At 56.4% G+C, this 55,960-nt stretch carries 53 protein-coding genes and 1 other RNA gene (1 of these 54 cut by a window edge); 29 read left to right on the top strand and 25 right to left on the bottom strand.

What is annotated here, in order from left to right:
- Nucleotides 1-707 carry the 5' portion of a LysR family transcriptional regulator gene (locus WFM49_RS17640; RefSeq protein ID WP_009454819.1) on the bottom strand. 199 nt of this gene lie to the left of the window's left edge, so 707 of the gene's 906 nt are visible here — the first part of the coding sequence; its start codon is at nucleotides 705-707; its stop codon lies off the left edge, out of view.
- A gap of 244 nt (nucleotides 708-951) precedes the next feature.
- Between WFM49_RS17640 and hglS the strand changes: the two genes are divergently transcribed.
- The 4 genes from hglS (at nucleotide 952) to WFM49_RS17620 (ending at nucleotide 6,799) form a co-directional block, all read left to right on the top strand.
- Nucleotides 952-2,340 carry a 2-oxoadipate dioxygenase/decarboxylase HglS gene (gene hglS, locus WFM49_RS17635; protein ID WP_031232389.1) on the top strand — a complete coding sequence of 463 codons (1,389 nt, stop codon included), beginning with the start codon at nucleotides 952-954 and terminating at the stop codon, nucleotides 2,338-2,340.
- Nucleotides 2,337-3,641 (top strand): NAD(P)/FAD-dependent oxidoreductase, encoded by a 1,305-nt coding sequence (locus WFM49_RS17630; protein WP_336974644.1) that lies wholly within the window; start codon nucleotides 2,337-2,339, stop codon nucleotides 3,639-3,641. The genes hglS and WFM49_RS17630 overlap by 4 nt, the downstream gene beginning before the upstream one ends.
- A gap of 70 nt (nucleotides 3,642-3,711) precedes the next feature.
- The gene (gene amaB / locus WFM49_RS17625) at nucleotides 3,712-5,241 is read left to right on the top strand and encodes an L-piperidine-6-carboxylate dehydrogenase (protein WP_152978308.1); all 1,530 of its coding nucleotides are present in this window, start codon (nucleotides 3,712-3,714) and stop codon (nucleotides 5,239-5,241) included.
- Between the two features lie 154 nt (nucleotides 5,242-5,395).
- Nucleotides 5,396-6,799 carry an amino acid permease gene (locus WFM49_RS17620; RefSeq protein WP_254498886.1) on the top strand — a complete coding sequence of 468 codons (1,404 nt, stop codon included), beginning with the start codon at nucleotides 5,396-5,398 and terminating at the stop codon, nucleotides 6,797-6,799.
- A gap of 48 nt (nucleotides 6,800-6,847) precedes the next feature.
- Here the strand turns inward: WFM49_RS17620 and WFM49_RS17615 are convergent, their stop codons facing one another.
- The 4 genes from WFM49_RS17615 to WFM49_RS17600 form a co-directional block, all read right to left on the bottom strand.
- Nucleotides 6,848-8,149, bottom strand: a complete 1,302-nt coding sequence (locus tag WFM49_RS17615; RefSeq protein ID WP_009454831.1) for a sulfate adenylyltransferase subunit 1 — start codon at nucleotides 8,147-8,149, stop codon at nucleotides 6,848-6,850.
- Entirely contained in the window at nucleotides 8,149-9,060 is a 912-nt protein-coding gene (gene cysD / locus WFM49_RS17610) for a sulfate adenylyltransferase subunit CysD (protein WP_009454833.1), read from the bottom strand. Before cysD ends, WFM49_RS17615 begins: the two co-directional genes overlap by 1 nt.
- Before the next feature lie 9 nt (nucleotides 9,061-9,069).
- A complete protein-coding gene (locus WFM49_RS17605) occupies nucleotides 9,070-9,807 on the bottom strand; it encodes a phosphoadenylyl-sulfate reductase (RefSeq protein ID WP_336974641.1) in 738 nt (245 codons plus the stop codon).
- Between the two features lie 187 nt (nucleotides 9,808-9,994).
- Entirely contained in the window at nucleotides 9,995-10,885 is an 891-nt protein-coding gene (locus WFM49_RS17600; protein WP_026485485.1) for a DMT family transporter, read from the bottom strand.
- Between the two features lie 152 nt (nucleotides 10,886-11,037).
- On the opposite strand from WFM49_RS17600, the gene WFM49_RS17595 reads away from it, so the two are divergent.
- The 3 genes from WFM49_RS17595 (at nucleotide 11,038) to ahpF (ending at nucleotide 14,938) form a co-directional block, all read left to right on the top strand.
- Nucleotides 11,038-12,474, top strand: a complete 1,437-nt coding sequence (locus WFM49_RS17595; RefSeq protein WP_336974638.1) for an aminotransferase-like domain-containing protein — start codon at nucleotides 11,038-11,040, stop codon at nucleotides 12,472-12,474.
- 191 nt (nucleotides 12,475-12,665) lie between these two features.
- Nucleotides 12,666-13,229 (top strand): alkyl hydroperoxide reductase subunit C, encoded by a 564-nt coding sequence (ahpC, locus tag WFM49_RS17590; protein ID WP_009454841.1) that lies wholly within the window; start codon nucleotides 12,666-12,668, stop codon nucleotides 13,227-13,229.
- Nucleotides 13,230-13,345: 116 nt separating this feature from the next.
- Nucleotides 13,346-14,938: an alkyl hydroperoxide reductase subunit F gene (ahpF, locus tag WFM49_RS17585; RefSeq protein ID WP_336974636.1), complete on the top strand. Its 1,593-nt coding sequence runs from the start codon at nucleotides 13,346-13,348 to the stop codon at nucleotides 14,936-14,938.
- Between the two features lie 1,264 nt (nucleotides 14,939-16,202).
- On the opposite strand, the gene WFM49_RS17580 is transcribed toward ahpF, so the two are convergent.
- Nucleotides 16,203-17,111, bottom strand: coding sequence for a LysR family transcriptional regulator (locus tag WFM49_RS17580; RefSeq protein ID WP_251197118.1), 909 nt, complete (start codon nucleotides 17,109-17,111; stop codon nucleotides 16,203-16,205).
- 263 nt (nucleotides 17,112-17,374) lie between these two features.
- Here WFM49_RS17580 and WFM49_RS17575 point away from each other — a divergent pair, with 263 nt between their 5' ends.
- From WFM49_RS17575 to WFM49_RS17540, 8 genes are all read left to right on the top strand, one after another.
- The gene (locus WFM49_RS17575; RefSeq protein WP_336974633.1) at nucleotides 17,375-18,898 is read left to right on the top strand and encodes an acetyl-CoA hydrolase/transferase family protein; all 1,524 of its coding nucleotides are present in this window, start codon (nucleotides 17,375-17,377) and stop codon (nucleotides 18,896-18,898) included.
- A gap of 146 nt (nucleotides 18,899-19,044) precedes the next feature.
- Nucleotides 19,045-19,680 (top strand): leucine efflux protein LeuE, encoded by a 636-nt coding sequence (gene leuE / locus WFM49_RS17570; protein WP_026485490.1) that lies wholly within the window; start codon nucleotides 19,045-19,047, stop codon nucleotides 19,678-19,680.
- A 63-nt stretch (nucleotides 19,681-19,743) separates the two neighbouring features.
- Nucleotides 19,744-20,730: a diaminopimelate dehydrogenase gene (locus WFM49_RS17565; RefSeq protein ID WP_009454851.1), complete on the top strand. Its 987-nt coding sequence runs from the start codon at nucleotides 19,744-19,746 to the stop codon at nucleotides 20,728-20,730.
- 134 nt (nucleotides 20,731-20,864) lie between these two features.
- Entirely contained in the window at nucleotides 20,865-21,056 is a 192-nt protein-coding gene (locus WFM49_RS17560; protein WP_009454854.1) for a YqaE/Pmp3 family membrane protein, read from the top strand.
- Between the two features lie 86 nt (nucleotides 21,057-21,142).
- A complete protein-coding gene (locus WFM49_RS17555; protein WP_080748106.1) occupies nucleotides 21,143-22,729 on the top strand; it encodes an ABC transporter ATP-binding protein in 1,587 nt (528 codons plus the stop codon).
- Nucleotides 22,716-23,777 (top strand): ABC transporter permease, encoded by a 1,062-nt coding sequence (locus WFM49_RS17550; protein ID WP_250756030.1) that lies wholly within the window; start codon nucleotides 22,716-22,718, stop codon nucleotides 23,775-23,777. The genes WFM49_RS17555 and WFM49_RS17550 overlap by 14 nt, the downstream gene beginning before the upstream one ends.
- Entirely contained in the window at nucleotides 23,777-24,694 is a 918-nt protein-coding gene (locus tag WFM49_RS17545; RefSeq protein WP_009454860.1) for an ABC transporter permease, read from the top strand. The genes WFM49_RS17550 and WFM49_RS17545 overlap by 1 nt, the downstream gene beginning before the upstream one ends.
- Before the next feature lie 24 nt (nucleotides 24,695-24,718).
- Complete coding sequence (locus tag WFM49_RS17540; protein WP_009454862.1) at nucleotides 24,719-25,798, top strand: BMP family ABC transporter substrate-binding protein; 1,080 nt, start codon at nucleotides 24,719-24,721, stop codon at nucleotides 25,796-25,798.
- Nucleotides 25,799-26,028: 230 nt separating this feature from the next.
- On the opposite strand, the gene WFM49_RS17535 is transcribed toward WFM49_RS17540, so the two are convergent.
- Together WFM49_RS17535 and WFM49_RS17530 are read right to left on the bottom strand one after the other, a co-directional pair.
- Nucleotides 26,029-27,435 carry an MATE family efflux transporter gene (locus tag WFM49_RS17535; protein WP_336974627.1) on the bottom strand — a complete coding sequence of 469 codons (1,407 nt, stop codon included), beginning with the start codon at nucleotides 27,433-27,435 and terminating at the stop codon, nucleotides 26,029-26,031.
- 3 nt (nucleotides 27,436-27,438) lie between these two features.
- Entirely contained in the window at nucleotides 27,439-27,876 is a 438-nt protein-coding gene (locus WFM49_RS17530) for a PaaI family thioesterase (RefSeq protein WP_035273402.1), read from the bottom strand.
- A 145-nt stretch (nucleotides 27,877-28,021) separates the two neighbouring features.
- On the opposite strand from WFM49_RS17530, the gene WFM49_RS17525 reads away from it, so the two are divergent.
- Nucleotides 28,022-28,513: a copper chaperone PCu(A)C gene (locus tag WFM49_RS17525; protein WP_009454874.1), complete on the top strand. Its 492-nt coding sequence runs from the start codon at nucleotides 28,022-28,024 to the stop codon at nucleotides 28,511-28,513.
- A gap of 66 nt (nucleotides 28,514-28,579) precedes the next feature.
- Here WFM49_RS17525 and WFM49_RS17520 read toward each other — a convergent pair whose 3' ends face one another.
- From WFM49_RS17520 to WFM49_RS17480, 9 genes are all read right to left on the bottom strand, one after another.
- Nucleotides 28,580-29,386, bottom strand: coding sequence for an alpha/beta fold hydrolase (locus WFM49_RS17520; protein ID WP_250756026.1), 807 nt, complete (start codon nucleotides 29,384-29,386; stop codon nucleotides 28,580-28,582).
- A gap of 90 nt (nucleotides 29,387-29,476) precedes the next feature.
- Entirely contained in the window at nucleotides 29,477-30,166 is a 690-nt protein-coding gene (gene ybgF, locus WFM49_RS17515) for a tol-pal system protein YbgF (protein WP_026485497.1), read from the bottom strand.
- A 216-nt stretch (nucleotides 30,167-30,382) separates the two neighbouring features.
- Nucleotides 30,383-30,886 carry a peptidoglycan-associated lipoprotein Pal gene (gene pal, locus WFM49_RS17510; protein WP_009454878.1) on the bottom strand — a complete coding sequence of 168 codons (504 nt, stop codon included), beginning with the start codon at nucleotides 30,884-30,886 and terminating at the stop codon, nucleotides 30,383-30,385.
- 34 nt (nucleotides 30,887-30,920) lie between these two features.
- Nucleotides 30,921-32,231: a Tol-Pal system beta propeller repeat protein TolB gene (gene tolB, locus WFM49_RS17505; protein ID WP_026485498.1), complete on the bottom strand. Its 1,311-nt coding sequence runs from the start codon at nucleotides 32,229-32,231 to the stop codon at nucleotides 30,921-30,923.
- A gap of 15 nt (nucleotides 32,232-32,246) precedes the next feature.
- Complete coding sequence (gene tolA / locus WFM49_RS17500) at nucleotides 32,247-33,365, bottom strand: cell envelope integrity protein TolA (RefSeq protein WP_336974622.1); 1,119 nt, start codon at nucleotides 33,363-33,365, stop codon at nucleotides 32,247-32,249.
- 50 nt (nucleotides 33,366-33,415) lie between these two features.
- Complete coding sequence (gene tolR, locus WFM49_RS17495; protein ID WP_009454886.1) at nucleotides 33,416-33,862, bottom strand: protein TolR; 447 nt, start codon at nucleotides 33,860-33,862, stop codon at nucleotides 33,416-33,418.
- The gene (tolQ, locus tag WFM49_RS17490) at nucleotides 33,862-34,536 is read right to left on the bottom strand and encodes a protein TolQ (protein WP_009454887.1); all 675 of its coding nucleotides are present in this window, start codon (nucleotides 34,534-34,536) and stop codon (nucleotides 33,862-33,864) included. The genes tolR and tolQ overlap by 1 nt, the downstream gene beginning before the upstream one ends.
- 2 nt (nucleotides 34,537-34,538) lie before the next feature.
- Entirely contained in the window at nucleotides 34,539-34,964 is a 426-nt protein-coding gene (ybgC, locus tag WFM49_RS17485) for a tol-pal system-associated acyl-CoA thioesterase (RefSeq protein WP_003805592.1), read from the bottom strand.
- 66 nt (nucleotides 34,965-35,030) lie between these two features.
- Entirely contained in the window at nucleotides 35,031-36,767 is a 1,737-nt protein-coding gene (locus WFM49_RS17480; RefSeq protein WP_009454889.1) for a proline--tRNA ligase, read from the bottom strand.
- A 64-nt stretch (nucleotides 36,768-36,831) separates the two neighbouring features.
- Here WFM49_RS17480 and WFM49_RS17475 point away from each other — a divergent pair, with 64 nt between their 5' ends.
- The 3 genes from WFM49_RS17475 to WFM49_RS17465 are packed head-to-tail and all read left to right on the top strand — an operon-like array spanning nucleotide 36,832 to nucleotide 39,585.
- The gene (locus tag WFM49_RS17475) at nucleotides 36,832-37,398 is read left to right on the top strand and encodes an RNA pyrophosphohydrolase (protein ID WP_009454891.1); all 567 of its coding nucleotides are present in this window, start codon (nucleotides 36,832-36,834) and stop codon (nucleotides 37,396-37,398) included.
- Nucleotides 37,379-38,065 carry a response regulator gene (locus tag WFM49_RS17470; RefSeq protein ID WP_022983208.1) on the top strand — a complete coding sequence of 229 codons (687 nt, stop codon included), beginning with the start codon at nucleotides 37,379-37,381 and terminating at the stop codon, nucleotides 38,063-38,065. The genes WFM49_RS17475 and WFM49_RS17470 overlap by 20 nt, the downstream gene beginning before the upstream one ends.
- Nucleotides 38,062-39,585, top strand: a complete 1,524-nt coding sequence (locus tag WFM49_RS17465; RefSeq protein WP_009454892.1) for a sensor histidine kinase — start codon at nucleotides 38,062-38,064, stop codon at nucleotides 39,583-39,585. Before WFM49_RS17470 ends, WFM49_RS17465 begins: the two co-directional genes overlap by 4 nt.
- A gap of 1 nt (nucleotide 39,586) precedes the next feature.
- On the opposite strand, the gene WFM49_RS17460 is transcribed toward WFM49_RS17465, so the two are convergent.
- Nucleotides 39,587-40,510 carry an NAD(P)-dependent oxidoreductase gene (locus WFM49_RS17460; protein ID WP_336974619.1) on the bottom strand — a complete coding sequence of 308 codons (924 nt, stop codon included), beginning with the start codon at nucleotides 40,508-40,510 and terminating at the stop codon, nucleotides 39,587-39,589.
- A 224-nt stretch (nucleotides 40,511-40,734) separates the two neighbouring features.
- On the opposite strand from WFM49_RS17460, the gene WFM49_RS17455 reads away from it, so the two are divergent.
- The 4 genes from WFM49_RS17455 (at nucleotide 40,735) to WFM49_RS17440 (ending at nucleotide 45,828) form a co-directional block, all read left to right on the top strand.
- Complete coding sequence (locus tag WFM49_RS17455; RefSeq protein ID WP_336974617.1) at nucleotides 40,735-41,772, top strand: ABC transporter substrate-binding protein; 1,038 nt, start codon at nucleotides 40,735-40,737, stop codon at nucleotides 41,770-41,772.
- A gap of 83 nt (nucleotides 41,773-41,855) precedes the next feature.
- Entirely contained in the window at nucleotides 41,856-42,941 is a 1,086-nt protein-coding gene (locus tag WFM49_RS17450) for an ABC transporter ATP-binding protein (protein WP_022983206.1), read from the top strand.
- A 12-nt stretch (nucleotides 42,942-42,953) separates the two neighbouring features.
- A complete protein-coding gene (locus tag WFM49_RS17445; RefSeq protein ID WP_022983205.1) occupies nucleotides 42,954-44,639 on the top strand; it encodes an ABC transporter permease in 1,686 nt (561 codons plus the stop codon).
- A gap of 154 nt (nucleotides 44,640-44,793) precedes the next feature.
- Nucleotides 44,794-45,828 (top strand): NAD(P)/FAD-dependent oxidoreductase, encoded by a 1,035-nt coding sequence (locus WFM49_RS17440; RefSeq protein ID WP_336974613.1) that lies wholly within the window; start codon nucleotides 44,794-44,796, stop codon nucleotides 45,826-45,828.
- A gap of 190 nt (nucleotides 45,829-46,018) precedes the next feature.
- Here WFM49_RS17440 and WFM49_RS17435 read toward each other — a convergent pair whose 3' ends face one another.
- Nucleotides 46,019-47,524, bottom strand: coding sequence for a tripartite tricarboxylate transporter permease (locus WFM49_RS17435; RefSeq protein ID WP_022983204.1), 1,506 nt, complete (start codon nucleotides 47,522-47,524; stop codon nucleotides 46,019-46,021).
- A 17-nt stretch (nucleotides 47,525-47,541) separates the two neighbouring features.
- On the bottom strand, nucleotides 47,542-48,000 hold the full coding sequence (locus tag WFM49_RS17430; RefSeq protein ID WP_009454910.1) for a tripartite tricarboxylate transporter TctB family protein: 459 nt from the start codon (nucleotides 47,998-48,000) through the stop codon (nucleotides 47,542-47,544).
- Nucleotides 48,001-48,340: 340 nt separating this feature from the next.
- Between WFM49_RS17430 and WFM49_RS17425 the strand changes: the two genes are divergently transcribed.
- The 3 genes from WFM49_RS17425 to ssrS all read left to right on the top strand — a co-directional run bounded on the left by WFM49_RS17425 (nucleotide 48,341) and on the right by ssrS (nucleotide 49,297).
- Nucleotides 48,341-48,745, top strand: a complete 405-nt coding sequence (locus WFM49_RS17425; protein WP_009454912.1) for a hypothetical protein — start codon at nucleotides 48,341-48,343, stop codon at nucleotides 48,743-48,745.
- A 3-nt stretch (nucleotides 48,746-48,748) separates the two neighbouring features.
- Nucleotides 48,749-49,060, top strand: coding sequence for a cell division protein ZapA (locus tag WFM49_RS17420; RefSeq protein WP_009454914.1), 312 nt, complete (start codon nucleotides 48,749-48,751; stop codon nucleotides 49,058-49,060).
- Nucleotides 49,061-49,113: 53 nt separating this feature from the next.
- A non-coding RNA gene (ssrS, locus tag WFM49_RS17415) (6S RNA) lies at nucleotides 49,114-49,297 on the top strand.
- A gap of 54 nt (nucleotides 49,298-49,351) precedes the next feature.
- Here the strand turns inward: ssrS and lgt are convergent.
- A complete protein-coding gene (gene lgt / locus WFM49_RS17410) occupies nucleotides 49,352-50,149 on the bottom strand; it encodes a prolipoprotein diacylglyceryl transferase (RefSeq protein ID WP_336974608.1) in 798 nt (265 codons plus the stop codon).
- Between the two features lie 84 nt (nucleotides 50,150-50,233).
- Here lgt and WFM49_RS17405 point away from each other — a divergent pair, with 84 nt between their 5' ends.
- Complete coding sequence (locus WFM49_RS17405; protein ID WP_232466663.1) at nucleotides 50,234-50,602, top strand: c-type cytochrome; 369 nt, start codon at nucleotides 50,234-50,236, stop codon at nucleotides 50,600-50,602.
- Complete coding sequence (msrA, locus tag WFM49_RS17400) at nucleotides 50,599-51,129, top strand: peptide-methionine (S)-S-oxide reductase MsrA (RefSeq protein ID WP_009454920.1); 531 nt, start codon at nucleotides 50,599-50,601, stop codon at nucleotides 51,127-51,129. Before WFM49_RS17405 ends, msrA begins: the two co-directional genes overlap by 4 nt.
- Here the strand turns inward: msrA and WFM49_RS17395 are convergent.
- From WFM49_RS17395 to WFM49_RS17380, 4 genes are all read right to left on the bottom strand, one after another.
- Nucleotides 51,126-52,106, bottom strand: a complete 981-nt coding sequence (locus WFM49_RS17395; protein ID WP_250756022.1) for a nucleoside recognition domain-containing protein — start codon at nucleotides 52,104-52,106, stop codon at nucleotides 51,126-51,128. The two genes, msrA and WFM49_RS17395, sit on opposite strands and share 4 nt — an antisense overlap.
- 229 nt (nucleotides 52,107-52,335) lie before the next feature.
- Nucleotides 52,336-52,500, bottom strand: a complete 165-nt coding sequence (locus tag WFM49_RS17390) for a hypothetical protein (RefSeq protein WP_009454924.1) — start codon at nucleotides 52,498-52,500, stop codon at nucleotides 52,336-52,338.
- 11 nt (nucleotides 52,501-52,511) lie between these two features.
- Nucleotides 52,512-53,618, bottom strand: coding sequence for a YeeE/YedE family protein (locus tag WFM49_RS17385; protein ID WP_336974604.1), 1,107 nt, complete (start codon nucleotides 53,616-53,618; stop codon nucleotides 52,512-52,514).
- Between the two features lie 11 nt (nucleotides 53,619-53,629).
- Nucleotides 53,630-54,595, bottom strand: coding sequence for a sulfurtransferase (locus tag WFM49_RS17380; protein ID WP_336974601.1), 966 nt, complete (start codon nucleotides 54,593-54,595; stop codon nucleotides 53,630-53,632).
- Between the two features lie 809 nt (nucleotides 54,596-55,404).
- Here WFM49_RS17380 and WFM49_RS17375 point away from each other — a divergent pair.
- Nucleotides 55,405-55,779 (top strand): hypothetical protein, encoded by a 375-nt coding sequence (locus tag WFM49_RS17375; protein ID WP_336974600.1) that lies wholly within the window; start codon nucleotides 55,405-55,407, stop codon nucleotides 55,777-55,779.
- Nucleotides 55,780-55,960: the final 181 nt, after the last annotated feature.

Below are 55,960 nucleotides of genomic sequence, written 5' to 3'. Positions count from 1 at the left end.
AGGTTGGAAATAGCTGCTTGTGTAATCAGCGCAAACTGGTCAAGCAGCATGCCGTGAATATGCACGTTCTCCACGCCGTTGGCGTTGAACCAACGCTCCCAGGCATCGGGCCTTGAGACCAGATGCAGTAAAGGTGCCTTGAGCAAGTCAGCTGCTGTCTGGAACTGATAGTGCTCGCGAAGGGCGGAACTGCAGGCAGGTACCACGGTTTCTGACATCAGAAAATCCAGATTCGCCCCCGGCCAGTCGGGCAGGCCGTAATGGATGGCGGCATCCACATTTTCCATTTGAAAGTCAAACGGTTGCAGGCGCGTCAGCAGGTTAATGGTGATGCCGGGGTATGCAGCCACAAACTCTGGCAGCCGGGGGGCAAGCCAACGAGTCCCGAACGTGGGCAGGATGGCCAGGTTCAGCGTTCCGCCATGCGGATTGGCTTTGAACCCCAGGGTGGCGTTGGCAATGCGTCGAAGAGCATCGCTTAGCTCTTGGGCGTAAGTGCTACCCGCCTGAGTCAAACGAACCGTCTGGCGTTCTCTGACGAAAAGTTCCGCGCCCAATATTTCTTCCAGCAGTCTGATCTGTCTGCTGACGGCGCTTTGGGTCAGATTCAGCTCGCCCGCTGCTGCCGTGAAGCTGCCCAGCCGTGCGGCGGCTTCAAAGGCAATCAGGACGTGCATGGGAGGAAGAAAACGTTTGGGAATGGACATGCTGGTTTGCTAAGGGAAAACGTTTAGTCATTCTATTTAGGAATGACTTGAGTTGGAATCATCGTTTGACCCCTCTTGCCACTGCTCACAGAATGAGGTGCAAGTTTGCTAAGTATTTCAGGCTTATAAGATGACGGGCTTCCGCTGGCTGTGGTGTGAAGGAGTGCATACGAGTACACGGAAGTGATTCATTAATGGACTGACCTTGCCTTGTCGACAGGTCATGCAATTTGCTGGCGGTTCTATGGACACCTCTGTTTTTGTTTCTAAGGACGAAATCCGTTCCCGTTTCTCAGGCGCCATGTCGGCCATGTATCAGCAGGAGGTGCCACAGTACGGGGCCTTGTTGAGCCTGGTGCACGAGATCAATGCCAGTGTGCTCAAGCATGACCCAGCATTACGCAGCGCCTTGCAGCAGCAGTCGGAGCTGACCCGTCTGGATGTGGAGCGCCATGGCGCCATTCGGGTTGGTACAGCGGCGGAGCTCAAAGGGATTGCAAAGATTTTTGCTGTCATGGGTATGTATCCCGTTGGTTATTACGATCTGTCGGTGGCGGGTGTACCCGTCCACTCCACCGCGTTTCGCCCTGTGGACGACCATGCGTTACAAACCAATCCCTTCCGGGTGTTCACCTCTCTGCTCAGACTGGAGCTGATAGAGGATGCGAATCTGCGAGCGCAGGCAGCTGCAATCTTATCGCAACGGACTATTTTTCCCTCAGGGTTGCTGGAGTTGGCGGAACAGGCGCACATGTCTGGTGGCCTGACCGAACTGCAGGTCACGGAGTTTGTGGCTGCCGCCACCACTGTTTTTCGCTGGCATCGCCAGGCGACTGTCGATCAGGACACGTATCGCAAGTTGCATGAGGCCCATCGTCTGGTGGCCGATATTGTTTGTTTCAAGGGCCCCCATATCAATCACCTGACTCCCAGAACCCTGGATATTGATGCGGTACAAGAGGCCATGCCCCAATGGGGGATCCCTGCCAAAGAACTGATTGAAGGCCCACCGCGCAGGCGCCATCCCATCTTGTTGCGCCAAACCAGTTTCAAAGCCTTGGAGGAAGAGATTGAGTTTGCCGGTCAAGCCAGGGTAGGGTCTCATACCGCACGTTTTGGTGAGATAGAGCAACGTGGCGTGGCTTTGACCCAGGCGGGCCGGGCACTTTATGACTCCTTGTTGGCTCAAGCCAGAGATGCCGGGCAGCAAGCCGCTACTACACAGACGTATGCCGAACGTCTCCAGCACGTGTTTGCTCAGTTTCCAGATGACAGCGATGAAATGTACGAGCGTGGGCTGGCTTTTTTTCGGTTTGAACCACGGGATCCCGCTATCTGGCAGCAGGAACTGGCTGCCGGCCGGCCCTGGAACCTGCCTGATTTGATCAAGCGCGGCGTAGTCGCATTGACCCCCATTACTTACGAGGATTTTCTGCCAGTTAGCGCGGCGGGGATTTTCCAGTCCAACTTGGGGGATGCTGAACAGAGAAACTATGTATCGCAAGCGGCTCGGTCTGAGTTTGAACGCGATCTGGGTGGCCCCGTGTTGGATGAAATTGAACTTTACCGCGCTGCTCAGATGCGTTCCGAGCACGCCTTGCAGCAACGTTTTCTGGCGGAGTCGAGGTCATGAACGCGGACGGGCGCAGCCATGGACTCTGGCAGGCATCAGCTCCAGCCCCTCTGGTCTGCGAGCGTTTACAAGGCCAAGTCCAAGCGGATGTTGCGGTTATTGGCGCTGGGTTTACCGGCTTGTCCGCGGCCCTGCATCTGGCACAGGCTGGAGCGCGGGTAGTGGTCCTGGAAGGGGCGCAGATCGGCTTTGGCGGATCGGGACGAAATGTGGGGCTGGTCAATGCTGGCTTGTGGCTTGAGCCAGAGACGCTGCTCAAAACATTGGGTTCTTATTACGGGGACCGCCTATTGCACTTGTTAAGCGGGGCGCCGGCTGCTGTGTATGAATTGGTAGCCCAACACCGGATTGATTGTCAGGCCGTGCAGAATGGTACTTTGCACTGCGCGGTCGGCGCGGGTGGCCTTCGCAACATCCGGAAGCGTTGGCAGCAATGGCAAGCTCTCGGGGCGCCGGTGGAGTTGCTCGATCACACACAGGCTACGGCGGCAACGGGAACCACCGCCTATGCGGGTGCCTTGCTGGACCGACGCGCGGGCACGCTCCAGCCTTTAGCCTATGTTCGAGGACTGGCGCGGGCAGCGATCACGGCGGGGGCCCGCATTTGCGAGCAAAGTGCCGTCAGGCGGGTTGAGGATGGTCGCACGCACTGGGTGTTGCAAACGCAGGATGGGGAGGTGCTGGCACCTTGGGTCATTGTGGCGACCAATGCCTATACCAGCGATATCTGGCCAGCCTTGCCCGCAGAACTGGTGCGTCTGCCTTATTTCAATGTGGCCACGCAACCGCTGGATACTGCACTGCGCGCCCAGATTTTGCCGGGGGGGCAGGGTGCGTGGGATACGCGTTCGGTTTTGTCCTCGTACCGCTTCGATCAAGCCGGTCGCCTGGTGTTTGGCAGTGTGGGGGCATTGCGCGGACGCGGACAAGCAATACATAAGGCGTGGGCGCAACGCGCATTGCAGCACTTGTTTCCGGCCTTGAAGCACGTGCAGTTTGATTATGAATGGTATGGCTGGATAGGCATGACGTCTGATGCCGTACCCCGCCTGCATCAACTGGGGCGACAGGTCTTGTCATTTAGCGGCTACAACGGGCGTGGCATTGCTCCTGGAACGGTCTTTGGACGTGAGCTGGCGCATCTGGTTCTGGGGCGGATCAAGGTGGAAGAGCTGCCTTTACCTCTGTCTCCGCTCAAGTCGGTCCCATGCAAGTCTGGGAAGGAGGCAGTTTATGAATATGGCGCACAGTTGGCGCATCTTGTCGGTGCCCGCAGCCCCCAGGGGCGGCGTCGGTCTTGAGGACAGACTTTTTTAAGGAATGGGCGTGTTTCTGAAAGCCGATATTCCGCATTTTTTATAGGGTACAGGTATGACTTACACAAGCATGACGCAGACAAGCGAACTGGCACATTCCACCCTGGCCCAATTGGGTGTGACGGCTGCGCTGGATGTTCAAGGGGGAATGTCGGTGCGCTCGCCTATCGACGGGGGCATTCTGGCCCATCTGCGGCCTCACAGCAGCGAGGAGCTTAGCAAGGCGATTGCTCGTGCCCATGATGCCTGGCAGGTGTGGCGTACCGTGCCTGCGCCGGCACGAGGTGAGCTGGTTCGACTGCTGGGCCAGGAGCTGCGGGCCCAGAAGCAGGCTTTGGGCCAGTTGATTTCCCTGGAGGCTGGAAAGATTACGAGTGAGGGCTTGGGTGAAGTCCAGGAAATGATTGATATCTGCGACTTTGCGGTGGGTTTGTCCCGACAGCTCTACGGTTTGACAATTGCCTCTGAGCGGCCTGGTCATCGCATGCTGGAAACCTGGCATCCATTGGGAGTGGTCGGGGTGATCACCGCTTTTAATTTTCCCATGGCGGTGTGGGCCTGGAATACTGCGCTGGCCTTGGTGTGTGGCGATGCCGTGATTTGGAAGCCCTCCGAAAAAACACCCTTGTCCGCCCTGGCGTGCCAGGCTGTCTTTGAGCGGGCAATGGCGCGGTATGAGGCCGGGCCGGCGCACCTGAGCCAAGTGCTGATTGGTGGGCGCGAAGCCGGAGAGCTACTGGTTGATGATCCCCGGGTGGCGCTGGTGTCGGCCACCGGCAGCACACGGATGGGTCGGGAAGTGGGGCCTCGTGTGGCGCGTCGTTTCGGGCGCGTTTTGCTGGAACTGGGGGGCAATAATGCCGTTATTGTCACGCCTAATGCGGATCTGGATCTGGCGGTCCGGGGGATTGTCTTTGCGGCGGTCGGGACGGCGGGGCAGCGCTGTACAAGTACACGACGCTTGATTGTGCATCGTAGTGTCAGTGAGCAACTGGTAGAACGGCTCAAGCAGGTGTATGGCAAGCTCAGGATTGGCAATCCGTTGCAGGAAGGAACGCTGCTGGGACCTTTAGTCGATCGGGCCTCTTTTGAGGCGATGCAGACCGCACTGGATGCGGCGCGTGCTCAAGGGGGGCGGGTTAGCGGTGGAGAGCGGGTGCTGGAGGATGAGTTCGCATCGGCCTATTACGTCAGACCAGCCATCGTGGAAATGGACAGCCAGACCGATACGGTACGGCAGGAAACCTTCGCACCTATTTTGTATGTGCTGCGCTATGAGAACCTGTCCGAGGCACTGGCGCTGCAAAACGATGTTCCGCAAGGCCTGTCGTCCGCCATTTTCAGTAATGATTTGCGTGAAACTGAGGAGTTTCTGTCGGCCAGCGGTTCGGACTGCGGTATCGCCAACGTCAATATTGGTACTTCCGGGGCGGAGATCGGTGGCGCCTTTGGTGGGGACAAGGAAACCGGCGGGGGGCGCGAGTCCGGTTCCGATGCCTGGCGTGCCTATATGCGCCGGGCGACCAATACCATCAACTACTCCCGAGAATTGCCATTGGCTCAGGGGGTGAAGTTTGACCTTTGACGCTGCCTGAGCGTTCGGACGGAGGGTCCTAGCCGATGATCGGCCGGGCCTGGCTGTTGGGTGACGTGCGCCTATAGCAAGCGAAGCATATCGTCGGGGCGCCCCGGGCGGGTCAGAACTGCCCCGCCATTGAATAAAAAGCGAGGAGACAATAATGACCATGCCTGAACAGGCAGGCCAGGGTGCGCTCGCGCACGGCCTGAACTCAAGACAGATGTCCATGATCTCTATCGCGGGGATCATTGGTGCCGGACTGTTCATTGGATCAGCCAATGCCATCGCGAAGACCGGGCCGGCAGCGGTACTGTCCTATATCTTGACGGGAGCATTGGTGCTGCTGGTCATGCGGATGTTGGGCGAGATGGCTGTCGCCAATCCTGATAGTGGCTCATTTTCCACCTATGCCGCGCGGGCGATCGGGCCCTGGGCGGGATTTTCCATTGGCTGGCTGTATTGGTGGTTCTGGGGCTTGATCATTCCCGTTGAAGCCATTGCCGGGGCCTATATCTTGCATCAATGGATGCCGGGTATCCCTTCGTGGCAGTTTTCCATTGTCATCATGGTCGCCTTGTCGATGACCAATCTGTTTAGTGTCAAGAATTTTGGCGAGTTTGAGTTCTGGTTTGCCTTGATCAAGGTGCTGGCCATTATTGTGTTCATTGTGGCCTGTCTCTGCGCCCTGACCGGCTTCTGGCCCTGGGTTGACGGGGGGAAGGTGCCGATGATTCCCGTGTTCAGCAACTTCGCGCCGCAAGGCATGGGCGCCGTGCTGGCGGGTATCCTGATTACGATGTTTTCATTTTTTGGGGCGGAGATCGTGACGATTGCCGCCGCCGAAACTGATAACCCGCAGGAAAAGATACGTAAGGCGACCAATCTGGTGGTCTACCGTATTTCCCTGTTTTATGTGTTGTCGATTTCCTTGATTGTGCTGATCGTCGGTTACGACGATCCCAGGCTGATGCAGGTAGGGTCATTTCAGCGCACGCTGGAAGTTCTTCGCTTGCCTGGGGCTAAGCTAGTTGTGGATGTAGTGGTACTGATTGCGGTGACTTCCTGCATGAACTCCGGCTTGTATACGGCCTCTCGAATGATTTATTCCCTGTCCGTCCGTGGTGATGCTCCTGCTTGTATTGCCAGGGTATCGTCCAAAGGTGTGCCTTATAACGCCGTACTTGTATCGACCTTGGCCGGTTTTGCAGGCTGCCTGGTGAACTATCTCTTGCCTGGACAGGTGTTTTCGTTCTTGCTATCCACAACGGGTGCGATTGCCCTGATCGTTTATTTGGTGATTGCTGTGTCCCAGCTACTGTCGCGTCGCCAGGCAGAAAACTCAGGCATAGATTTGCCATTCAAGATGTGGTTTTTCCCCTGGCTGACTTATCTGTCCATCGTGCTGATCTTGGCGGTGCTGGTGTATATGGCGATGGTGGAGGCGTACCGCTATCAGTTAGCCATGACTTTGGGTGTGAGCGCGTGTATTGTGCTGGCGGCATTAATGAGGCTCAGGCGCAGTTCAGCACGGGGCCGGTCTGTCAGGCAGCAAGAGGCGTCGTGATCTTATACGGTGCCTGCGGCAAGACGTGGGTCTGCCGCAGGCTGTTCTTTATACGCGCTTCTGGACCAGACCAGCAGCCACGGTCTGGTTCGTGCTGGGGTCAATCAGGATGAAAGAGCCCGTGCTGGAATGATCCTGATAATCGTCCAGCACCAGTGGGTCACGGCTGACCAGGCTGACACGGCCAATATCATTCAGGGATAAGCTGCCAGTGGCTTGCTGCTCTTGCAGGCTATGTACATCGCGCAAGGCATGAACGGCTTGCACCTTGGCTTGGGTAAGGCGCGTGCCTTGCTTTAACCAGTAAGAGCGGGTGGTGTTCAAGGCCTGCTCGTCCAGCCAGCACAGCTGCGCATCAAAGTGTTTGCTGGTGCTTACCTCTTCATGGGCCAGTGTCAGCAAATCGCCCCGTGAAATGTCCAGTTCACGATCCAGCGCCACAGTCACGGCGTCCCCGTCGCTGACAGATGTTTGTTCCGTACCCGCGCGAAACAGCTGTGTGATCACCGCCGTTTTTCCGCTAGGCCATACCTGAACGCTATCGCCCACCTGGATACGGCCGCCACTGAGCTGACCGGCGTAGCCACGGAAGCCATCAGCACGGCTGCCGCCATGACGCGCCACCCATTGCACAAACAAACGGGCAGGGCGCTGAATGTTCTCGCGCAGATCCAGCGATTCCAGCAAAGGCAGCAGTGGCAAACCTTGATACCAAGGCGTGTGTGGCGAAGCCCGGGTGATGTTCTCGCCCTTCAGGGCCGAGAGCGGAATGATGTGAAAGTGCTCAATCCCCAGCTGGGTAGCCAGTTGGCGATAGGCTTCATGGATACGGTCGAACACGGCTTGGTCCCAATCGACCAGGTCCATCTTGTTCACCGCCACCACGATATGGCGCAGGCCCAGCAATTTGGCAACCGTGCTGTGGCGCTTGGTCTGGGTCAGCAGTTCACCGTCCTTGGCGCGGTGCGCATCGATCAGAATAATGGCGGCCTGGGCGGTGGAGGCCCCCGTAATCATGTTGCGGGTGTACTGCTCGTGACCGGGGGTATCGGCCACGATGAATTTGCGTTTGGGGGTCGCGAAGTAGCGATAGGCCACGTCAATCGTGATGCCTTGTTCGCGCTCGGCTTCCAGGCCGTCGGTCAGCAGGGCCAGATCGGGTTCGGCGTCCTCGCCACGCTTGTATTTGGAGCGCTGGATGGCCGCAATCTGGTCGGCAAACACGCCCTGGCTGTCTACCAGCAAGCGGCCAATCAAGGTGGATTTTCCGTCGTCCACGGAGCCAGCGGTAATCAGACGCAGCACGCCTTGATCGGCAGCCTGCAGCCAGGCGTCATTGACTGTGTTCATTAGAAATATCCTTGTTTCTTGCGGTGTTCCATGGAGGCTTCGGACGTCTGGTCATCCATGCGGGTGGCGCCACGCTCGGTAATGGTGGCCAAGGCGGTTTCAGCAATAATGTCTTGCACGGACGCGGCGGTAGAGAGCACCGGGCAGGTGCAGGAAATATCGCCTACGGTGCGGAAACGCACATCGCGCCATTCAGAGGTTTCCCCATCCAGCAAGGGAGTCAATGGCGTGATGGGTACGATCAGCCCCTGACGCTCCACCACTTCGCGCGAGTGGGTGTAGTAGATGGATGGCAGATCAATGGCCTCACGCTGGATGTATTGCCACACGTCCAGCTCGGTCCAGTTGGAAATCGGGAAGACGCGCAGGTTCTCGCCCTTGTGAATACGGGTATTGAACAAGTGCCACAGCTCGGGGCGTTGCGCTTTGGGGTCCCATTGGCCGAATTCGTCGCGAAAAGACACGATGCGCTCTTTGGCGCGGGCTTTTTCCTCGTCACGGCGGGCGCCACCGAAACAGGCATCAAAGCCAAATTCGGCAATCGCTTCCAGCAAGGTGACGGCTTGGGCCCCGTTGCGGCTGGCGGTTTCATTGCGCAGCACCACGGTGCCGCGCGCGATGGAATCCTCCACGCTGCGCACAATCAGTTCGGCGTTCAGCTCGGCGGCGCGGCGATCCCGAAATTCGATCACTTCCGGGTAGTTGTGGCCGGTGTCCACATGCATCAAGGGAAACGGCAGCGGGCCGGGCGCAAAGGCTTTCTGGGCCAATTGCAGCAGCACGGCGGAGTCCTTGCCGCCGGAGAACAGCAGCACGGGTTTTTCAGCTTCAGCCGCGATTTCACGCAGAATAAAAATGGCCTCGGCTTCCAGCCAGTCCAGATGAGTACGGGTAGAGAGTGGTTCGCCCATGGGGTTCCTTCAGGTGTTGACACTGCTATTCAGATTGCTGGCATGCAGGCCGCATTCCAGGCTGTCGCGCTGTTCCCACCACCAGCGCCCGGCGCGCACGTCCTCACCGGGGCGAATGGCGCGCGTACAGGGCTCGCAACCTATGGAGGGGTAGCCCTGGTCGTGCAGCGGGTTGTAGGGGATGCTCAAGCCACGGATCACGGCCCAGACATCGTCCTGAGTCCATTCGATCAAGGGATTGAATTTCTGCAGCCCAAAGACGCTGTCGTATTCCTTGCTGGACAGTTCGGTGCGGCTGGCTGTTTGTTCGCGGCGCTGACCGGTAATCCAGGCTGATCGGCCTTGCAAGGCACGACGCAGTGGCTCCACCTTACGGATCGCGCAGCATTCTTTGCGCAGCTCCACGCTTTCGTAAAAAGCATGTGTGCCATGCGCGCTGACGTGTTCCTGCACCCGGTCCGGATTCGGGTGAAAAAACAGGATGGGGCGTTCGTAGTGCTGCTGGATGTCGCGGCCCAATTGCAAGGTCTCTTCGTGCAGACGACCGGTATCCAGGGTGACAGTTTGCAACTCGGGGGTGTAGATGGACATGGCGTGAAACAGCACCATGTCTTCCGCAGCCAGAGAACTGGCCAGAACGGCATCCGTGTGTTCGCGCGCGATGTATTGCAGATCGTCGCGCAGCTGTTTCCACAGCATTAGTGGCCGGGCGCTCAGGGCAAGCGCGGCAGGGGCTTGGGCGGGCATGATCAGATGTCCTTGCGGCAATACCAGTACCGGCCCTGCTCAAAACGGAGTCACGTGGGCCGCGCTATCGCCTTTACATGGTTCATGAAGTGATGAGCCAGTGTGCTTGCGCGAGCCCTCGCTGGGAACGAAGTATTAGTTAGGTGAATATGCCCTTGCTGTATTTAGCCGCCTTGTCATTGTGTTTTCAGGCCCGTCGGCTGGCGGCAATAATGGCGATGATGACGATGCAGGACAGCCAGGTCAGCAAGTCCACTTGCTCGCTTAACCATACCGCTGAAATCAGCACGGTCAGGAAGGGTTGGGCCAGTTGTACCTGACCAATACGGGCCACACCACCCATGGCCATGGCCTTGTACCAGGGGAAGAAACCCAGCAAGGAAGAGAACAGGGCCAGGTAGAGCAGAGCCATGACAGATTGGGAAGAGGGCATTTCTGTCATGGGAAAAGTCAGCCACAAGGTGGCAGGAATGGTCAGCGGCAAGCTGGCTGCCAGGCACCAGCAGATGGTGCGCCAGCCCCCCAGGGTACGGGCAACACGCCCCCCTTCGGCATAGCCTACGCCAGACATGAATACCGCCAGAGCCAACCAGATATCGCCGGTTTGCAGGGCGCCTTCACCGATATAGAAAGCGTAGAGCAGCACCAGTACGGCACCCAGCAGGCTCAGCATCCAGAAGCGGCGGCTCAAGGGTTCACCGCTGCGGGCGGAGGCAACAATGGCGGTGGCCAAAGGAATCAGCCCGCTCAATACGGCCCCGTGCGAGGAAGGCACGGTCTGCATGGCAATCGAGGAAAACACGGGCCAGCCTACGATTACACCCGTACAGGACAGGGCAATCCCGCGCCATTCCGACGCAGTGGGGCGACGGCTGCGGGTTGCCAGCAAGATGATGGCCGCAAACACCCCCGCGATACTGGCTCGTGCCATTCCGACCAGCCAAGGGTCAAAGCTTTGTACCGCCAGCCGTGTCATGGGCAAGGTGAAGGCAAAGACGGTAACCCCGATAAAAGCGTAGAGATAGATCAGCAATGCTGGGGCGGTACTGGGCATGGGAAGACTGGTGCTGCGGCTCATGAAAATCACCACGGATGAGAAATAGGTTTATCACAGCTTTGAGCTTAAAATAAATAAACAATACAGTTGCGATACAGTTCATCAATCAGTCGGTCAAGCTGTACTGGTCAAACTTCCGCTACAGTCGGTTTTCTCGCTTGGAGCTCAGCATCATGGAATGGTTGGATTGGCAGCCCGTGCGCGGTTCGGACGTGACACTTAGTGATCAACTGGTCGCCTGGGTGCAGCAGGCCCTGCATTTGAGGTATCGGGGCGGCAGTCGCTTACCCTCTGTGCGCCGGTTGGCGCAGTCTGCCGGGGTCAGTACGCATACTGTTGTGGCCGCGTACGACAAGTTGATGGCCTTGGGCTTGGTGGAGTCCCGGCCCGGTTCCGGTTTCTTTGTGCGTGTGCGCAGCCCTCGACGCCTGCGTTCCGAATCCCTGCATGTAGAAAAGAATGAGCCGCGCAAAATAGATGTGAACTGGATGTTGAACAGTTTCATGGGGCATAGCGACAGCGCGGGCATTCCCAGTCAGTGGCTGGATAACGAGATGATTCTGGCGGCCTTGCGGCAGGTCAGCCGTAGCGCCGGCTCCAACTTGCTGGGCTATGGGCATTCGCATGGCTACCGGCCCTTGCGTCAGCACATTGCGGGACAGCTGGAAGATAGCGGCATACAGGCAGATCCTGATACGCAGCTTTTATTGTGCAGTGGTGTTACGCAGGCGCTGGATTTGCTTCTGCGTCATTGGTTGCGGCCCGGTGATGCGGTTGTTGTGGAAGATCCGGCCTGGTATCTCTTGTTTGCTCGTCTGGCGGTGGTGGATGTGCGAGTGCTGAGTGTGCCACGCCGCGCAGATGGCCCGGACCTGGCGGTACTAGAGCAGTTGGCGCGCGAGCATCGTCCACGTCTGGTTATTTTGAATACCGTGGTGCATAACCCCACCGGCTTTAGCTTGAGTCCGGCGGTGGCGCACAGCATTCTGACTTTGGCCCAGGCCTGGGACTTTCACATTATTGAAGACGACACCTATAGCGAGCTGCACGCCAATCCTGCCTGCCGTCTAGCGCAATTGGATCAACTGAACCGGGTGACGTTGGTGGGGGGCTATTCCAAAGTCATGGCAGCTGGTTTGCGGGTGGCTTATATGGCAGCAGCTCCTGAACTGCTGCAGTCTTTGGTGAATCTGAAAATGCTGGCAGGGCTGACTTCGCCGGAGCTGGGGGAGCGGGTCATTCATCGGGTGCTGGTAGATGGCCCCTATCGCAAACACCTGGATCGGCTGCGCCGTCACGCCGATGCCGACAGGCATAAAACCCTGGAGCAATTGGCGCATGTAGGTCTGGCGCCGGACGCACCACCCCAGGCGGGCATGTTTGTCTGGGTGGATACGGGTGTGGATACGGAAAGTCTGGTGCGTGCTTTGGGGCGACCAGGGCATTTATTGGTGCCGGGGGCCTTGTTTTCCCCGCAACAGCAACCATCTACATATATGCGTATTAATGTTTCTTTAGGCGACGATGCGCAGTTTTGGCAGGATTTTGCCCGTTGTTTGGTCAGCGCCAAGCAGTCCTCCAACCCCATGCCCAGCGAAGTAGCCTTATAGCTTGAACGCTGATAGTTGCACTGTCATCCAGCTCTGTTAGCATAAGTCTGTGCGACGCATAGAAAGAAGTTTTTATGCGAAGCGCGATAGCTAATAGCAATGAACGTTATTGCATTAATCAATTTTACTAATCGGCAGTGGCTTCCTATAATGGCTTTACTGTCAATGATTAATCACTCACCGGAGCAAATATGTCTTTGATCAACACCGTCATCAAACCTTTTAAAGCACAAGCTTTTCACAACGGCAAATTTATCGAAGTCAGCAACGAAACCGTTGCCGGTAAGTGGGCTGTTTTCGTTTTCTACCCAGCCGACTTCACGTTTGTTTGCCCAACCGAACTGGAAGACCTGGCTGACCACTACGCCGAATTCCAGAAAATGGGCGTAGAAATTTACTCGGTGTCCACCGACACTCACTTTGCTCACAAAGCATGGCACGACACTTCGGAAGCCATCAGCAAAGTTAACTACCCAATGATCGGTGACCCAACTCATCAGCTGTCGCGCAACTTTGACGTGCTGATCGAAGAGGAAGGTATCGCTCTGCGCGGTACGTTCGTGGTGAACCCAGAAGGCGAAATCAAGGTCCTGGAAATCCACGACAACGGTATCGGCCGTGTGGCTTCCGAACTGCTGCGCAAAGTTAAAGCTGCTCAGTACATCGCCGCTCACCCCGGTGAAGTTTGCCCAGCTAAATGGGAAGAAGGCGCCAAGACGCTGACTCCTTCCCTGGATCTGGTTGGCAAGATCTAAGACCTTTTAAACACGGGTCTTTAGCGGTGGTCGGCGCGCTGCGCCGCCACCCCGGTGCCTGACCGGTTCAGGCACCTCAAGTTGTTTCGTTCAGTACAGGATAAAGGGCGTTTCACATGTTAGATGCAAACATCAAAACTCAATTGAAGGCATACCTCGAGAAGATCACGCAACCGATCGAGATCGTTGCGACGCTGGATACTGGCGCCAAGTCCGTCGAGCTGCGCGAACTGTTGCAAGAAATTGATGGTCTGTCCGACAAGACCAGCTATCGCGAAGATGCGGATGCGCAAGAGCGCAAGCCTTCCTTCAAAATTAACCGTCCCGGTACCGACATTAGCGTGAGCTTTGCGGGTATCCCGATGGGACACGAATTTACCTCTTTGATCCTGGCCCTGCTGCAAGTGGGTGGCCACGAGATCAAACTGGATGCCGCTGTGATTGAGCAGATCCGTAATCTGCCCGGCGACTTTGTTTTTGAAACGTATTTCTCGCTGTCGTGCCAGAACTGTCCTGACGTGGTGCAGGCCTTGAACGCCATGTCCGTGATCAACCCACGTATCAAGCACGTGGCGATTGACGGTGCCCTGTTCCAGGACGAGGTTCAGCAGCGCAACATCATGTCGGTTCCGGCCGTGTTCTTGAATGGCGAAATGTTCCATCAAGGCCGTGCCAGTGCTGAAGAGTTGCTGGCCAAACTGGATACGGGCGATAACTCGGCTCGTGCCGAAGCCTTGAATGCCAAGGACGAGTTTGATGTGCTGATTGTGGGTGGTGGTCCTGCAGGTGCTGCCGCTGCTGTGTACGCCGCTCGCAAGGGTATTCGTACGGGTGTATTGGCCGAGCGTTTTGGTGGTCAGGTTCTGGACACCATGTCGATCGAGAACTACATCTCGGTAGTTGAGACCAATGGTCCTGCGTTTGCAACGGCGCTGGAGCAGCACGTCAAAGCCTACGATGTGGACATCATGAATCTGCATCGTGCCCAAGGCATTCGCCGTGAAGGCAAGCAGGTCATTGTGGATGTGGATGGCGGTGCTCAGCTCAAGGCCAAGTCCGTGATTCTGGCTACTGGTGCCCGCTGGCGCGAACTGAATGTGCCTGGTGAGCAGGATTACCGTAACCGTGGTGTGGCGTACTGCCCGCACTGTGATGGTCCTTTGTTCAAGGGCAAGGATGTGGCGGTGGTTGGCGGTGGTAACTCCGGCGTTGAGGCGGCAATTGACCTGGCTGGTTTGGTCAAGCACGTTACCTTGATCGAGTTCGGTGATGCCTTGCGTGCTGACCAGGTCTTGCAGACCAAGCTGCGCAGCTTGCCTAATGTGACGATCATCATGCAGGCTCAGACGACTGAAGTTCTGGGTGATGGCACCAAGGTGGTGGGTCTGAATTACCTGGACCGTGCTACTCAGGAAGCCAAGAGCCTGAAGCTGGATGGTGTGTTCGTTCAGATTGGTCTGGTGCCCAACACGGAATGGTTGAAGGGCAGCGATGTGGGGCTGTCGCGTCATGGCGAGATCGAGGTTGATGCTCGCGGTGCGACTTCGCTGGCTGGTGTGTTTGCAGCGGGTGATGTGACGACCGTGCCTTTCAAGCAGATCGTGATTGCTGCTGGTGAAGGTGCCAAGGCTGCGTTGAGCGCTTTTGATTACCTGATCCGTAGTTCGGCTGAAGTTGAAGAGCCGGCAGCAGAGAAGGTGACTGCTTAATTATTTCTGATTGTTGGACCTGGCTGTTCAAGAGGGCCACCCTGTTTTGGGGTGGTTCTTTTTTTTGTCTGTGGGTGGGGTGACAAGTAGTTGTTGTGTATCGGGAATGTTTCAGCATTGATCGGGCTCTTTGAGAAAAATCGTCTCAGGAAAGACGCCGCTCAAGCCGTCTGCCCCTGCCTCGGGGCTTGACTACTTGCCGGTGCTACGCACCGGTACCCTTGTCTGTTCTGGAATCCGGGCGCCCTGTGAACTCCCGGGGTACTTGGTCCCCCGGACCAAGTACAAGCGTCCCGCTCGAACAGCACAGGGCTTGCATCCCGGATTCCAGAACAGCCTGCGGCAAGCAGTCTGAATCGCCCCGAGGCAGGGGCAGACGGCTTGAGCGGCTCGATGCATGAGATGGCGCGATTTTTCAGTCGTTTCATGTACGAGAAATTGGCAGGGATGTGGAACAAAAGAGGTGTTTGATTTCCTATGTTCCATGTGGAGACAACTGGCGGTTTGTGATGTGTCCTGAGCAGATGGTCATGATCCTGCCAACTAGCTGTTGATGGACGCTAAATTGGCGGGGTTTCTTGTTTTCTGTTGGTCTACCTACCTACCTACCTACCTACCTGTCTGCTTGTCTATTTGGCTGTCTGTCCATTTATTTCTTCGTGTTTACTTGTCAGTCGATCTGCTTGTCTGGCAACTAAGCACCTACCCGCCCACATGTTTTTTGATGCAGTGGCCAATCATGATCATCTTGCTCTAATTTGAATGTGCCGATGCTGATTTGTGATTCAGCTCTACATGTAAATACTTCCTCACTGCATACACCGTCTCAGGCTTAGAAGTTGGTTTAATGCTTGCTGACGCTATAAACCACTGCTGCGGCCTGCAGGGGCGCGGGGCGATTCAGACTACTTGCCGCGGGCAGAAAGACAGGACGGGATGCAAGCATTCTGCTGTTTGAGCGCGACGCTTATAGCTCGTCCGGGGGACGAGCTATCGCGCGAGTTCAGAATGCGCCCGTCCTGTCTTTATGACAAGGGTACCGACGCGCAGCGTCGGCAAGTGGTCAAGCCCGGCGCCCCCGCAGGCCGCAGTAGTGGTGCTTTACAGAGATTGCCTATTCATTAATCCAGGCTCTTCCAAACCGAAGCGACGTCACATAAGAAAGACATGCTCCTGCATGTACATGGCAATTCAATGCGATTGGGCCGGCCTTGGCCTAATGTCGAGCGCACGATGAGTATTCAAGGGCTAATAAATAGTTCTGCTATAAATCCCCTTCAAGCTCCGGCCAGTTCCCGCCCAATACATCCGCACAGACCTGTAGCCATGCTCTGGCCGCCTGCGACAGATACCGCCCATTCCACAGCAGTGCTACTTCCCAGTTCAAGGCCGGTTCCACTACTTCTTTGGCAACCCAGTCCCCCGGTTCCAGCCGAGAAAGAAACGGCTGGGGCAACAAAGCGACTCCCATTCCCGCCTGTGCCATGGAAGCCACCCAATCCCATTGATTGCTCTGGGCAGCAATATTCGCCCGCAAGCCCGCATGGGCGAAAGCACGCCGCAACATACGGGTCAGGGCATAGTCTTCGCCCAGGAAAATCAAAGGATGCTTTTCCAACTCCCGTAGCTTGATTTTCTTTTGCGCACCGGACAGCGTATCTTTATGGCCAATCGCCCAAACCGCATGCTTGGCCACGGGGGTAGCCGATACATTCAGCTCCGGCCCCAAAGGCAGAATACTCAGCCCCATTTCAACCGTGCCCGCCGCAACCATACGCTCAATCCCCATGCCGGTTTCTTCATGCAGAATCAGCTCGATCTGCGGATGCCGGTTTTTGAAGGTCTTGAGCACTTCCGTAAACAGCACATTAATCATGGGCGGAATACCCAGATCCAGGCGGCCGCGTTGCAAGGCCTGAACTTCGTGAACCTCTCGCAGCAAGCCCTGCATGCTCTGCAGAACTTCCTGCCCCCGCTCCAGCACCACCTTGCCACAATCAGTCAGCTGTAATTGACGGTGATCACGAATCAGCAGGGGCTCGCCCAGCTCATCTTCCAGCTGCTTCACCATCTTGCTGATGGTCGATTGCGTCACGTTCAGGCTCTGCGCAGCTTGCGTAAAGCTTTGATGTTTAACGGTTTCAATGAAGTATCGCAAGGATCGGATGTCCATGATTGGCTGGCCTTTTATCTATGAATTTTATGACTTCCTGGGAGTTATTTTATTCATTATGGCGATGCTATGCTGGCTTTGTTCAAAAAACATAAACGCCTGTTGTCAGGGCGATTTCGGCTTTTTATCTCCGGCTTGTACAGCCCCTATTTTTAAAGCGTGATGTCGTTCTGTTGCGTGAAGATTTCGCCTGGCGCTTTCGGCCCTGGCTCCTTCCGAAAGCAACAACAGGTAGATCAATGACACAGAGACAGGAGCACACGATGTTCAAGGATCGCATTCGTTCCCCCGAATTGGAAGGCAAAGTCATGACCGCTCAGGAGGCAGTCGCCTTCTTCAAAGACGGGATGAATGTCGGGATGAGCGGTTTTACCCGTGCAGGGGACTGTAAGGTCATGCCTCGTGCCTTGGCCGAGCGCGCCCAGACCGAGCAATTAAAACTGAATGTGGTTACCGGCGCTTCGCTGGGTAATGATAGCGACGGCATGATGGCCGAGGCCGGTGTGCTGGCCCGCCGCTCGCCGTTTCAAGTGGACTCGGTGCTGCGCCGTCATATTAATGAAGGCAAGGTCCTGTTTACCGATCAGCACTTGTCCCTGACGGTGGAGCACATGCGTTCGGGTAACCTGCCTGCCATTGACATCGCTGTCATTGAAGCGGTTGCCATTACAGAAACCGGCGCAATTGTGCCGACGACCTCGGTAGGCAACTCGGCCAGCTTTGCCCAGCAAGCCAAACAAATCATTGTTGAGCTGAACCTGAGCATGCCAGTGGAAATGGAAGGCTTGCACGATATCTATGTGCCCGAGGCCCGCCCCAACCGTCAGCCTATTGAACTGACGGATGTGGACCAGCGTATTGGTACCACCGCCATTCAGGTGGATCCTTCCCGCATCGTGGGTATTGTGGTGACCGACGCTTTGGACAGCCCCTCCAGCGTGCTGCCACCTGATGAAGAAACCCAGGCAATTGCCGGTCACATTATTGAATTCCTGAAAGGCGAAGTAGACGCTGGCCGTATGAGCCACTCCTTGCTGCCCTTGCAGGTGGGAATCGGTACGATTGCCAATGCCGTGACTTACGGCCTGCTGGATTCTCCCTTCACCGACCTGAAGATGTACTCGGAAGTCTTGCAGGACAGCGCAATTGCCATGTTGGACTCCGGCCAGTTGAGCTTTGCCTCGGCTTCGTCCTTGACGCTGTCTGCCCCCAAGATGGCGCAGTTCCTGGAAGGCCTGGAAAACTACCGCGACAAGCTGGTGCTGCGTCCACAGGAAATCAGTAATCACCCAGAATTGGTGCGTCGCTTGGGCATTATTGCGATCAACACCGCCCTGGAATTTGATATCTATGGCAACGTGAACTCCACGCACGTCTGTGGCACCCACATGATGAATGGCATTGGCGGTTCCGGCGACTTCGCCCGTAATGCGCACCTGTCCATTTTTGTCAGCAAGTCCGTCGCCAAGGACGGCGCCATCTCCAGTGTGGTGCCTATGGTGTCGCACGTAGACCACTGCGAGCATGATGTGGCCGTGCTGGTCTCCGAATGGGGCCTGGCTGATTTGCGCGGTTTGGCTCCTCGTGAACGTGCCCGCGTCATCATCGAAAAATGTGCCCACCCCGACTACCGTCCTGCTTTGCTGGACTATCTTGAGCGCGCCAGCAAACGTGGTGGCCACACGCCCCACATCCTGGAAGAGGCCTTGTCCTGGCACGTTCGTTTCCAGCAAGCAGGCACCATGAAACAGGAGCAATTCCAGACCCAGGAACTTGCGACTGCGTAGTCCATCAGGTCTGGTAATGCGTAGCCGAGTCAGTCCGGCAGCGCAGACCTTACAAATTGACCTGATCGCCCCTGGCATTCCACCCGTGCCAGGGGCATTTTTTTAGCGCTAAAATTGCGGATTCTGCTGCGTTTAGCGAGGCCAGCGTGTTCGAACAAATCGGTATTGTCAATTTCTGGGCCTTTGTGGTGGGTACGGTGTTTATCGTGCTTTTGCCCGGACCCAATTCTTTATACGTCCTGGCCAGTGGCGCCGGACATGGCGTGCGCGAAGGCTATAAAGCAGCCTTGGGCGTGGTCGTGGGCGACGGCATTTTGATGACGCTGACGGCCCTGGGCGCTGCCTCGCTGCTCAAGACGCTGCCCATGTTGTATATGGGCATACGCTGGCTGGGTGCGGCCTATTTGCTGTATTTGGGTGTGCGGCTTTTACAGTCGGCCTTCAGGCAAGGTGGCCCGGTTCAGTCTGTGGACACGCGTTTGCGTCACGAAACCCGCTTTCGCAAGGCCTTGCTCCTGAGTTTGTTGAACCCCAAGGCCATCTTGTTCTTCCTGTCCTTCTTCGTGCAATTTGTGGACCCGTCCAAAGGTCACACGGGCCTGGCCTTTATGTTGCTGGGCCTGGTGGTGGAACTGATCAGCATTTGTTATTTGTCTTTGCTGATTTTTGGCGGAGATCGCCTGGCAGGAATTTTCCGACGCCATCAGCGTCTGTCCCGGATGGGCAATGGCTCGGTGGGGCTGCTGTTCATGGGCTTTGCCGCCCGTATGATCAGCGACTAAGCCAGTTGCTTCAGAGCGCAGCAGTTCTGACAGCACTTATTTATCAGTTTTAAGGAAAACACCATGAGTAGCAAAATCCGTGTCGGTATTGCAGGTTACGGCAATTTAGGGCGAGGCGTAGAGCTGGCCCTGGCACAAAACCCGGACATGGAGCTGGTCAGCGTTTTTACTCGTCGTGACCCTGCTTCCCTGCGTCTGCAAAGTGCAGGCGTGCCCGTGCGCGCCCTGGACCAGATCGAACAGTACCGCAATGATATTGACGTGCTGATTCTCTGTGGTGGCTCTAAAAATGACCTGCCCGAACAAGGCCCGGCCTTGGCCCGCTGGTTCACGACGGTAGACAGCTTTGATACCCACGCCCGTATCCCTGAGTACTACGAAGCCGTGGATGCCGCCGCCAAAGGCGCAGGCACGACCGCCTTGATCGCGGTGGGTTGGGATCCAGGCCTGTTTTCGCTGAATCGCTTGTATGGCGAGTGTGTCTTGCCTGTTGGCCAAACGTACACCTTCTGGGGCAAAGGCTTGAGTCAAGGTCACTCCGATGCCATCCGCCGTGTGGCCGGTGTAGCCGGTGGTGTGCAATACACCTTGCCTATCGAAGCAGCGGTACAGCGTGTGCGCAACGGGGAGCAGCCCGAGCTGAGCACCCGTGAAAAACACAAGCGTCAGTGCTTTGTGGTCCTGGAAGAGGGCGCCAGCGCCGACGCCGTACGTGAAGCCATTGTGACCATGCCCGATTACTTCGCGGACTACGACACGGAAGTTAATTTTATTGACGCTGAAACCCTGGCACGCGATCACGCGGCAATGCCTCACGGTGGTTTTGTGATTCGTAGCGGTCAGTCCGGCGCGGGTTCGCAACAAGTGGTGGAATACGCCTTGAACCTGGGCAGCAACCCGGAATTTACCTCCAGTGTGCTGGTTGCCTACGCGCGTGCGGCCTACCGCATGAACCAGCAAGGTCAAATCGGTGCCCAGTCCGTGCTGGACGTGGCCCCTGGCCTGTTGTCGCCTAAATCGCCTGCGCAATTACGCAAAGAATTGCTGTAAATCCTGGTTTCAGGCTGCGGCCCGGCTCAGCTTGCCTGAGTCGGGCCGCAGGTCTTGCTGGTTTGCGCACAAATGATTCAGTGGGTCAATAAAGGGTAAAATAGCGCCCATTCCTCACTACATTGAGTGTTCTCATGCGCTTATTGATCGCACTGCTTCTGCCCTGGTTGGTCTTTTTCACGATCGGTCGACCTGTAGCGGGCATTATTTGCCTGATTCTGCAGTTGACCGTCATTGGATGGATACCGGCCGCTATTTGGGCGGTATATTCTCTTAGCCAATACAAAACTGACAAGAAAATTGAACAAGCCCTGGGCAAGCGTTAAGCCCTAGGTTTTCCTTCCTTTTTGCACGTCTGAGCAGGCCATGATGCGCTTGCTCGGGCGTTTTATACTTTTTTGCTGATACAGCCATGACCCTATCGTCTCCCGTGGGCCATTCTTCTGAGTCCGGTGAGCAAACGGTATCCGTAGACCCCAAGGCTGTGCCACGCCTGGAACTTCGCAATATCACCAAGGCCTATCCGGCGGTGGTAGCCAACGACAATATTTCCCTCTCTATCCTGCCGGGGCAGATTCATGCCGTGCTGGGGGAGAATGGCGCGGGTAAATCCACCTTGATGAAGATCATCTACGGTGTGGTCAAACCCGACCAGGGCCAGATTCTGTGGGACGGCCAGCCCGTCCAGATCAGTAGTCCGGCGGCGGCCCGACAGTTGGGCATCGGTATGGTGTTCCAGCATTTTTCCTTGTTTGACACCCTGACTGTCACGGAAAACATTGCATTGGGCTTGCCTGCTTCGACCAATATGCAGGAGCTGGCTGGTCGAATTAGTGAAACGGCCAGTCAATATGGTCTGGATCTGGACCCCCAACGTCATATCCATACTTTGTCCGTGGGCGAGTGCCAGCGGGTTGAAATTGTGCGTGCCTTGCTGGGCAAGCCAAAGCTGCTGATTCTGGATGAGCCAACCTCGGTATTGACCCCGCAGGCAGTACGCCGCTTGTTTGGCACTTTGCGTCAACTGGCTGCTGAGGGTTGCAGCATTGTCTATATCAGCCACAAGCTCGATGAAATCCGTGAGCTGTGCAATGCCTGTACGGTCATGCGTATGGGCAAGGTCACCGGCTATTGCGACCCTCGCGAAGAAACCACGGCCAGCCTGTCGCGCCTGATGATTGGTGCCGAGCCTCAGTCTCTGGGTGAACGCAGCATGCAACAAGGCGGGACGCTCTTGCAGGTGCGTAATCTGCAGTTAAGCAAATCCCATCCTTTTGCCTGTGAATTGCAGGATGTCAGTTTTGATCTGCACCAGGGCGAAATTCTGGGGGTGGCGGGTATTTCCGGTAATGGTCAGCAGGAGTTGCTGGCTGCCTTGTCAGGTGAAGATACCCGCGCACGGGCAGACATGATTTTGCTGGATGGTCAGGCCATTGCCCAACGCGATGCGGCTTGGCGACGAGATCAGGGCATGGGCTTCGTACCTGAAGAACGCTTGGGACGCGGTGCTGTGCCGGAATTGTCATTGGCTCAGAACCTGCTGCTGTCTCATCAGAACCCGGAAACGGTGAAGCGCGGTTTTCTGCGTTTTCCCAGCATTCGCCGTCTGGCAGGCGGGATTATCAAGCGTTTCCGCGTCAAGACTTCCAACGAGCAGGCCGCTGCCAACAGCCTGTCAGGCGGGAACCTGCAAAAGTACATTATTGGCCGTGAAGTCACCCGTCAGCCGCGCATTCTGGTCATTGCCCAGCCCACCTGGGGTGTGGACGTAGGGGCTGCCGCCCAGATCCACGCCGAGCTGCTGGCCCTGCGCGATGCGGGCTGTGCCTTGCTGGTCATCTCTGAAGAGCTGGATGAATTGTTTGCGATTGCCGATCGCCTGATTGTTATCTCCAAAGGTCGTATGTCTCCCTCTATTCCCGTGGCGCAAGCCAGTGTTGATCAGATTGGGCAATGGATGAGCGGTTTGTGGGAGGAGGGTGAACATGCTCAGGCTTGAGACTCGTGCCACGCCCTCTACCTTGATGGCCTGGTGCTCCCCTTTGCTGGCTGTCTTGCTGACCATGGTGGTCGCCGGAACCTTGTTCTGGTCGCTGGGCAAGAATCCTCTGGCGGGCTTGAACGTATTTTTTCTGGAGCCTTTGCGTGACCTGAATGGTTGGGCTGAGGTGGGCGTCAAACTGGTGCCCTTGCTGCTGATCTCGGTCGGTCTGGCCATCTGTTTCAGAGCCAATATTTTCAATATCGGGGCGGAAGGGCAGTTGGTGATGGGCGCCTTGGCAGCCGGGGCCTTTATTCTGCAAGTGGACGATGGCGATAACGGTGGTTTTTTCCTGATTACCGTGGCTTTGGCCTGCGGCATGCTGGGCGGCATGGCCTGGGCTGCTATCGTGGCTTTCCTGAAAGATCGCTTCAATGCCAACGAGATTCTGGTTTCCCTGATGCTGGTCTATGTGGCTCAGCACTTGCTCAGCTATCTGGTGCACGGTGCCTTGCGCGATCCCGATGGTTTTGGTTTCCCGCAGTCCAGCCTGTTCTCGGACGGCTTTTTGTTGCCCGCGGTCTTGTCCGGCACGCGCTTGCATAGCGGTATTGTGCTGGCAGTGATTGCGTCGGTGGCGGCCTGGCTTTTCCTGACACGCAGCATGGCCGGTTTCCGCTTGCGCGTGGGGGGTATGGCCCCATTGGCTGCTCGTTACGCCGGTTTTTCCTCCCGTAAAGCCTTGTGGAGTTCCTTGCTGATTTCGGGGGCCTTGGCCGGTCTGGCTGGTGCAGCGGAAGTCATGGGCCCGGTTGGGCAACTGACCCCTTCGATATCTCCCGGCTATGGTTTTGCGGCCATTATTGTGGCCTTTGTGGGGCGACTGCACCCGCTGGGACTGATTTTTTCCTCTTTTGTGATGTCCTTGCTCTATATCGGTGGGGAATTGGCCCAAAGTCGTTTGGGTTTGCCCAATGCGATTACCGGCATTTTCCAGGGCATCCTCTTGTTTTCCTTGTTGGCTTGTGACGTGCTCATCACCAAGCGTTTGGTCTGGAGAAAGTAATGGACGCGATTGCACCTTTGCTCGCCGCAACCATCAACGCAGGCACCCCTTTGCTCCTGGCAGCCTTGGGTTTGCTGATTAATGAAAAGTCGGGCGTCATCAATCTGGGCTCGGAAGGCATGATGCTGATGGCGGCCATTGTGGGCTTTGCGGTGGCCGTGCAAACCGGCAGCCCTGCTTTGGGCTTTGTGCTGGGCGCGGTGGTTGGCATGGTCATGGCAGCCGCCTTTGCCTGGCTGACCGTCTGGCTGGGCGCGAATCAGGTGGCTTGTGGTTTGGCCCTGTCCTTATTCGGGGTAGGGGCCTCGGCCTATATTGGCTTGCCCTTTACTGGCAACTCCCTGGTCGTGACCAAGCTGTCCATTCCCGTGCTGAAAGATATTCCCCTGATCGGTCCTGCTTTTTTCCAGCAGCATTACATGGTCTATGTGTCCTGGGTGCTGTGTATTGCCGTGGCCTGGTTCCTGACTCGTACCCGCTCCGGTCTGGTGCTGCGCGCGGTGGGTGAATCGCCTGCCTCGGCGCACTCGCTGGGCTACAACGTGCGCTACATTCGCCTGGGTGCCTTGATGTTTGGTGGTGCCTGCTGCGGTCTGGCCGGTGCCTTCATCTGTCTGGTTTACACGCCCATGTGGGTCGAGAATATGGTTGCCGGGCGCGGCTGGATTGCGTTGGCGCTGACGACGTTTGCAACCTGGCGTCCCTGGCGCGTCATGCTGGGCGCTTACTTGTTTGGTGGGGTCACGATCCTGACCTATCATGCGCAGGCTCTGGGTGTTCCGGTAGCCTCGCAATTGCTGGCCATGATGCCGTATCTGGCCACGATTATTGTGCTGGTTTTAATTTCCCGAAACGCTAACTGGATCAGGTTGAATATGCCTGCATCGCTTGGCAAAAACTTCAATCCCAACAACTAGAGGACTGACATGACTGGAAACTTTATGCGCAAGGCTCTTTTGGCCGCTGCCATCGCTTCCCCCCTGGCCGCCTTGCCTGTGTCCGCTCAGGCAAACGATCAAGAACCCCTGAAAATCGGTTTTGTGTATGTCAGCCCCATCGGTGAAGCCGGTTGGACCTGGCAGCAAGACATTGGCCGTCGTGAAATGGAAGAGGCCCTGAAAGGCCGCGTGGTCACTCAGTACGTGGAAAACGTGCCTGAAGGTGCTGACGCAGAGCGCGTCATTCGCGATCTGGCCCAGCAAGGCAACAAGCTGATCTTCACCACCTCGTTTGGTTACATGAACCAGACGCAGAAAGTGGCCAAGCAGTTTCCGGACGTGAAGTTCGTGCACTCCACCGGCTACAAGACGGCTCCTAACGTGGCCACCACCAACGCCCGTTTCTACGAGTCCCGTTACCTGGCTGGCGTATTGGCCGGCAAGATGACCAAGTCCAATGTGGTCGGTTACGTGGGTGCTCACCCCATTCCTGAAGTGCTGCAAGGCATCAACGCCTTTGCCATCGGCTTGAAGAGCGTGAACCCCGAAGCCCAAGTGCGCGTGGTTTGGGCCAATAGCTGGTACGACCCAGGTAAAGAGCGTGACGCAGCGGTCACGCTGCTGGGTCAGGGCGCGGACGTGGTGACTCACCACACCGACTCCACCGCCACCGTGCAAGCGGCTGAAGAAGCTGGCAAGTACGCGATTGCCTACCACTCCGACATGAGCAAGTTCGGTCCTAAAGCCCAACTGGCTGCCGTGACCCACCACTGGGGTGATTACTTCACTCGCAAAGCCACTGAAGTTCTGGATGGCAAATGGCAGAACGACAGCACCTGGGGTGGTCTGAAGTCCGGTATGGCTGCTTTGGAAGGCTTCGGTCCTGAAGTGCCTGCTGACGTGAAAGAGTTCGTTCTGGCCAAACAGGCCGAGATCGTGGCTGGCACACTGCAACCTTTTGCCGCTCCTATCAAGGACAACGATGGCAAGGTGCGTCTGGAGTCCGGTTTCCTGGATGACGATGCCTTGAACCGCATGGATTACTACGTGGAAGGCGTGGCCAGCAAACTGCCCAAGCAATAAGCTGCCCTGCAGTCTGTAGATAAACAAAAGCCCCTTGTCGGAAAGTCCGACAAGGGGCTTTGTTGTAGGTGGCGTGTGTAGCTTTTCACGCTGTAGCTTGGGTAAAGTCTGAGCTTGTTCGGTGTTTGCTTCGGGTCTGGTTTGTCATCCGTTCAGGAAGACAAGGCTGACGCACAGAGCTGCAATACAGAGTCGCCATGCAAAATTGATCTATGGAACCGACCTCAGAACTATGCTGCCTGTGCAGGCCGCTTGCGGCCCAAGCGTGTCGATGCCCGCACCCAGCGCAGCGTCATCAGCACGGCAACTACAGACAAACCTGTCACCAGCCCGATCCAGATTCCCGTCCCGCCCATATTGAACTGGAAGGCCAGCAAAGAGCCCGTAGGAACGCCCAGCACCCAATACCCTAGCAAGGCCAGCAGCATGGGTATGCGCGTGTCATGCAGGCCGCGTAGCATCCCTGCAGCCACGGCCTGAGCACCATCACTGATCTGAAACAGCGCCGCCAGCGCCAGGAAGGTAATGGCCAACTGAATAACAGCCTGGTTTTCGGCGACATCCAGATCCAGAAACAGGCCAATCAGGGTCAAGGGGGCGAACCAGAATACCAGAGCCGCCAGTCCCATGAAGCCTACCCCCAGAATGTAGGAAATCCAGCCGGCACGGCGGGCACCCAAAGGATCGACCCGGCCTGCGGCCAGCCCCACACGGATGGTGGCAACCTGACTGAAGCCCAAAGGAATCATGTAGGACACCGAGCAGATCTGCATGGCAATCGCGTGTGCGGCCAGATCAGATTGCCCCAGTACGCCCATCATCATGACGGCGGCGTAAAACACCAGGGTCTCCAGGGTGAAGGTAATCGCAATGGGGATGCCCAGCGCCCACATTTTCCACAGACGCTTCACACTCCACTGCCAGGCATCGTTGAACAGGTAGTAGCGTCGGAAGCGCGGATCCCGCAGTACCACCCAGCTCAAACCTGCGAACATGAAGAAGCTGGACAAGGTAGTGGCCAGACCTGCGCCTGCCAGTCCCATGGCGGGCATGCCCAGATTGCCAAAGACCAGGAGCCAGCCCAGCACGGCATTGATACCGATCGCGATGACGGCCACCGCCAAAGTCCATCCCGGCTTTTCCATGGCGGCCAAGAAGGAGCGCAGCACGATGTAACCCAGATAGGGCAGCAAAGCCCATTGCAGGGTGTGCATATAGGTGACCGAGCGCGCCGCGACAACGGGGTCCTGGCCCATCATCAGCAAGATATGCTCGGCATTCCACAACACAATCCAGGCAGGCAGGGTAATCAGTAAGGCCGTCAGAAAGCCGTGACGGATGATTTGCTGGGATTCGCGTACATTGCGCAGTCGTCGGCCCAGCGTTGTGGCCAGCATGGGAACGACAGCGGACACCAGCCCCATGCTGAAAATCATGAAGGCCTGATACAGACTGGCGGACAGTGAACCGGCAGCCAGCTCATCAGGACCCAGTCGGCCCATGTAAATCAGGTTGGTTGCCAACAGGCTGACTTGAGCCAGGTTGGTCAGAATCAGGGGGCCGCCCAATCGCAGGGAGGATTGCAGCTCCGCCAACCAGAGCTGGCTCGGGCTGGTAGTTTGAGACTTTGCAAACATGGTTTATTTGGCGCGAGGCAGGGACCAGGTGCTGATAACTTGTGCGACAGCCGGGCCACCGTTGGCCGGTTCCAGCAGCACATCGCCCGCGCAGGTACGGCCGGTCTTGTGAATCCGGGCATGAGCCAGAATATCGCCGGGAGGGGCCTTGCGCAGGAAATTGATGGTCAGGCTGGAGGTGACAGCATCGGGGTTGCCCGTGGCTCCGACTACAGCGGCATACAAGGCCAGATCAGCCAGCCCCATCAGCATGGGGCCTGCCACCATGCCGCCCATGCGCTGGTGGGCATTGCGCTCGGGCAAGCGCAAACAGGCGTTGTCGTGGCCTATGTGGACAACATCAATACCCAAAACGGCGGCAAAGGGATGCAGACGCTCCAGAAGATCACGAAACTGAACAATATCGATTTTAGGCTCGGGTGCAGAGTGTGTGCTGGTCATGACGTCGTCACTGAAAAGAAGGCCGTTGTAAGAAGGGCATACTGGCTGGTACTGTATCAGATCGTCCCGCGTATCGGGGTAGTTCGGCGCCCGGCTGTTCAGGGCTGGACCCATTCCAATCGATCAACAAGAAGCGAGGAGCATCATGAAACGCAGCGCAATTGTGTTTGCCTTGAGTTTGCTGGCATCAACCGGCACCGTGATGGCACAGGGGCATGGAGGCCATGGTCATGGCACGCCCGAACCGGTACGCGCCTTGAGCACGCAGGTCCATGCCAGCCAATGCTGGGTGCGCATGATGCCCGAGCCCACACCTTCCGCCGCCTATCTGGAACTGGAGAACAAGGGTGAGCAGTCCGTAGCCGTGACAGGAGCCAGCTCATTGTCCTTTGGGCATGTGATGTTGCATCAAACTAGCGAGAGCGAGGGGATGGCGCGCATGTCGCATGTCTCCGAGGTGGAGATCCCGGCAGGGGGAGTATTGAGCCTCAAGCCGGGGGCTTTCCACGTGATGCTGGGTCAGGCCAAAGAAGACTTGGCCCTGGGGGAGCGCATCATCTTGAGCATTCATCTGTCGGACGATACTCAGGTCCAGGCCGAGTGCGAGTTGCGACCTGCCAAGACACAGGCTTATTAAACGTAATTAGCGTTTGGATAGAGACCGGGAGCTGGCCGCTGCATGCGGTCAGTTTTGCATTGGGCTTCAGGCTTGCAGCGCGTCCAGCACCGCCTGGTTGAACGCCTTGGGATTGGCCAGATTCATACCGTGGGCAGCCAGCGGGATGCGGTGCATCTGATCCTCGCGTCGGTGCTGACGAATGATGTCCATGCAGTGGTGATAGCGTGTGGGGCTGTTTTCACCCGTGATGAAGCTTAAGGGTGCCTTCATCTGCTTGAGCCACTCCAGGTCCGGACCTTGATTGGGCTCTTGCTGCTGATCCAACATGGTGTGGGCGTTGTCCTGAATCATCTCGCGGAACCAGCGTGTCATTTGCTTCCACGTCCCCGAGCCATTGACCGTATCTACGAACAGAGCCATGGCACCATCGCGGTCACCCTGTTCCAGGCGTTCGGCCACTTGCTGGAACAAGGGGGCATAGGAGTAGGCACCGGGAGTCGGAAAGCCGGGATCTGCCAGGGTCAGGCTGGCCACCTGCTCGGGCATTCTTTGAGCCAGTAGCAGGGCAACATGACCACCGCGAGAGTGCCCCACGATATGCACTTTCTCATCAGGAATATGCTGATCCAGCAAGGCCTGCAAGTCCTGGGCGTGTTGCGCCGTATTGAAGTGGCCGGGGCTGGGTGCTCCGGGCCAGTAGGAGCGCAGGCTGGGAGCCAGAACCCGATACTGGGTAGCAAAGGCGGGGATCTGCCAGCGCCAGTAGCGCCAGTCGCACAGGGAACCGTGGATCAGCAAAACGGGTGCGCCTTGTCCCTGATCCACAAAGGTGTGGCGATAGCCTTGCGCGGTCAGTTCAAGTGTGGAGAAGTCGGCAAAAGGGTTTGTCATGGCAAGCAGTAGAGGTCAGGCAAGGATGGGCCACCTGAAAAAAACAGACCGGGTCTGAACCCGGTCCTTGTGGCATTGCGCGCTGGGTGATTATTCCAGCAATTTCAAGCGGCTGCGCGCGGTCTCGGCTGCCTCGGATTGTGGGTAGTCCTTGACGATACGCTGCAAGGTGGTTTTGGCACCGCTCAGATCGTTCAGTTCGATCTGGCTGGAGGCTGTCACCATCAGGGCATCAGCCGCGCGTGGGCTTTGTGGGGAGGCCTTCACAAAAGCCTGGAGTTTCTGAATGGAGGTCTTGAAGCTTTTGATCGCGTACAGGCTGCTGCCTTCGTAAAAGCGCACTTCGTCAGCCAGAACGCTGGACGGGTAGGCGGCCAGAAAACCGGCAAAGGCATCGGCGGCGGGCTTGTATTGGCCAGCGCGGTAAGCGTCCATGGCACTATCAAAGACGGCTTGTTCTTGTGGGTCAGCGGCATGAGGGCTTTGCTGGCCGGGAGCCGGGCTATTGGCCTGGCCTTGGCCGCTGGCTTGCCAGCTCAGTTTTTCTACCTGGCCGCGCAGCGACACCACCTCGGAGCGCAGGGTATCAATTTGATCAGCCAATTGCAGGCGAGCCTGGGTGTTTTGCTCGTTCATCTGACGAATTTGCTGCCGCAGCTCCAAAATGGCGCGTCGGGCCTCGTCATCGGCAAAGGCCTTGGCCGGCAGGCTGGCGAACAGGGCGGCCGTAGCGAACAGGGCAACGGTCGCGAGACGAAAAGGCTTTTTATAAGCGTGCATAGTGAAGTCCGTTAAAAAATGTGCATCCGCAATGCGCAGGCTCCTCACCTGCCGGTTTCCCCTCTGTTGGGGGCTGTGATCTGGGGGCTTTTTGCCGGCCTGGCGAGCCCGCTGTCCAGCATAACGAATTTTCAGTGGATCGGGCACAGCGCCGATAAAAAACGCCGCGGCGTTAACAACCGCCACGGCGTCGGAACCACTTGGTCGATGCAGAAATTATCGTTGGTAAACGATGTCTGCGCGACGGTTTTCAGCGTAATCAGCTTCGGTGTTACCCAATGCTTTTGGACGCTCTTTACCAAAGCTCACAGCTTCGATCTGGCTGTTGCTTACGCCCAGCAGACCCAGCATGCGTGCCACGGCGTCGGAACGACGCTGACCCAGAGCCAGGTTGTACTCGGCACCACCACGCTCGTCGGTATTACCTTCGATGCGTACGGTTTGCTGAGGATGGCTGCTCAGGTAAGAAGCGTGCATTTCTACCAGGCCACGGTACTGGTCGTTAACCACGTAGCTGTCGTAGTCAAAGAACACCGAGCGTTGTTGTGCCAGTGGGCTTTGAGGGTTGAAGGGGTCCATGATCTGGCCTGCGCTGGCAGAGTCCGATCCTGTACCGCCGGTTGAACCGGAGCCAGATTGATCCAGAGGAACCGAGCTGCAAGCAGCAAGGGCGGCAGCCATAACGGCGAGGGTAAGACTTTTAAGAATGCGCGAGCTCATTTGAATTCCTTTTGAAAAAGAGTCACACAGGATGTCAGTTGGTAAATGGTCCCCAGGTGGGTTCGCGTACTTTGCCATTCAAAGACGAGAGGGTCTGACGAACGCGACCATCCACGGATGTCACAGCTAGGACACTGCGGCCCCCCTGAACAGAACTATATAAGATCTGCATCCCATTAGGGGCGAAACTCGGAGACTGATCGTCGGGACCTGTCGTCAGCAGTTGCTCAGCTCCTGATGCCATATCTTGAGTGGCAATTCGGAAAGCACCGTTTCTGCGTGTGACGTATACAAGCCTAGTACCGTCTGCAGAGACCTCCGGTGAAATATTGTAACTCCCGTTGAAGGTAATGCGCTGTGCATCGTCACCACCCAGACTTACTTTGTAAATATTGGGAGCACCACCACGATCGCTCACAAATACAAGGGAGTTGCCATCGGGCGTAAAACTTGGTTCAGTATCGATCAAGGGAGAACGCATCACGCGGCGCAATCCGGAGCCGTCCGTATTTAGCGTGTAAATCTGCGAAATACCGTCTCTGGAGAGCACAACAGCGACCTGATTGCCGTTAGGAGCCCATGCGGGACTACTGTTATTACCCTTGAAATTAGCTAACGGTTCGCGGTGACCGGTGGCCAAAGTTTGCACATATACAACAGGTTTGTCGTTTTCGAAGCTCACATAAGCCAGTTTTTTACCGTCAGGAGACCAGGCTGGGGAGATGATTGAGTGTCGAGAACGCAACATTACTTGCGGATTTTGCCCATCCGCGTCAGCAATTTGTAACTCGTAATTGTTGCCTGTTTGCAACACGTAGGCCAGTCGAGTCGAAAAAACACCGCGCACGCCGGTAATTTTTTCATAAATCCGGTCTGCAATCTGGTGAGAAATACGGCGCAGTTCTTTTTCACTGCCCGCAAAAGCCACCCCATCCAGTTGTGTTTGACGGACCGAATCCACCAGGCGATAGCTGATGGAATATTGGCCACCGGTCTGGGCAACTGAACCATAAGCCAGGTAATCGGCACCGCGATTGCGCCATTCGTCGTAGGCAATCGTGCTTTCTGCATTCAGTCCAGCACCGGTGGCATTGATCAATTGGAATTGACCCGAACGGGTCAGGTCGGCACGGATAACTTCAGCTAGCGATTGGCTGGCTGGGTTGTCAGCAAAATCGGCGATCGCGATGGGGTACTGGGTAGCACCCACACCCGATATATCGACCCGCAGTTGGGCCTGGGCCGGTTGGCTGGCGAACATGCCAGCGGCCAGGGCAAACGCTCCAGTGGCCGTGGCGCGCCAATGACGACCTAAGGTCGCCAGGGCTGGGGTAGCGGCGGTCATTATGCAATCTCCTGATTAATCGAACATGCGGTATTCGCCATCAATATACGATGGATACTGCCCGCTAGGCGGTTTGGGGAAAGGGCTGCAACGGGCAAGACCCTTGGATACGGCATCATCGAACTGCGCGATGCCGGACGATCGTTTGATTTGAACGCGGTTAGGCGTGCCATCGGCATTCAGGTCCACGCGGTACTGCAGTGCAGGGTTGCCACGTACTTCAGAGCGGGCAGGGGTGCTGTAGACCACGCCAGGCTGCACGCAAGCGCGCACCTTGGCGGCATAGCCACCATCACCACCACCGCCACCGGCCTGGTTGCGGTCTGCTGTACCACCGGCACGTCCGGGGGCACCTTCACGCATGGCTCGGCGGAATGCTTCTTCCTTGGCCTTGCGCTCGGCATCGGCACGGGCTTTGGCGGCGGCCTCGGCACGGGCTTTACGTTCCGCGTCTGCTTTGGCTTTAGCTTCGGCATCCGCCTTGGCTTTGGCTTCTGCATCGGCTTTAGCCTTGCGTTCGGCATCGGCCTTGGCTTTCGCGTCGGCTTCTGCTTTAGCCTTGCGCTCTGCTTCTGCCTTGGCTTTTGCTTCAGCTTCAGCTTTTTCCTTGCGTTCCTGTTCCTGCTTTTCCTTTTGTTCGCGTTCGCGACGTTCAGCGGCTAGCTTGTCCTGACGCTGTTTTTCCTTGCGTTCCTGTTCCAGCTTTTCTTCACGCTCTTTTTTCTCGCGTTCCTTGCGAGCCTGCTCCAGGGCGATCTCGGGATCAACCTCAGGTTCAGCAGGAGGGGTGACCTTTTCAGGCTCTGGAGGCGGCTTGGGAGCCGGAGGAGGTTCAGGTTTGGGCTCGGGCTTGGGTTCTGACTCTGGAGCCGGCTCAGGCTCAGGCTGCGGCTCGGGTTCGGCCTCGGGGGCTTCGGGATCAGCATTGATGGCCGCATCGGGTGCGACACCGTCCATCCACAATTCGACCTGCACCGCATTGGGTGTCTTGGGTGCAGAAAAAAGGGCTCCCGCCAAAATGGCGAGCAGCAACAGCCCGTGCAGACCCAGGGCGATGAGCAAGCCGCGCCGATCTTCCTTTTGCTCAGGCGAGCGCAGCGCCTGATTGCGGGTATTGCGTGTTCTGTGCTTCATTCAGTTCAGGTTTTTCGCGCCGGACGGCGAGCACGCTATCCGGCCAGAGGTTATTTGCGAGCGTCAGGATCGCTGTTGCGATCGACGATCAGACCCAGGCGGTTGATGCCATTGGAGCGCAGTTCATCCATCAAGCCCATGACGGTCTCGTAGGGAACCTTGCCATCGGCGGCAATGACAACCGGGCTGTCGGCCTGCATACGCGAGCGCACTTCATTGAGCAGTGTGGACTTTTCGATGTTCATGAACTCGGAGCCCGCATCGCGCAAGCGAATGGCCAGTTTGCCGTCCTTATCAACCTGGATTTCCACCGGCTTGGCAGGCACTTCGGAGGCTTGGCCTACTGAAGGCAATTCCACCAGTCCGGGGGTAATCATGGGAGCGGTGACCATGAAGATCACCAGCAGCACCAGCATCACGTCGATATAAGGGACGACGTTGATTTCATTTTTCATGCGCCGGCCGTGACGGCCGGTGCTTCCACGCATCGATGGCATCAGTTCACCTGCCGCTGCAAGATGTTCAGGAATTCGTCGATAAAGCTGTCAAAGCGGATCGAGATACGATCGAGCTCGTTGGTAAAGCGGTTGTAGGCAACCACGGCAGGGATAGCGGCAAACAGACCGATAGCTGTGGCGATCAGGGCTTCGGCAATACCGGGAGCCACCGAGGCCAGTGTGGCCTGCTGCATGCCGGACAAACCGATAAAGGCGTGCATGATCCCCCAGACAGTACCCAGCAGCCCGATGTAAGGGCTGACCGAACCGGCAGAGGCCAGGAAGTTCAGGTGTGTTTCCAGTGTGTCCATTTCGCGCTGGTAGCTGGCGCGCATGGCACGGCGTGGACCGTCCAGCAGGGCTGGGCCCGAGCTTTGGCTGCGACGGGCCTTGATGAATTCGGTCATGCCGGCTTCAAAAATACGGGCCAGTGCACCGTGTTCGGCACGACGCGAGGAAATGGATTGCTGAAGCACGGCCAGATCGCCACCTGCCCAGAAGTCGTCCTCAAAGCGGCGGGTCTGTTCCAGCGTGCGTTTAAGTGCAGCCCGTTTACTGAAAATATAGGCCCACGAGAGAATCGATATTCCCAACAGAATCAGCATGACGAGCTGAACGGGAATACTGGCATCGAGAAGTAGCGAAATCAGCGACAGGTCGCTAGTAGCTTGCATGGTCAGTCCTGAACCTTTTCCAAGAGGGTACGTAAATCAGAGTCCAGCTTGCTTGGACGAAGCGTGTTGGCGTCAACGCAAACAATTTGGATGGTGCTTTGGCATAACAGTTCCCCACCTCGCAGGGCACCTTGTTCGAAATGGATGGTAGCCGAACCCAGCTGGGTAATGCGGCTGCGCACCGAGATCAAATCATCGAGCCGGGCAGGTTTGAGATATTGTATTTCAACCTTCTTGACTACGAACAGGCGTTGATTCTGCTCGGCCACATCGGATTGGTTTACGCCCAGGTTCCTGAGCCATTCTGTGCGCGCACGCTCAAAGAATTTCAGGTAGTTGGCGTAATATACGATCCCCCCAGCGTCGGTGTCTTCGTAATATACGCGAATATCAAGCCGAGCCTGGGTGTCCCACTTGTCATTAAGCATGTCGTTCGTAAAAGAGTTTATGTTGACGGGCAGGGCATGGCGCACGGCCAGCCCTGCTTGGAGTCCTTACAGCGTGGCCAAACGCTCCAGGCTGACCTGGGCAATCTGGTCCACCGGCACGTTGGTGCTGCTGGCGTCACGGCGTGCCTGCATTTCAACCAGGCCTTCTTTCAGGCCGCGCTCGCCAATGGTAATGCGCAGTGGCACACCAATCAGCTCCCAGTCGGCAAACATGATGCCGGGGCGGGCGTCGCGGTCGTCCAGAATGACATCCACACCTTGCTCTTTGAGCTGGGTGTACAGATCAGTAGCAGTCTGACGCACAGCATCGCTTTTGGTAAAGCCGATCGGGCAGATCACCACTTCGAAAGGAGCTAGGGCACGAGGCCAGATCATGCCGCGTTCGTCGTGGTTTTGTTCAATGGCAGCAGCGGCAATACGGCTGACGCCAATGCCATAACAACCCATTTGCATGACAGCCGGTTTACCATCAGTTTCCAAAAAGGTGGCGTTCAGCTTCTTGGAGTAGACATCGCCCAGGAAGAAAACGTGACCCACTTCAATGCCGCGCTGGATGGCCAGCTTGCCGCCTTCGGGGGCTGGGTCGCCGTGAACCACGTTGCGCAGGTCTGCCTTGATGGGCTCGGGCAGGTCACGGCCCCAGTTCACGCCGGTGTAGTGGAAGCCTTCTTCGTTGGCGCCGCACACAAAGTCGCTCATGTTCGCTACGGTCAGGTCGGCAATCACCTGCACAGGCTGACGGGTGCCGATCGGACCCAGGTAACCGGGCTTGCAGCCAAAGGTGGCCACAATTTCCTCTTCCGTGGCCAGACGGTGGCCTTTTTCAAAGCCGGCCAGCTTGGAAACCTTGATGTCGTTGACTTCATGGTCGCCACGAACCAGCAGCAGGTGGACGGTGCTCTTGGTCTTGCCGTCTTCTTCGAGGTCCGTTGCCAGCACAACCGACTTGACGGTTTGGCTCAGGTCACATCCCAGGAATTGGGCCACCAGTTCACACTTGGGGGCATCAGGCGTGGCGGTCTTGACCAAGGCTTGGCCAGGAGCGGCACGCTCGGCCAGCAGGCAAGGGGCGGGAGCCAGCTCGATATTGGCAGCGTAGTCGGTGTCAGGGTTGTACACCAGCAAGTCTTCGCCGGTATCGGCAATCACCTGGAATTCATGGCTGCGCGAACCGCCAATGGAACCGGTATCAGCGGCCACGGCACGGAAGTTCAAGCCCAGGCGCCCAAAGATGCGCATGTAGGCGTCGTACATATTGTCGTAGCTAGCTTGGGCGTCTTCGGCATTGCGGTCGAAGGAGTAAGCATCCTTCATGGTGAACTCGCGGCCACGCATCAAGCCAAAGCGGGGACGGCGCTCGTCACGGAATTTGGTTTGAATGTGGTAGAAGTTGATGGGCAACTGGCGCCAACTGTGGATTTCGTTGCGGGCAATGTCCGTGATCACTTCTTCGGAGGTAGGCTGCAGCACGAAGTCGCGCTGGTGGCGATCCTTGATTCGCAGCAGTTCGTCACCATATTTTTCCCAACGGCCCGACTCTACCCAGAGTTCGGCAGGCTGGACGACTGGCATCAGCAGCTCAATGGCGCCGGAGCGGTCCATTTCCTGACGGATGATGTTTTCAATCTTGCGCAGCACGCGCAGGCCCATCGGCATATAGGTATAGATACCGCCGGCGGCTTTACGGATCATGCCGGCGCGCGTCATGAGCTGGTGGCTGGCAACTTCGGCCTCGGTAGGCGCTTCTTTCAGGGTATTAATGTGATACTGGCTAGCATGCATGGTAGGGAACTCGTCAGGTACGTATAATCAGATCTAATTGTATTGAATTCGTTAGAGGTGGCCTATGTTAGATCGTGAAGGCTACCGTCCTAATGTCGGAATTATCCTCGTTAATCGCAAGAACGAGGTTTTTTGGGGCAAGCGTATTCGGGAACATGCCTGGCAGTTCCCGCAAGGCGGTATTAAATACGGTGAAACACCCGTACAAGCGATGTACCGCGAACTGCATGAAGAAGTGGGCTTGCTGCCTGAGCATATCCGTATATTAGGCCGGACGCGAGATTGGCTTCGCTACAACGTGCCCAATCATTTTGTACGTCGGGAGGCGCGTGGCCATTACAAGGGCCAGAAACAAATCTGGTTCCTGTTGCGGCTGGTAGGGCGAGACAGTGATGTCTGCCTGCGTTCCTCGTCGACGCCGGAGTTTGATGCATGGCGCTGGAGTCAATATTGGGTGCCACTTGATTCAGTGATTGAGTTCAAGCGGGAAGTCTATCAGCAAGCGCTGAACGAGCTGTCGGATATTTTGTTCCGACGACGGCAGGAAAATCGTTATTTACGTCAGCGCCTGCAAAGCGCAGTTGATGCCGATACCTTAGATAGCAGGGATCATGCGCATATTATTGGTTGAAGATGAGCGGGAAATGGCCGCATGGCTGGAGCGGGCCTTGGCGCAAAGTGGTTTTTTGCCCGATCCCGCTCATGACGCCCGCTCGGCAGAAGTATTGTTGGCGGCCCATGAGTATGATGCGGTCGTGATGGATTTGCGCCTGCCCGACAAACACGGGCTGGTGCTTTTGCGCGAGATGCGCGAACGCGGCGATCACACTCCTGTGCTGATTCTGACCGCTCAAGGCGCCTTGCAGGATCGCGTTCGTGGTCTGAATCTGGGTGCCGATGATTTCCTGACCAAACCCTTTGCCCTGGAAGAGCTGGAAGCTCGTCTGGCGGCACTGGTACGGCGTAGCCGTGGCCGGGTGGCTCCAGTGGTCAGCTGTGGCTCTTTGGAATACAACCCTGAGAGCCGGGCATTCCTGCTGGACAATGCCATTGTGCATTTGACGCCGCGTGAACATGCGGCCTTGCTGGTTCTGATCAGCCGCTCTGGCATGCCTGTAGAAAAGTCTCAGCTATTTGCCCGAGTATTCGAGCACGATAGCGATGCCAGCCCTGATGCCATCGAGGTTGTCCTGCATCGCTTGCGCAAGAAACTGGCCAATAGCGATGTGCACATCGTGACGGTGCGTGGTCTGGGCTACATGCTGGAAGTGCTTGAGGCGGAATCCGGCGTTTCATGACGGCCCCTTCTCCACCCCCCGCCAATGCCTGGCAAGGCAGTTTGCGCTTTTGGCTGCTGGTACTGCTGATACCGGGGGTGGTGGCTTTACTGCTTTACGACAGCTGGGAAGACTACCTGGCCATGAACGCGGTCACGGAAAATGTCTACGACAGCGCCTTGCTGGAACCGGCCAAAGTGCTCGAGACCAGCGTGGAGTTCAATACTGACGGCAGTTTGCGTATTGATCCGCCTTTTTATGCGCAGGTCATGCTGGAATCCCGACCGGGTAATCGCAAGTATTTCCGTGTCGAAGAAATCACCCCTTTGGTCCGTAATCTGGGCGGTGTTGATGCCAATCAGTTAAAAGGGCGCACCTTGCTGGGGATGGAAGGGCTGCCGCGTCCTTCCAATCTGGCCGACCATGAAGGCGTGCCGGTTTTCTACGATTCATATTTCCGCAATGACACCGTGCGCATGGTGGCCTTGTGGCGCGATCTGCACTACAAAGGCCAGCACAGGCAGGTTCTGGTCATGGTGGGCGAAAGCCTGGATTTGCGGTTGCGCACCCAGCAAGAAGCCTGGCGCGAAGGTATTTTCCGCAATTTGCGTATGTTGCTGCTGGCTGTGGCGTTGGTGTGGTTTGCCGTAGCGTGGGCCTTGCGCCCCCTGCAGGCCTTGCGACAGGAAGTGCGTAACCGTAGCGTGGACGACTTGCAGCCTTTGGACGAGCGTGATGTTCCTCGTGAAGTAGTGCCTTTGGTGCGTTCGGTCAATCACCATATTGAGTTGTATCGTTCCGTGCTGGATCGGCAGGCCCAGTTTCTGGCCGACGCCTCGCATCAATTACGCACCCCTTTGGCGATCATTCATACCCAGGCCCAATACGCTCGCCGTGAACCGGATATCGAGCGTGTCCGTGAGTCCCTGGGGGCGATCATCAAGCAATTGGGGCAGGCGACTCGCCTGACCGAGCAGTTGTTGGCTCTGGCTCATGCCAGCCATACCACCACCATGAGCCAGGGGCAGGTTGACCTGGCCAGTCTGGGGCGTGAGGTGGTGCTGCAATATCTGCCTTTGGCCCGTGAGCATCGTCAGGATCTGGGCTGGATCGGGCCAGGAGAAGAGGGCGAGCAGGCACCTTTGTGGGTGTATGCCAGCGATGCCGAGATCCATGAGTCCGTTTCCAACCTGATTCACAACGCCATCAATCACGCTGGTAGTGGCAGTGCAATTACGGTTTCTGCCGGGCATGACGACAAGCTGGCCTGGATCAGCGTTACCGACAACGGCATGGGCTTGGCCGCCAGTTTGCGTGAAAGCGTATTTGTACGTTTTGACCGGGGCGGCCCGGCACGCAAGGGTGGACGGGGTTCTGGCTCCGGGCTGGGTCTGGCCATTGCGCTGGCTTACGCCGAGCGCAATGGCGGCACGATTGTGCTGACCGATGGGGAGCCCAACGATATGGGCGGCTACGGTTTGAAGGCGACGCTACGCTTGCCTTTGCTGCAGCCCGAAGCGCCTAAACCAGAAAACACGTGAATTAAGCCGCGTCGTTTGGACGGGCCAGCAGATTGAACAGGGTAGAAATATCCCAATCGCGATGGCCCTGCTGGGCAATCTTCGCAAACTGCTCCTGAATCAAGCGAGTTGCGGGAAGCTGGGCCCCATTACGCTGTGCCTCCCGCTGCACCAAATCCAGGTCCTTCAACATCCAGTTCACGGTAAAGCCGGGCTGAAAGTCTCTGGCCAGCATTGTGGGGCCTTTAGTTTCCATTTGCCAGCTGCTCGCCGCACCCTTGGTCAATACAGACAGGGCCTGCTCCATATCCAGTCCGGCCCGTTCACCAAAAGCCATGGCTTCGGCCAGACCTTGCAAGAGTCCGACAACGGCAATCTGGTTCACCATCTTGCACAGCTGCCCGGACCCCAAGGGCCCCATCAGGGTGCAGGCCTGGGCGTAGCTCATCATCAGCGGGCGGGCGCGTTCCATATCCTCAGCTTGCCCACCACACATAATGCTGAGCATGCCTTTCTGGGCACCCGCCTGTCCGCCAGAAATGGGGGCGTCGATAAATGCAACTTCTTGCTTGGCCGCCTGTGCTCCCAGTTCCTGGGCCACTTCGGCGGAGGCAGTGGTGTGGTCGATAAACAGGCTCCCTGCCCTCATGCCTGCCAGCACACCGTTCGGCCCCTGAAAAATCGAGCGCAAGTCATCATCATTGCCCACACAGGCCATGACAATGTCTGCTTGGGCAGCGGCCAGGGCTGGTGTAGCGGCCCATTCCTGTTTGAACTCTTTACTCCATTGTTCCGCCTTGGCCGGGTTGCGGTTGTACACCGTGACTTGATGCCCTGCCTGGGCCAGATGTCCTGCCATGGGATAGCCCATCACCCCCAGACCAATGAACGCCACTTTTTGCGGGCTGGCGGGTTCATAGTGTTTAGGCTGAATGGATGGGGTCATGGCGCGGGTCTCCTGGAAAATAATCTGTTCGATCGTACAGCTTAGCGCAGCTTTATCGGCTTGATCTTTGCCTGCCCGAATAAGCGGCAAAACGTTTTAGGCTTGACGGCGTCAGGCCCCTCATGTTCTAAACCAAACATAGATCTGTAATAAATGGAATTTGCCTGTCTGGATTATGATGGGCGCACATAATTTCCTGGCTAATTAACTGGAACTTGAATCCTATGACCACTTTTGATCGTCGTCGTTTCTTGAAGCTGGCAGGTGCCACCGGACTGGCGTCTATGAGTACCTCTTTGCCATGGGCGGCGTGGGCGGCAGACGCAGCCGTACTGGAAAAAGCAAAGGCTCAAGGCCAGGCTGTTTTCTACGCCAACATCACGGCGGTAGAGCCCATCATGAAGGCCTTGCAACAAGCGCAAGGCATTGAAGGCAAATACACCCGTATTTCCAGCTCCAAGTTCATCCCCACCATCCTGACCGAGTTCAATGCCGGCAAGTTGATGGCGGACGTGGTTCAGGCTCCCTTGCCCATGCTGCAACTGCTCAAAGAGCAGGGCGTGCTGATTTCCCATCAGTCCGAAGCCGTGCAGGGCTACCCCGAGTGGGCCATTCAAGACGATTCGATTATTCAATTTGGCATCGAATATGTGTCTTATATCTATAATACGGACCACCTCAAGGCCGAGGATGCGCCACAACGCTACGAAGATCTGGCCGATCCCAAGTGGAAAGACAAGATTGTGATGGCCAACCCTTCCAACCACCCCTCCACCATTGGCTGGCTGATTGGTTTGAAGGAAAAGGTCTTTAGCAGTGAAGAGCAGTGGCTGGACTTCCTGAAAGGCCTGGCTGCCAACAAGCCCATGTTCGTGGCCTCGTTTGGCCCAACTCCGGCTCCTATTGAAAGTGGCGAGAAGTTGATTGCCATTTCCATGCCCAAGTACATCGTGACCAAGTCGCCTGCGCCATTGGCCTGGGGCCCCATGTCGGATCAGCCCTTGCTGGGCTCCCCACGTGCCATCGCCCTGACCAAGAATGCACCGCATCCTGATGCTGCTCGCGTGTTCCTGGACTACTGGCTGGGTAATGAAGCCATGGGCATTCTGGCCAACAAGGTTGGCGAATACGTCCTGGCTCCAGGGGTACACCCTCCGGTTGCGGGGATCGATAAAGCCAAGGTCGAGCCTATTCGCGACCTGAGCGACGAAGAACTGGTCCGTTGGGGCCGCGAATTCAGCCGTATCTTCGCCGTCCGTTAATCGGGACGACAAGAACGACAGGTTCGTCTAGAACGGGGCGCCTTGGCGCCTCGCCTTATTTTTATTGAAAACATTTACTCATTATGCAAATTGAAATTACCGGCCTAAGCAAGACCTATGTCTCAGAGGGCAAAACCTTCAAGGCTTTGGACAATATCAACCTGACGATTCCCGCTAATGAGTTTTTCACACTGTTAGGGCCCAGCGGCTGCGGCAAAACCACGCTGCTGCGGTGCATTGTTGGTCTGGAAACCCCAGACGAGGGTGAAATCCGCATTGGGGACGAGATCGTCTGGTCCAGCGCCAAGAATATTGCTGTGCCGGTGGAAAAGCGCGGTTTGGGCATGGTGTTTCAGACATACGCCATCTGGCCGCACATGACGGTGTTCGACAATATCGCTTACCCCTTGCAAGTGCGCGGCGAGCGCAAAGAGGTGATTCGTGAAAAAGTCGCGAACATCCTGAAGTTTGTGCAGCTGGAAGGGGTGGATCAGCGTTCCGCAACGCGTCTGTCCGGTGGTCAGCAGCAGCGTGTGGCATTGGCCCGAGCCCTGGTGGCCGAGCCTAAAGTCATTTTGTTTGATGAGCCGCTCAGTAACCTGGATGCCAAGCTGCGTGAAGAAACCCGTAAAGAACTGCGCGAATTTCTGAGCCGTCTGGACATTACCGCTGTGTACGTGACGCATGATCGCGTCGAGGCATTGGCCTTGTCCAACTCCATCGCTGTGATGCGTGGTGGCAAGATTCTGGAAATTGGTACGCCAGAAAAAATTTACTTTGATGCCGATCACCGCTTTGTGGCCGACTTTATTGGTCGTGCTAACCAGATCAGCGCCAAAGTGCTGGAGCAGCGTGCAGACTCCACCATTGTGGAATGCGAACTGGGCCAACTGCATTGCAAGAAGCGTGACCTGCCCGTGGGCACCGAAGTTACCTTGTGCATTCGCCCAGAATTTATTCGTGTCAGCAGCCAGGCCAATGAAGTGGGGCAGAACCTGTTCCACGGTCAGGTCCAGGCCCTGGAGTTCGTCGGTGAGTCCTACGAGGCCGAGGTCAAAGTGGGTAAAGAGCAGCTTCTGGTGTGTATTGATCCAGACGTGAAGGTGAAAGAGGGCGATACCGTACGCTTTAACCTGCACCCTGAACACTGCATGCTGTTGTCGGCATAAGGGCGGGGCATCATGAATCACACACGCAGACCACTTAGCTGGTCGCTTATTCTGATCGTCGGCTTTCTGACGCTGTGCCCGGTCCTGATGTTGCTGCTGGGCAGCTTCTCGCAGGGCCTGACGGCTTTTGGTTCCTTTACCACGGCTAAATACGTAGCCGCCTACACCGATCCCTTCTTGCTGGAAGTCACCTTCAATACGGTGGTTTTCGTGCTGGGCTCTTCCCTGTTCTCTACTGCGCTGGCTGTTTTCCTGGCCTACCTGAATACGCGTACGAACATGCCCATGAAAGGGGTGTTCACTGTGCTGTCCATCGTTCCCATGATGATTCCGCACTTGCTGTTCTCGGTTAGCTGGGCCTTGCTGCTAAACCCGTCCAACGGCCTGATCAATATGTTCTTGCAGGATACATTGGGCCTGCAGGAAGCACCGCTGAACATCTATTCCCTGTGGGGCATGATTCTGGTTGAAGGCTTGTTGAACATGCCTGTGGCCTACCTGATCATTGCGCCTGCCATGGCCTCTTTTGACGTTTCCATGGAGGAGTCCTCCCGTGTATTCGGGGGCGGTCTGTGGCGTACCTTGACGCGGGTTACCCTGCCGATTCTGCGTCCAGCCATCATGGCGGCTTTCATTCTGGCGATTGTGCGGGCCTTGGCTTCCTACGCCGTGCCACGAGTTCTGGGTACCCCAGGTCGTGTGGATGTGCTGGCCACTTATCTGTTCGAGATGATCTCTACCGGCTTCGCTCCGGATTACGGAAAAGCGGCGGCGCTGGGCATGAGTGTGCTGTCGGCCTCCATTGCCCTGATCGTTCTGTATCGCTACATGACGAAAGAAAGCAGCAAGTATGTGACGATCTCCAGCCGTGGTTTCAAACCCACTCAGCTGGAATTGCGTCGCGCGAAAATCCCCTTGTTCATCATTGTGGGCATTATCAGCTTGCTGATGGTGGTGCTGCCTGTGGCCGTGTTGCTGTATACCTCCATGATTCCGTACTCCATGGTGCCTAGTGCTCGCGCCTTCTCCTTGATGAGCTGGGCGAACTGGATTGATGTCATTCAAGATCCGATCTCCAAAGTGGCCATGAAGAACAGTTTGTTCCTGGCTGTGGTCGGAGCCAGTCTGGGTGTATTGCTATCGCTGTTTGTGGCCTATGTGGTGGTCAAGTTACGAACGCGGGCGGCGGCGCTGCTGGATACCTTGAGCTTCCTTTCCTTTTCCTTCCCGGGGATTGTGATCGGGATCGGCTTTATGTGGTTCTTTGTGCAAACGCCTTTGTATGCCACGCTGACCGCCTTGCTGCTGGCCTATATCGCCGCTTATCTGCCTTACGGTATCCGACCCTTGTCGGCCGCTTTTGTGCAGGTCCATGCCCACCTGGAGGAGTCCTCGGCCGTTGCCGGGGCCAGTTCCTGGACCACCATGCGCCGCATCATTATTCCTTTGCTGATTCCTGGTGTGGTGTCGGCCTGGATCTTGATGGCAACCATGTTCATTCGTGAGCTGACGGTGTCGGTGGTGCTGTCCCGTCCCGGTACGGAAGTGCTGGCGGTACAGGTGCTGGGTTATGCCGAAGATGGTTTGTGGGGCAAGCTCTCGGCGCTGGGGATCATCATGATTCTGATCTCTACCGTGCTCGTGCTGCTGGCCATGTATATCGGTAACTTTTACAAGCGCCGCCAAGGCACGATGTAAGTTGGACTGATCTCAAGGGCCTGAATTCCGCAAGGGATTCAGGCCCTTGTTGTTTTTGCTGAGAGCAGACCGTATCTTGTTGCCTGGCTGGCTATTCGCTTGTTCATGCGCACAAGGGGCTGGCTGTTTTTTGTTTATCCATTAGTAGAAAGCTATGATGCATAAATGCAAAGTGCTGGTCGTCGGTGGTGGCGTGATGGGGGCGTCGGTCGCCTGGCATCTGACTCAAGCGGGTGCCGCAGTCACTTTGATCGATCAGGGTGCGGGTAGTGTGCCCAGCGCAACCGCAGCCTCTTTTGGATGGGTAGGAGCCAGCGCCAGTACACCTTCTGATGACACTGACGCCTTTGCCTTGCGTCTACACGCTCTGGAAGAGTACACGCGTCTGAAGCAGACCTTGGGGGCATTGCCTGTGACCGTGCGTGGAGCCTTGTTCTGGGGGGAAACGACGGACGAGACAGCCGCCTTGATTGCCGAGCATCTGGCAGCCGGTTCCAGGGTTGAAAGCCTGTCAGCCGCGCAAGTGCGTCAGAAAGAACCGTCGTTGGCAGCCGTACCGGATTTGGCAATGTGGGCGCCCGATGATTTCGCCTTGGAGCCAGTAGATCTGGCACGTTGTTTTATTCAAGCGGCACAAGCGAATGGCGCCACGGTTCTGTCCGGTACGGTACAGCGTGTGTTGTCGGCAGGAGGGCGAGTGAACGGTATAGAAGTGCAAGGGCAAGTCATCGTGGCCGACAAGGTGGTGCTGGCCAATGCTTATGGTGCCTTGGTTTTGGCAGCCAGTGCAGGGGTAGCGTTGCCTATAGAGCAACAGCCCGCCGTGTTACTGCGCCTGGATGCTGATAGAAATCGGGTCCGGCATTTACTCTGTGCTCAGGATCTGGAGGTGCGACCGGGCAAAGAAAGAGGGTTGATGTCGGCGTTGGATTATCCCTTGGAAGGCGAGGCAGGTTTGCAGCGTCTGGCCGAGCAAACCTGTCAGTCCATTGCTCAGTTGCTGCAACTGCCTTCTGTCCCGCGCATTTTGTCGATAGAGGTCGGGCAGCGCCCCATGACTAGTAACAAGCAGCCATTGTGTGGGCCTATTGGGACTGTAGATGGTTTGTTCGCCGTCGTGGCTCACCCCGGTGTCATTCTGGCTCCCTTGTTGGGAAGCTTGTGTACGCAGGCAGTTCTGGCTGCCTGAGGTTTGTTTCCTGACGTAGGGCTGTGCGCTCTTTCAAAGATTTGGCTGTCTTGAAAGCAGGCAGCGAAACCAGCTAATAAAGAAAAAGGCCCGATTTCGTGGAGAGACGAAATCAGGCCTTCTTGTTGACTGCGCCGGTTTGAATGCTCCCTTTCAGCGGGAGCGTTCAAACCAGAGAACGGACGGTGTCTTAGTCCTCTTCGACGAAGGTTTCTTCGCGTTTCTTTTTCACCGAAGGAAGGGCTACAACCACAACCAGGAAGGCAGCCAGGACCAGCAGCGACAGGGACAGAGGACGTGTCACAAAGGTGGTGTAATCACCGCGGGACAGTAGCAGGGCACGACGGAAGTTTTCTTCCATCATTGGTCCCAGGACCAGACCCAGCAACAGCGGAGCTCCTTCACAACGCAGCTTGGACCAGACGTAGCCCACCAAACCGAAGGCGGCGGTGACCAGAATGTCAAACACGTTGTAGTTCAGCGAGTACACACCCACCGTGCAGAACACCAGAATGGCGGGGAACAGCAGGCGGTAGGGCACTTTAAGCAGTTTCACCCACAGTCCTACCAATGGCAGGTTCAGGATGACCAGCATCAGGTTACCAATCCACATGGAGGCGATCAGCCCCCAGAACAGTTCGGGGTGGCTGGTCATCACTTGTGGACCAGGCTGAATGTTGTGGATGGTCATGGCGCCAATCATCAGCGCGGTCACAGCGTTACCGGGGATACCCAGGGTCAGCAGCGGGATGAAGGAGGTTTGAGCGGCAGCGTTGTTGGCAGACTCGGGACCGGCCAGACCAGCAGGGTGACCTTTACCAAAGCGTTCCGGGTTCTTGGAGATTTTCTTCTCCAATGTGTAAGACGCAAAGGAGGACAGCACCGCGCCACCACCGGGCAAGATACCCAGGCAAGAACCCATGGCGGTACCACGCACGACAGCAGGCCAGGACTCCTTGAACTCTTGCTTGTTGGGGTACAGCGACCCGACCTTGCCAGTGATCTCCACGCGTTGATCGCCCAGCTCCAGGTTGTTCATGATTTCGGAGAAACCAAACACACCCATTGCCACCACGGCGAAGTCGATACCGTCTTGCAGTTCTGGAATACCGAAGTCGTAACGGGCAACACCGGAGTTCACGTCGGTACCGACCATACCCAGCAGCAGACCCAGCAAGATCATGCAGATAGCTTTGGGCAGGGAGCCCGAAGCCAGCACCACAGCACCGACCAGGCCCAAGACCATTAATGAGAAATACTCCGCAGGTCCAAACTTGAAGGCGACTTCAGCCAAGGGCGGTGCAAAAGCGGCCAGCAGCACGGTGGCCACACATCCGGCAAAGAAAGAACCCAGAGCAGCAATCGCCAGGGCAGCACCGGCCCGGCCATTACGGGCCATCTGGTGTCCGTCCAGCACCGTTACCACCGCCGAGGTTTCTCCCGGCAGGGCGACCAGAATGGCCGTTGTGGACCCACCATATTGGGCGCCATAGTAAATACCGGCCAGCATGATCAGACCAGCAACGGGAGGCAGCACATACGTAATGGGCAGCAGCATGGCAATGGTTGGCACAGGGCCAATGCCTGGCAACACGCCAATCAAGGTGCCCAGTATGCAACCGAGCAAAGCGTAGGCCAGGTTCTCGGGCGTGATCGCCACCGAGAAACCCAGCATCAGGTTGTCAAATAATTCCATATTCGTTCACCCCCTAATCAGGCCAGAAAACTTGGCCACAGGGGGAACACCAGCCCCAGGCCCTTGATGAATGCCAACCAGACGAACAGCACCAAAAAGACGGCTGCGCCCAGTGCAACAGGCCAGCTAAATTCATGGCTGGCAAAGCTGCTGATCAGTACAAGCAGGAAAATGGAGATGTAAACACCCAGCGAGTTCAGTGTCAGACCGCAAAGCACGACCGCGCCGATGATAACGAAGAGCACTTTCCAGTTAAACTTCTCTACCTCAGTGCTTTCTGCTTTGGCAGACATCGAGCCCAAAGTGACGACCGCCCCTAACAAGCTCAGGCATACACCAAGCCAGAAGGGGAAGTAGCCGGGCCCCATGCGGGCGGCTGTTCCCATCGAGTAGCTGGTGGCCCCGAGCGCGAAAGCGGCGCCCACGACCACGAACATGACCCCGGACCAGAAGTCCTGTTTATTTTTAATTTGCATAAGGTGGATTCTCCTTGTCTGCCTTGCGCATTGGTTTTCCTTTTTCCTGTGTCAGCTTCTTTATAGTGGAGCGGGCTCCATACTCTGCGTGTGCCGACTGCATTGAACAGAGGTGACGCATGGTAATGGAGCACTTGAAGACTGGAAACCCTGAGATGACCCTAGTTTTTAAGGGTTTTCCCGGTAATTCTGAAAATTTAGGGTTTTTTGGGAGCGTGTTCGTAGGTGGATGGCAGGCTTTGAAAGAAGTTTGAAAGGTAATGGAAAGATGGGTGAAAGGTTATCATTAGTATGAAATTCCTCTACCCAGTAACGCTAGCAATGGTTTACGATAAGGCCCATGTTGCAAGATCTCGACTTTCTCGCTGACCGTATCGGTCAACTGGTAGAGCAATCTCGTCAGCTCAACGCTGAACGCGCTCAATTATTAGCTCGTCTGAAAACTCAGGATGCCGAGCTGGACGCCTTGCGCCAGCAAAATCGTCGTCAACAAGATGAGTTCGAGTCCCTGTCCACCGGTGTTGCTTCGCATCAGCGTCAACTGGATATGGTGCAGCAACAAGCGCAGGCTGATCAGGCAGAACTGAAAAAGCTGCTTGAACAGGAACAGGCCCAGGTAGTTGCCTTGCGTCGCGAGTTGGATAGCGCACGCGCGGGTATGGGTGTGTTGCGTGATGTAGCAGGACAGGCTCGCGACCAGATCGGTTCGATCCTGATGCGTTTACCCGGTGCCGTACAGGAGTAAGTCATGGAACGAGTCGATATTTCCCTGTTGGGCCGCGATTACTCTCTGGCATGCCCTCCTTCCGAAAAAGCGCGCTTGCTTGAAGCTGTCAAACTGGTAGACCAGCGCATGCAGTCTATCAAGGGTTCGGGCCGTGTCTCTGGCAACGAACGTATCGCCGTCATGGCCGCCATTCAGATCGCCAGCGAGTTTTTATCCGCTAAAGCACCTGATGGTCCTCTGGCTAATGTTGCTTTTGGCGATTTCAAGCGTAAAATTGAAGACATGCACGCAATGATTGACGAGGTCATCGAACCTTCGGGTACCGCGCGCTAAACCAAATTTGAAAGCAGTCCCTTGTTGTCCCTCGCGGACTGCTTCATCCCAGTAAGTCCCTGCCGTGTTCGTGACACGACCATACATTCCTTGAACCAATGCTTTTGGCATACAGGTTGTTGGATTAGCCAGTAGGAGCGATCGTCCTCGTCGACGAACCCGAAGCTGGCTTGATGACAGCCGATCTTGGACCCTCGGTTCCAGGATGCCGGTCTTGACGGCAATGGTGGGGCACCTGCAAAAAAAGCCCGTCCAGATCTGGACGGGCTTTTTTCTTTTCTGCTGTTTTGTTTATTTCTGACTGCCAGGCGCAACGTCTCGTTTGCTGGCATACGCAAACAGAGCCAGGCCAGCGACAATCATGGGCAAGGACAACCACTGCCCCATCGACAAGCCTGCGCTGAGCAGACCCAGGTAGCCGTCGGGCTCGCGGGTGTATTCCACCATGAAGCGGAAGAAACCATAGCCGATCAGGAACAGGGCACTGGTTTGACCGACGGCGCGTGGACGACGCGTGAACCACCACAGCAAGATAAACAGGGCAATGCCCTCCAGGGCCATCTCATACAACTGCGAAGGATGGCGAGGGGTTGCGTCCACTTGCGGAAATATCATGGCCCAGGGCACATCACTGGGGCGACCCCATAGTTCGCCGTTAATGAAATTACCCAGGCGGCCCACGGCCAGCCCCAAGGGAATCAGGGGAGCCAGAAAATCGCTGACTTCCAGAAAACGCCGTTGACGGTTTCGAGCAAACAGCGCAATTGTCACCAGCACACCGATCAGACCACCATGAAAGGACATGCCACCTTGCCAGACATACAGAATCTCCAGCGGGTGCGACAAGTAGTAAGAGGGTTGATAGAACAGGGTGTAGCCCAGACGCCCACCTGCCACCACGCCCAGGACGCAGTAAAAGATCAGGTCTTCCAGGTCCTTGCGGGTCAGCAAGTCATAGCCCGCACGGATACGCGCTGTGCCAGCCAGCCAAACCAGGCCAAAGCCCACTAAATACATCAAGCCATACCAATGAATGGCAAGGGGTCCAAGTTGTATGGCGACGGGATCAAACTGCGGGTGAATTAACATGCGTGCCCATTACAGAGATGAATATCAGATAATAGCGTGACTGCGAGCCCAGACCAGGACTGGGTAAATTGTAAGGGAAGGATCATGCTGCATTCAGTCTCTTGGGCCAGACGTTTACCATTAGTAGTTTTTTGTGGATTGATGATCTTTAATCCGGTGGCAAAGGCTGATACGTTAGCGTTGATGGATATCGTGCAGGCGCAGTGCTTGTCCTGTCATCAAATTGATCGTAAACGGGTCGGGCCCCCTTTTCGGGAGATCGCCCAACGCTACGCGTCAGGTCCGGCGCAGGAAACTCAGGCGTATTTGCAGCGACAAATTCAACAGGGTAGTCGGGGGAACTGGGGAGCTATTCCCATGCCCGCTCAAAACCGGATCAGCGCCGAGCAAGCACAAGCTATTGCAGCCTGGTTGCTGAGTCTAGCCAATTCGTCAACAAAGGAGAATTCATGAAGGAAACAGCCATATTAGGTGGCGGATGTTTTTGGTGCACTGAAGGGATTTTCAAAGCCTTGCGAGGTGTGCAGTCTGTGGTGCCCGGATATTGTGGCGGCCATGTAGAGCATCCCACCTATGAGCAGGTTTGCGGCAAGCAGACCGGCCATATTGAAGTGGTCAAAGTGGAATTCGACCCTTCCGTCATTTCCTATCGGGATTTGCTGGAGGTATTTTTCCTGACCCATGACCCTACCACGCCGGATCGTCAGGGCGCTGACCAGGGACCACAGTATGCGTCGGCAATTTTTTGTCAAAATGAAGAACAGCGCCGCCAGGCCTTTGAGGTCATCGAAGAAATCAAATCGCAGTTTGATGCACCGATCGTGACCCATGTGCTCGACAGTTCCACTTTCTGGGAGGCCGAGGATTATCACCACGATTATTTTGCATTGAACCCCGAGCAAGCGTACTGCCAGATGGTCATTGCGCCCAAGCTCAAGAAGTTCTACCAGCGTTTTCAGGATCTGCTGGTAAAAAGCTAAGCATCCTGAGGATGCGAGGCAGAAGCAAGGTAGCGTCTGTACAGGGCGCTACCTGGTAATGTCAGACGGGCCATCAGGCCAATAATCAACAAGGTCAGAACAAGTCGGCCGACCAGGGCCACCCAGATGTTGGCACCCAGAGCCAGAATAAGAATGGTGTCTTCAATCAGGGAGTGGCTCAGTGACAGCCAGGACAAGGCCAGCAAGCGTGTTCTGGGACTGTAGTTCTGCTGGCGGGACTCATCAATAATCAAGGCACCGCCGTAGCTCAAGCCAAGCAATACGCCAATCGTGGTGGTGGGGGCGACTCGTTCTTCCAAGCCTGAAAAGCGGAGCAAGGGAAGCAGGAGTCGAGTCAGCAATCGGGTGAAGCCGATTTTCTCCAGGACTGACAGGATCAGGAGCAGGCCAAGAATAATCAGCCAGGTCATGAATAGCGAGCTGGCCGTTCCCCACAACCAGTCTACCCAGCCTTGCCAACCACCTTGTGTGGCATTGGATTGTCCATAAAGCCAGGCAAGGGACACGGGTTCCTGTAACAGCCCGGCGCTATTCAAACCCCAGGCCAGCAGGCCACCGTAAAGCAGGGCGCAGACAATCCGCAGCGTGGCGGTAAACCAGAAGCTGGCTCCGGCTCGGCGCACAATGGCCTGTTCCATGGGCATATTGTGTGCAAACAGCATCATGGTGCCCAAGACGCTGATTTGAGCCACGTTGAAACTCAAGCTGTCGCCCAAGGCCGCCATTGATCCTATGCCAGCGTAAATACCGGCCAGAGCAGTGGTTGCCCAGACAATACCGGCTTCGGCAGGCAGGCCAACCAGTGCCATGATCGGGCCTATCAGTTTGCCGACTTTCTCGATCAGGCCCAACTGCGCGGCAATACGCACCGCAATCATGATGGGGAGCATGATGCGCGCAACGGTATAAAACATGCGCAGGCTGCGGCTAAAGGTGGTGCGAAGGAAGGTCAGCATGACAACAGAGGGATGGGAAATCTGATTGATGCTAGCACGGCTCTATGCTTGCTTTGGCGTGCCCTTGCACTTGCGTGGGGCGGGCAATGCAGGCTGTCGGTTTGTCACTACAAGCGGATGCGCTTTCCTTCACCCAAAAGAAAACCCCTGAGGGTGAAACCCGATGCAGCCAAGTAAGGCTGCCTGGTTTTCTCCCATCAGGGGTGTTACAGGCCGGGTAGGCCCTGGCTTATCGACCCGAGCAGTGGCCACCGCTAGCAGCTTGTCCACTGCCCCAGGCAATGGGGGCGGGCTCGGGACGGTAGGGATAGTCTTGCAGGCTGTCCATGACAACTAGCAAGACAACGACCAGCCAGAAAGTACTGGTAATAAGGCGGAAAGTAGTTTTGCTCATGCTTGCACGACTCAAGGATTAACGCGGCGACGAATGCGCACGCCTATGATGGACCCGGCAAAGGCCAGTGCAAACCAGACCCAGCCATGGATGCTGGCCGAGGCAATGCCTCCCAGGAATGCGCCCACATTACATCCAAAGGCCATACGGGCACTGTAGCCCATCACCAGGCCCGCAATTGCACCTACCCACAAAGTGCGGGCATTGGGTGATTTGAAATTGGCAGGATGGTTCCAGCGTGAGGCTGCCATGGCGCCCAAAATCAAACCAAAGTTGGTGACCGAAGTAACGTCAGCCAGGACGGGTTCAGCCAGACGTTGTGCGTGCGGAGCTACGCCCCAGAATGCGTCGCTAACCGGGGACCAGCCCAGAGCCGAGAATACTTTTGCGCCCCACAAGCCAATACCATAGACGATGCCCCAGGGTTGGCCTGCAACAATCATATGAATGGCATACAGCACGGCCAGCAGCAAAGCGCCCATCCACCAGCGCATTTCCCATTTGGCAGGTGGGCTGTTTTGCTCTTTTCGATGGCGACGTGCACCTCGGCCGACGAACCAGGATACGGCGGCGCAGCCTAGTACGGTAATCAACAAGGCAGTGGGCCAGCCCAAGGACACAGTCAGGTCGATAGCGGGCAGGCCGCCCAGGGCAATCCAGCCGGGCTGGTGCGATGCGCCTAGAAAGCTACCAATGGCAAAGGTAGGCAGAACCGCAAAGGAAATCGGTGCGCCTGCGCCTGCTTTATAGAGAGTGCCGGAACCGCAGCCATCGGCCAGTTGCATGGCAGCGCCAAACAGAAAGGCGCCCAATACCAGGCTGATGGTCAATGGGGCAATCGCGCCAACCAGCTCGCCACCGCTATCGGCGATCAAGGGTAGGGTGAAGGCGGCGGCCAATACCAGCAGGAGCATTTGTGCCCAGATACCTTGAGGATCTCGACGCTCGATATAGTTGCGCCATCCGGTCGTGAAACCGAAACGGGCTCCTTGCAGGACGGCACCAAAGCCAATCCCCAGCAGGGCGAGCAGGCCTTGGCGCAGTCCACCTACCAGAGCGACCCCAACAATCAGGGCCAGGCTGGCCAGGATAAAGCCCAGTCTAGTCAGATAAAGCATGATCGATTTCTTTAGTTAATGGCGCGTTTGGCATCAAGTTTCAGAACTTCGAAACGGGAGGGCTGATTATCCATAGGCAAGTTGCTGCGGCTCCATTCCACGACGGACTCGGGGTAGAGCTTCACGTTAGGATTGCCGGCCAGTTCGGACAGGACAAACCAGTTCGTGGCAGCCCAGTGGCCGGTATTGCAGAACGAAACGGTGGGTTTGTCGTCCAGGCCTTGTTCTTTGACGATCTTGACGAGTTCACCGGTGTCTTTCAGGACAGGTTTGTCGCTACGGAAAAAGCTGTTGAAGTCCAGCTCGCGTGCGCCGGGCAGGGTGCCGTAGCGGGCGGCGGCGTCAACGCGCTTTTCGCCTTTGAAGAATTCGGTTGGGCGTGCGTCCAGCAAGACGGGGGCTTGGCCATTCTTGATATAGTCAGCCACTTCTTGTGTGCTGACCACCATGTCTTTGTTGTAGTGGTAGCTGAATTCGGTGGGGGTGACGGTAGGGGCGTCTTTGCTCAGGGCTTTGCCTTCGGCTTCCCAGGCTTGCAGGCCGCCGTCCAGAATGGATAGCTGGGTTAGGCCGCCAGCTTTCAGTGTCCAGTATACGCGTGCTGCTGCGCCGAAGTCCGTGGGGTTGGCGCCCGCGTAGGTGACGACAACGTAGCTGTCCTTGGAAATGCCGGCTTTGCTGAACAGGGCAGACAGCTCGGCTTCGGAGCGCAGGGCACCGGCGTTCTCGGCTGGGCCGCGGTAGGCACCATATGGAGTGTGGACGGCACCTGGTACATGGCCTGCTGCATATTCTTTGTCTGTGCGGATATCCAGAATGCGCAGATTGTTTTGATCCAGCTTGGTGGCCAGCTCGCCAGCCGAGATCAATGCGGCTGGTTTGGCTGCCGTGTCGGGTGTGCTTGGCTCTGCGGAAGCAGTCGGTGCCAGGACCGCGCTGAATGCAAATGCCAAGGAGATGAGGATTGGTTTGATCATTATTACTCTCTTGAGTAAGCAGAGGCCTGCTTAGAGGATTAAGTGCATAAGGAATGGTAATGAACGTGGCTACAGAAAATAACAATGAATTGGGGATTAGCTTATTGCTTGGGGGCGTAAGGAGGGGAGGATCTCTATATATAGAGTAGATAGGAGGGGGAGCTGTGTTTGTGCCCTGCCTTGGGTGAGCTTGTGTCTCTGTAGTTGCTTTCTGCAGGTGTGTCTTTGTCCTCTATATAGAGAGAGCGTGTCGGTGTCGAGGACGTTCTATCGGTGAGAGAAAGCTGGGTTTTTTCTACTAGAGAGGATGTGTTGAGATGATTGGTGTTCTCATGGGTGCAGACTTAGAGACTCGGAGAATCTAAGACCTAAACAAAGAGACTGAGAACCAAAGGGCTATTGAAGGTCAGTGAGGATAGAGGGTGGGGGGATTGGATTACTTCTTGGGGAGGCTCACCACCCAACTATATATAGAGGGTTGAGTCGCAACAATGAATGGCCCTTCTATATAGAGAGGGCGCTCATTGTTTCAACCGCTCTACGTAGGTCGCCACTCGAGGCCCCGGGACCGGGTATTGGGGCGGACTACTTGCCGGCGCAATGCGCCGGTCCCCTGGTCGCAGTCATGATCGGGGCGCAGTCTGAACTCGCCCAGTGATTGGTCCCCCGGACCAATCACAAACTTTGGGCTCAAACAGCAGACTGCTTGCATCCCCGATCATGACTGCGACTGCGGCAAGTACTCTGACTCGCCCCAACACCCGGTCCCGGGGCCCCGAGCGGCTAGCAGCCCTGCATAATGCTCGATCTTGGAGGCCATTCAACTCGCTATCTATATAGAGACACTGCTGGTTGAAGGCACAGGGCCGATGCAGTGTTCGTGTGGTCGTTCTTTTGTCCGTTATCCAGCCAGCCAGCCAGCCAGCCAGCCAGCCAGCCAGCCAGCAAGCAAGCAAGCAAGCAAGCAAGCAAGCAAGCAAGCAAGCAAGCAAGCAAGCAAGCAAGCAAGCAAGCAAGCACAAGGGCTGATGACTGGTGTGGGTGATGAGTTTCGCTGTCTCTATATAGAGAAAGGGCTATTAGGCGGCAGGAGAATATCTAGCCAATTTTCACGAGAAAAACAGCGGTTTGGTCTGGAAGATGCGGTTGAGGATGGGCTGGCCGCTACCAGGGGAAAAGACTGAAGTTAAGCTAAAAAATATTTTTATAGTTATTCTTCATAGTTATCAATGAGCTAAGGGTTTTTTTGGCGGTTTCTCTCCTGAAATACTTAGAAAAACCCCATGGGGCGCTTGCAAAGTCGAAAATCCTCGTGCTATAGTTCTTTTCTCGCTGCAGCACACACAGGGTTTTCCCGAAGCGCCG

This window comes from Alcaligenes sp. PF14, assembly GCF_037150615.1.
Taxonomy (GTDB): domain Bacteria; phylum Pseudomonadota; class Gammaproteobacteria; order Burkholderiales; family Burkholderiaceae_B; genus Alcaligenes; species Alcaligenes phenolicus.
The sequence above is the reverse complement of the archived record's forward strand: the minus strand, read 5'-3'. Positions and strand labels throughout refer to the sequence as shown.

Bases quoted from the DNA above. Each gene is read 5' to 3' on its own strand.
- WFM49_RS17395 (WP_250756022.1), bottom strand. From the start codon at position 52,106: ATGCTGACCTTCCTTCGCACCACCTTTAGCCGCAGCCTGCGCATGTTT.
- WFM49_RS17420 (WP_009454914.1), top strand. From the start codon at position 48,749: ATGGAACGAGTCGATATTTCCCTGTTGGGCCGCGATTACTCTCTGGCA.
- tolR (WP_009454886.1), bottom strand. From the start codon at position 33,862: ATGCCATCGATGCGTGGAAGCACCGGCCGTCACGGCCGGCGCATGAAA.
- WFM49_RS17575 (WP_336974633.1), top strand. From the start codon at position 17,375: ATGTTCAAGGATCGCATTCGTTCCCCCGAATTGGAAGGCAAAGTCATG.
- WFM49_RS17525 (WP_009454874.1), top strand. From the start codon at position 28,022: ATGAAACGCAGCGCAATTGTGTTTGCCTTGAGTTTGCTGGCATCAACC.
- amaB (WP_152978308.1), top strand. From the start codon at position 3,712: ATGACTTACACAAGCATGACGCAGACAAGCGAACTGGCACATTCCACC.
- WFM49_RS17615 (WP_009454831.1), bottom strand. From the start codon at position 8,149: ATGAACACAGTCAATGACGCCTGGCTGCAGGCTGCCGATCAAGGCGTG.
- WFM49_RS17565 (WP_009454851.1), top strand. From the start codon at position 19,744: ATGAGTAGCAAAATCCGTGTCGGTATTGCAGGTTACGGCAATTTAGGG.
- WFM49_RS17580 (WP_251197118.1), bottom strand. From the start codon at position 17,111: ATGGACATCCGATCCTTGCGATACTTCATTGAAACCGTTAAACATCAA.
- WFM49_RS17430 (WP_009454910.1), bottom strand. From the start codon at position 48,000: ATGCAAATTAAAAATAAACAGGACTTCTGGTCCGGGGTCATGTTCGTG.
- WFM49_RS17405 (WP_232466663.1), top strand. From the start codon at position 50,234: ATGCTGCATTCAGTCTCTTGGGCCAGACGTTTACCATTAGTAGTTTTT.
- lgt (WP_336974608.1), bottom strand. From the start codon at position 50,149: ATGTTAATTCACCCGCAGTTTGATCCCGTCGCCATACAACTTGGACCC.
- cysD (WP_009454833.1), bottom strand. From the start codon at position 9,060: ATGGGCGAACCACTCTCTACCCGTACTCATCTGGACTGGCTGGAAGCC.
- WFM49_RS17425 (WP_009454912.1), top strand. From the start codon at position 48,341: ATGTTGCAAGATCTCGACTTTCTCGCTGACCGTATCGGTCAACTGGTA.
- tolA (WP_336974622.1), bottom strand. From the start codon at position 33,365: ATGAAGCACAGAACACGCAATACCCGCAATCAGGCGCTGCGCTCGCCT.
- msrA (WP_009454920.1), top strand. From the start codon at position 50,599: ATGAAGGAAACAGCCATATTAGGTGGCGGATGTTTTTGGTGCACTGAA.
- WFM49_RS17520 (WP_250756026.1), bottom strand. From the start codon at position 29,386: ATGACAAACCCTTTTGCCGACTTCTCCACACTTGAACTGACCGCGCAA.
- WFM49_RS17530 (WP_035273402.1), bottom strand. From the start codon at position 27,876: ATGACCAGCACACACTCTGCACCCGAGCCTAAAATCGATATTGTTCAG.
- WFM49_RS17630 (WP_336974644.1), top strand. From the start codon at position 2,337: ATGAACGCGGACGGGCGCAGCCATGGACTCTGGCAGGCATCAGCTCCA.
- WFM49_RS17540 (WP_009454862.1), top strand. From the start codon at position 24,719: ATGCGCAAGGCTCTTTTGGCCGCTGCCATCGCTTCCCCCCTGGCCGCC.
- ybgC (WP_003805592.1), bottom strand. From the start codon at position 34,964: ATGCTTAATGACAAGTGGGACACCCAGGCTCGGCTTGATATTCGCGTA.
- WFM49_RS17445 (WP_022983205.1), top strand. From the start codon at position 42,954: ATGAATCACACACGCAGACCACTTAGCTGGTCGCTTATTCTGATCGTC.
- hglS (WP_031232389.1), top strand. From the start codon at position 952: ATGGACACCTCTGTTTTTGTTTCTAAGGACGAAATCCGTTCCCGTTTC.
- WFM49_RS17605 (WP_336974641.1), bottom strand. From the start codon at position 9,807: ATGCCCGCCCAAGCCCCTGCCGCGCTTGCCCTGAGCGCCCGGCCACTA.
- WFM49_RS17560 (WP_009454854.1), top strand. From the start codon at position 20,865: ATGCGCTTATTGATCGCACTGCTTCTGCCCTGGTTGGTCTTTTTCACG.
- WFM49_RS17535 (WP_336974627.1), bottom strand. From the start codon at position 27,435: ATGTTTGCAAAGTCTCAAACTACCAGCCCGAGCCAGCTCTGGTTGGCG.
- WFM49_RS17385 (WP_336974604.1), bottom strand. From the start codon at position 53,618: ATGCTTTATCTGACTAGACTGGGCTTTATCCTGGCCAGCCTGGCCCTG.
- WFM49_RS17480 (WP_009454889.1), bottom strand. From the start codon at position 36,767: ATGCATGCTAGCCAGTATCACATTAATACCCTGAAAGAAGCGCCTACC.
- WFM49_RS17550 (WP_250756030.1), top strand. From the start codon at position 22,716: ATGCTCAGGCTTGAGACTCGTGCCACGCCCTCTACCTTGATGGCCTGG.
- WFM49_RS17475 (WP_009454891.1), top strand. From the start codon at position 36,832: ATGTTAGATCGTGAAGGCTACCGTCCTAATGTCGGAATTATCCTCGTT.
- WFM49_RS17450 (WP_022983206.1), top strand. From the start codon at position 41,856: ATGCAAATTGAAATTACCGGCCTAAGCAAGACCTATGTCTCAGAGGGC.
- WFM49_RS17620 (WP_254498886.1), top strand. From the start codon at position 5,396: ATGACCATGCCTGAACAGGCAGGCCAGGGTGCGCTCGCGCACGGCCTG.
- WFM49_RS17470 (WP_022983208.1), top strand. From the start codon at position 37,379: ATGCGCATATTATTGGTTGAAGATGAGCGGGAAATGGCCGCATGGCTG.
- ybgF (WP_026485497.1), bottom strand. From the start codon at position 30,166: ATGCACGCTTATAAAAAGCCTTTTCGTCTCGCGACCGTTGCCCTGTTC.
- WFM49_RS17545 (WP_009454860.1), top strand. From the start codon at position 23,777: ATGGACGCGATTGCACCTTTGCTCGCCGCAACCATCAACGCAGGCACC.
- ahpC (WP_009454841.1), top strand. From the start codon at position 12,666: ATGTCTTTGATCAACACCGTCATCAAACCTTTTAAAGCACAAGCTTTT.
- WFM49_RS17455 (WP_336974617.1), top strand. From the start codon at position 40,735: ATGACCACTTTTGATCGTCGTCGTTTCTTGAAGCTGGCAGGTGCCACC.
- WFM49_RS17595 (WP_336974638.1), top strand. From the start codon at position 11,038: ATGGAATGGTTGGATTGGCAGCCCGTGCGCGGTTCGGACGTGACACTT.
- WFM49_RS17555 (WP_080748106.1), top strand. From the start codon at position 21,143: ATGACCCTATCGTCTCCCGTGGGCCATTCTTCTGAGTCCGGTGAGCAA.
- tolQ (WP_009454887.1), bottom strand. From the start codon at position 34,536: ATGCAAGCTACTAGCGACCTGTCGCTGATTTCGCTACTTCTCGATGCC.
- WFM49_RS17390 (WP_009454924.1), bottom strand. From the start codon at position 52,500: ATGAGCAAAACTACTTTCCGCCTTATTACCAGTACTTTCTGGCTGGTC.
- ahpF (WP_336974636.1), top strand. From the start codon at position 13,346: ATGTTAGATGCAAACATCAAAACTCAATTGAAGGCATACCTCGAGAAG.
- WFM49_RS17600 (WP_026485485.1), bottom strand. From the start codon at position 10,885: ATGAGCCGCAGCACCAGTCTTCCCATGCCCAGTACCGCCCCAGCATTG.
- WFM49_RS17380 (WP_336974601.1), bottom strand. From the start codon at position 54,595: ATGATCAAACCAATCCTCATCTCCTTGGCATTTGCATTCAGCGCGGTC.
- pal (WP_009454878.1), bottom strand. From the start codon at position 30,886: ATGAGCTCGCGCATTCTTAAAAGTCTTACCCTCGCCGTTATGGCTGCC.
- WFM49_RS17460 (WP_336974619.1), bottom strand. From the start codon at position 40,510: ATGACCCCATCCATTCAGCCTAAACACTATGAACCCGCCAGCCCGCAA.
- WFM49_RS17465 (WP_009454892.1), top strand. From the start codon at position 38,062: ATGACGGCCCCTTCTCCACCCCCCGCCAATGCCTGGCAAGGCAGTTTG.
- WFM49_RS17440 (WP_336974613.1), top strand. From the start codon at position 44,794: ATGATGCATAAATGCAAAGTGCTGGTCGTCGGTGGTGGCGTGATGGGG.
- tolB (WP_026485498.1), bottom strand. From the start codon at position 32,231: ATGACCGCCGCTACCCCAGCCCTGGCGACCTTAGGTCGTCATTGGCGC.
- WFM49_RS17435 (WP_022983204.1), bottom strand. From the start codon at position 47,524: ATGGAATTATTTGACAACCTGATGCTGGGTTTCTCGGTGGCGATCACG.